The sequence below is a fragment of the Pseudomonas oryzagri genome (assembly GCF_020831405.1).
GTDB lineage: Bacteria > Pseudomonadota > Gammaproteobacteria > Pseudomonadales > Pseudomonadaceae > Geopseudomonas > Geopseudomonas oryzagri.
Map to the genome: position 1 here is coordinate 284418 of NZ_JAJHPU010000019.1, position 50568 is coordinate 334985.

The 50568-nt window shown below is 67.7% G+C and carries 41 protein-coding genes and 3 pseudogenes (1 of these 44 cut by a window edge); 27 read left to right on the top strand and 17 right to left on the bottom strand.

Annotation, left to right across the window (positions count from 1 at the left end; all coding sequences use genetic code 11):
* Together LMJ29_RS09120 and gspE are read right to left on the bottom strand one after the other, a co-directional pair.
* On the bottom strand, positions 1-1160 hold the 5' portion of the coding sequence (locus LMJ29_RS09120; protein WP_229605208.1) for a type II secretion system F family protein. It extends 61 nt beyond the left edge of the window; 1160 of the gene's 1221 nt are visible here — the first part of the coding sequence; the start codon lies at positions 1158-1160; its stop codon lies beyond the left edge, outside the window.
* A gap of 2 nt (positions 1161-1162) precedes the next feature.
* Positions 1163-2890, bottom strand: coding sequence for a type II secretion system ATPase GspE (gene gspE, locus LMJ29_RS09125; protein ID WP_229605209.1), 1728 nt, complete (start codon positions 2888-2890; stop codon positions 1163-1165).
* A gap of 178 nt (positions 2891-3068) precedes the next feature.
* On the opposite strand from gspE, the gene LMJ29_RS09130 reads away from it, so the two are divergent.
* From LMJ29_RS09130 to LMJ29_RS09140, 3 genes are read left to right on the top strand one after another with little or no spacing between them, the layout of a single operon-like run.
* Positions 3069-3869, top strand: a complete 801-nt coding sequence (locus LMJ29_RS09130) for a TraX family protein (RefSeq protein WP_229605210.1) — start codon at positions 3069-3071, stop codon at positions 3867-3869.
* 20 nt (positions 3870-3889) lie between these two features.
* Entirely contained in the window at positions 3890-5110 is a 1221-nt protein-coding gene (locus LMJ29_RS09135; RefSeq protein WP_229605211.1) for an exonuclease SbcCD subunit D C-terminal domain-containing protein, read from the top strand.
* On the top strand, positions 5107-8742 hold the full coding sequence (locus LMJ29_RS09140) for an AAA family ATPase (protein ID WP_229605212.1): 3636 nt from the start codon (positions 5107-5109) through the stop codon (positions 8740-8742). The genes LMJ29_RS09135 and LMJ29_RS09140 overlap by 4 nt, the downstream gene beginning before the upstream one ends.
* A 624-nt stretch (positions 8743-9366) precedes the next feature.
* On the opposite strand, the gene LMJ29_RS09145 is transcribed toward LMJ29_RS09140, so the two are convergent.
* The 5 genes from LMJ29_RS09145 to LMJ29_RS09165 form a co-directional block, all read right to left on the bottom strand.
* A complete protein-coding gene (locus tag LMJ29_RS09145; protein ID WP_229605213.1) occupies positions 9367-9588 on the bottom strand; it encodes a formate dehydrogenase subunit delta in 222 nt (73 codons plus the stop codon).
* Positions 9585-12473: a formate dehydrogenase subunit alpha gene (gene fdhF, locus LMJ29_RS09150; RefSeq protein ID WP_229605214.1), complete on the bottom strand. Its 2889-nt coding sequence runs from the start codon at positions 12471-12473 to the stop codon at positions 9585-9587. The genes LMJ29_RS09145 and fdhF overlap by 4 nt, the downstream gene beginning before the upstream one ends.
* Positions 12470-14029 carry a formate dehydrogenase beta subunit gene (locus LMJ29_RS09155; RefSeq protein WP_229605215.1) on the bottom strand — a complete coding sequence of 520 codons (1560 nt, stop codon included), beginning with the start codon at positions 14027-14029 and terminating at the stop codon, positions 12470-12472. Before LMJ29_RS09155 ends, fdhF begins: the two co-directional genes overlap by 4 nt.
* On the bottom strand, positions 14023-14505 hold the full coding sequence (locus tag LMJ29_RS09160; RefSeq protein WP_229605216.1) for a formate dehydrogenase subunit gamma: 483 nt from the start codon (positions 14503-14505) through the stop codon (positions 14023-14025). Before LMJ29_RS09160 ends, LMJ29_RS09155 begins: the two co-directional genes overlap by 7 nt.
* 644 nt (positions 14506-15149) lie before the next feature.
* Positions 15150-20018 (bottom strand): DUF4011 domain-containing protein, encoded by a 4869-nt coding sequence (locus LMJ29_RS09165; protein ID WP_229605217.1) that lies wholly within the window; start codon positions 20016-20018, stop codon positions 15150-15152.
* Positions 20019-20322: 304 nt separating this feature from the next.
* Here LMJ29_RS09165 and LMJ29_RS09170 point away from each other — a divergent pair, with 304 nt between their 5' ends.
* A complete protein-coding gene (locus LMJ29_RS09170; protein ID WP_229605218.1) occupies positions 20323-21240 on the top strand; it encodes a LysR family transcriptional regulator in 918 nt (305 codons plus the stop codon).
* Between the two features lie 51 nt (positions 21241-21291).
* Here the strand turns inward: LMJ29_RS09170 and LMJ29_RS09175 are convergent, their stop codons facing one another.
* The 10 genes from LMJ29_RS09175 to mdcA all read right to left on the bottom strand — a co-directional run bounded on the left by LMJ29_RS09175 (position 21292) and on the right by mdcA (position 30205).
* A complete protein-coding gene (locus LMJ29_RS09175; RefSeq protein ID WP_229605219.1) occupies positions 21292-22695 on the bottom strand; it encodes a sodium:proton antiporter in 1404 nt (467 codons plus the stop codon).
* Between the two features lie 197 nt (positions 22696-22892).
* Entirely contained in the window at positions 22893-23657 is a 765-nt protein-coding gene (gene madM, locus LMJ29_RS09180; protein ID WP_229605220.1) for a malonate transporter subunit MadM, read from the bottom strand.
* A 1-nt stretch (position 23658) separates the two neighbouring features.
* A complete protein-coding gene (gene madL, locus LMJ29_RS09185; protein ID WP_229605221.1) occupies positions 23659-24087 on the bottom strand; it encodes a malonate transporter subunit MadL in 429 nt (142 codons plus the stop codon).
* A 57-nt stretch (positions 24088-24144) separates the two neighbouring features.
* Positions 24145-25080 (bottom strand): malonate decarboxylase subunit epsilon, encoded by a 936-nt coding sequence (gene mdcH, locus LMJ29_RS09190; RefSeq protein ID WP_229605222.1) that lies wholly within the window; start codon positions 25078-25080, stop codon positions 24145-24147.
* A complete protein-coding gene (locus tag LMJ29_RS09195) occupies positions 25077-25703 on the bottom strand; it encodes a malonate decarboxylase holo-ACP synthase (protein ID WP_229605223.1) in 627 nt (208 codons plus the stop codon). Before LMJ29_RS09195 ends, mdcH begins: the two co-directional genes overlap by 4 nt.
* 16 nt (positions 25704-25719) lie before the next feature.
* Positions 25720-26526, bottom strand: a complete 807-nt coding sequence (mdcE, locus tag LMJ29_RS09200; RefSeq protein WP_229605224.1) for a biotin-independent malonate decarboxylase subunit gamma — start codon at positions 26524-26526, stop codon at positions 25720-25722.
* Positions 26523-27374 carry a biotin-independent malonate decarboxylase subunit beta gene (locus LMJ29_RS09205; protein WP_229605225.1) on the bottom strand — a complete coding sequence of 284 codons (852 nt, stop codon included), beginning with the start codon at positions 27372-27374 and terminating at the stop codon, positions 26523-26525. Before LMJ29_RS09205 ends, mdcE begins: the two co-directional genes overlap by 4 nt.
* A complete protein-coding gene (locus LMJ29_RS09210; protein ID WP_229605226.1) occupies positions 27367-27666 on the bottom strand; it encodes a malonate decarboxylase subunit delta in 300 nt (99 codons plus the stop codon). Before LMJ29_RS09210 ends, LMJ29_RS09205 begins: the two co-directional genes overlap by 8 nt.
* Positions 27667-27668: 2 nt before the next feature.
* On the bottom strand, positions 27669-28544 hold the full coding sequence (locus LMJ29_RS09215) for a triphosphoribosyl-dephospho-CoA synthase (protein WP_229605227.1): 876 nt from the start codon (positions 28542-28544) through the stop codon (positions 27669-27671).
* Positions 28544-30205, bottom strand: a complete 1662-nt coding sequence (gene mdcA, locus LMJ29_RS09220; protein WP_229605228.1) for a malonate decarboxylase subunit alpha — start codon at positions 30203-30205, stop codon at positions 28544-28546. The genes LMJ29_RS09215 and mdcA overlap by 1 nt, the downstream gene beginning before the upstream one ends.
* A gap of 332 nt (positions 30206-30537) precedes the next feature.
* Between mdcA and LMJ29_RS09225 the strand changes: the two genes are divergently transcribed.
* From LMJ29_RS09225 to LMJ29_RS09335, 23 genes and pseudogenes are all read left to right on the top strand, one after another.
* Complete coding sequence (locus LMJ29_RS09225) at positions 30538-30852, top strand: hypothetical protein (protein ID WP_229605229.1); 315 nt, start codon at positions 30538-30540, stop codon at positions 30850-30852.
* A 167-nt stretch (positions 30853-31019) separates the two neighbouring features.
* Positions 31020-32579, top strand: a complete 1560-nt coding sequence (tssA, locus tag LMJ29_RS09230) for a type VI secretion system protein TssA (RefSeq protein WP_229605230.1) — start codon at positions 31020-31022, stop codon at positions 32577-32579.
* Between the two features lie 32 nt (positions 32580-32611).
* On the top strand, positions 32612-33118 hold the full coding sequence (tssB, locus tag LMJ29_RS09235) for a type VI secretion system contractile sheath small subunit (RefSeq protein ID WP_229605231.1): 507 nt from the start codon (positions 32612-32614) through the stop codon (positions 33116-33118).
* Positions 33119-33143: 25 nt separating this feature from the next.
* Positions 33144-34619, top strand: a complete 1476-nt coding sequence (gene tssC, locus LMJ29_RS09240; RefSeq protein ID WP_229605232.1) for a type VI secretion system contractile sheath large subunit — start codon at positions 33144-33146, stop codon at positions 34617-34619.
* 6 nt (positions 34620-34625) lie between these two features.
* Entirely contained in the window at positions 34626-35030 is a 405-nt protein-coding gene (gene tssE, locus LMJ29_RS09245) for a type VI secretion system baseplate subunit TssE (protein WP_229605233.1), read from the top strand.
* Positions 35031-35041: 11 nt separating this feature from the next.
* Positions 35042-35548, top strand: a complete 507-nt coding sequence (locus LMJ29_RS09250) for a PAAR domain-containing protein (RefSeq protein ID WP_229605234.1) — start codon at positions 35042-35044, stop codon at positions 35546-35548.
* 5 nt (positions 35549-35553) lie between these two features.
* Entirely contained in the window at positions 35554-36465 is a 912-nt protein-coding gene (locus LMJ29_RS09255) for an alpha/beta hydrolase family protein (RefSeq protein ID WP_229605235.1), read from the top strand.
* A gap of 319 nt (positions 36466-36784) precedes the next feature.
* Positions 36785-37213 (top strand): hypothetical protein, encoded by a 429-nt coding sequence (locus LMJ29_RS09260; RefSeq protein ID WP_229605236.1) that lies wholly within the window; start codon positions 36785-36787, stop codon positions 37211-37213.
* Positions 37210-37626 (top strand): hypothetical protein, encoded by a 417-nt coding sequence (locus tag LMJ29_RS09265; RefSeq protein ID WP_229605237.1) that lies wholly within the window; start codon positions 37210-37212, stop codon positions 37624-37626. The genes LMJ29_RS09260 and LMJ29_RS09265 overlap by 4 nt, the downstream gene beginning before the upstream one ends.
* Positions 37627-37631: 5 nt before the next feature.
* A pseudogene (locus LMJ29_RS21070) lies at positions 37632-37898 on the top strand (type VI secretion system baseplate subunit TssF); the annotation flags it as partial.
* Between the two features lie 164 nt (positions 37899-38062).
* A complete protein-coding gene (locus LMJ29_RS09275; RefSeq protein WP_229605238.1) occupies positions 38063-38566 on the top strand; it encodes a PAAR domain-containing protein in 504 nt (167 codons plus the stop codon).
* Positions 38567-38577: 11 nt separating this feature from the next.
* Positions 38578-39402, top strand: a complete 825-nt coding sequence (locus LMJ29_RS09280; protein WP_229605239.1) for a hypothetical protein — start codon at positions 38578-38580, stop codon at positions 39400-39402.
* Positions 39392-39736, top strand: a complete 345-nt coding sequence (locus LMJ29_RS09285; protein ID WP_229605240.1) for a hypothetical protein — start codon at positions 39392-39394, stop codon at positions 39734-39736. The genes LMJ29_RS09280 and LMJ29_RS09285 overlap by 11 nt, the downstream gene beginning before the upstream one ends.
* A gap of 17 nt (positions 39737-39753) precedes the next feature.
* Positions 39754-40038 carry a hypothetical protein gene (locus LMJ29_RS09290; protein ID WP_229605241.1) on the top strand — a complete coding sequence of 95 codons (285 nt, stop codon included), beginning with the start codon at positions 39754-39756 and terminating at the stop codon, positions 40036-40038.
* A gap of 357 nt (positions 40039-40395) precedes the next feature.
* Positions 40396-40710: pseudogene (locus LMJ29_RS09295) on the top strand (type VI secretion system baseplate subunit TssF); the annotation flags it as partial.
* Positions 40711-40838: 128 nt separating this feature from the next.
* Positions 40839-41147: pseudogene (locus LMJ29_RS09300) on the top strand (PAAR domain-containing protein); the annotation flags it as partial.
* Positions 41148-42318: 1171 nt separating this feature from the next.
* Positions 42319-42681, top strand: a complete 363-nt coding sequence (locus tag LMJ29_RS09305) for a hypothetical protein (RefSeq protein ID WP_229605242.1) — start codon at positions 42319-42321, stop codon at positions 42679-42681.
* A gap of 98 nt (positions 42682-42779) precedes the next feature.
* On the top strand, positions 42780-43145 hold the full coding sequence (locus tag LMJ29_RS09310; RefSeq protein WP_229605243.1) for a carboxypeptidase-like regulatory domain-containing protein: 366 nt from the start codon (positions 42780-42782) through the stop codon (positions 43143-43145).
* Entirely contained in the window at positions 43145-44935 is a 1791-nt protein-coding gene (gene tssF, locus LMJ29_RS09315; protein WP_229605244.1) for a type VI secretion system baseplate subunit TssF, read from the top strand. The genes LMJ29_RS09310 and tssF overlap by 1 nt, the downstream gene beginning before the upstream one ends.
* Complete coding sequence (tssG, locus tag LMJ29_RS09320; RefSeq protein WP_229605245.1) at positions 44899-45921, top strand: type VI secretion system baseplate subunit TssG; 1023 nt, start codon at positions 44899-44901, stop codon at positions 45919-45921. Before tssF ends, tssG begins: the two co-directional genes overlap by 37 nt.
* Positions 45918-48503, top strand: a complete 2586-nt coding sequence (gene tssH / locus LMJ29_RS09325) for a type VI secretion system ATPase TssH (protein WP_229605246.1) — start codon at positions 45918-45920, stop codon at positions 48501-48503. The genes tssG and tssH overlap by 4 nt, the downstream gene beginning before the upstream one ends.
* A 10-nt stretch (positions 48504-48513) precedes the next feature.
* Positions 48514-50034: a sigma-54 interaction domain-containing protein gene (locus tag LMJ29_RS09330; protein WP_229605253.1), complete on the top strand. Its 1521-nt coding sequence runs from the start codon at positions 48514-48516 to the stop codon at positions 50032-50034.
* A 13-nt stretch (positions 50035-50047) separates the two neighbouring features.
* The gene (locus tag LMJ29_RS09335; RefSeq protein ID WP_229605247.1) at positions 50048-50443 is read left to right on the top strand and encodes a DUF805 domain-containing protein; all 396 of its coding nucleotides are present in this window, start codon (positions 50048-50050) and stop codon (positions 50441-50443) included.
* Positions 50444-50568 lie beyond the last annotated feature (125 nt).

Genomic DNA, 50568 nt, shown 5'->3' on the forward strand with positions numbered 1-50568 from the left:
ATCAGCACCCCCAGGCCGACGATCAACAGCGGCTCGAGTATCGCCAGCAGGCGCTGGATGGCGTTCTCCACCTCGCGGTCGTAGGTATCGGCGACCTTCATCAGCATCTCGTCGAGATGCCCGGTTTCCTCGCCTACCTGGATCATCTGCATCGCCAGCGAGGGGAACAGGCCGCTGGCGAGCAGCGGCGGCGCCAGCTGGCGCCCCTGCTTGAGGCCTTCGGCGGCGAGGCCGACCTGCTCGGCCAGCAGCCGGTTGCCGAGGGTCTGGCGGGCGATGCTCAGCCCCTGCAGCAGGGCCACGCCGCCGGTCAGCAGCGAACCCAGGCTGCGCGCGAAGCGGGCGGTCTCGACCCGCTGCAGCAGCCCGCCGATCAGCGGCAGGCGCAGCTTCAGGCGGTCCCACCGGTTGCGGTATTCGGGCTGTTGCAGCAGCTGGCGCGCGGCCACCGCGGCGCCGAGCAGCGCCAGCAGCAGCCACGGGCCGAAGGTGCGAATCCCCTCTGCCGCGCCGATGACGATCTGGGTGGACAGCGGCAGGCTGGCGCCCATGTCGTCGAACAACTGGCGGAACTGCGGGATCACGTAGACCAGGATGATCAGCAGCGAGGTCACCGACACGCCGAGCAGGATCACCGGGTAGATCAGCGCCGACACCAGGCGGTCGTGCAGCGACTTGCTGCGCTCCATGTAATAGGCCAGGTTGGCCAGCCCCTCGGAAAGGTTACCGGCGACCTCGGAGGCCTGGATCATGCTGATGTAGAAGCCGGAGAACAGCTCCGGGCGCTCGCCCATCACCCTCGACAGGCTGATGCCGCGGCGCACGCCTTCCTGGATCGGCGCGATCAGCTGCTGCATCTGCGGGTCGGGATCGACCCGCAGCATGATGTCCAGCGAGCGGTCAAGGGCCACCCCCGAGTGCAGCAGCGAGGCGAGGTTCTGGGTGAAGTGCAGCACCATCTTGCGGCTGCGCGTGCGGCCGAGCATCTCGCCGACGTCGACCTGCAATAACGACTGCCAGCCGCGCCGGGTGCCGATCTCGATGGGGATCAGGCCCTTGGCGCGCAGCTGCAGCAGCACGCCCTGCTCGTCCTCGGCCTCGAGGTCGCCGCTGTGCACCTCGCCGTCGTTGCTCACCGCCCGATAATGAAAGCGCGCCATCCTCAGCCCTCCTGGGTGACGCGGATCACTTCGTCGATGCTGGTGACGCCGTGGATCGCCTTCAGGCAGCCGTCCTCGTACATGGTCAGCATCCCCTCCTCGCGCGCGGCGCGCATCAGGGTGCCGGCGTCGGCGTGCTGGAGGATCAGGCGGCGGATGCCGTCGGTGATGGTCAGCACCTCGATGATGGCGATACGGCCGTAGTAGCCGGTGCCGTTGCACTCCGGGCAGCCCCTGGCCTTGTGCAGGGTCACCGGCTTGCCGCCGGACAGCTGGTCGAGGCGCATCTCGCGGACCATCTCCGGCAGCGGCGTCCACGCCTCGCGGCACTGCGGGCAGAGCTTGCGCACCAGGCGCTGGGCGAGCACGCCGTTCAAGGTCGAGGTCAGCAGGTAGTCCTCCACGCCCATCTCCATCAGGCGGGTGACACTGCTGGGTGCATCGTTGGTGTGCAGGGTGGACAGCACCAGGTGGCCGGTCAGCGCCGACTGGATGCAGATGCGCGCGGTCTCCAGGTCGCGCATCTCGCCGACCATGATGACATCCGGGTCCTGGCGCACGATCGAGCGCAGCGCGCTGGCGAAGGTCAGGCCGATGCTCGGCTTGACCTGGATCTGGTTGACCCCCTCGAGCTGGTACTCCACCGGGTCTTCCACGGTGATCAGCTTGCTCTCGCTGGTGTTGAGCATGTTCAGCGCGGTGTACAGGGTGGTGGTCTTGCCGCTGCCGGTCGGCCCGGTGACCAGCAGCACGCCGTAGGGAATCCGCAGGATGCCCTGCAGGCGCTGGTAGGGCTGCTCGCTGAAGCCCAGCGCGGCGAAGTCCAGCACCACGCTCTCGCGGTTGAGCAGGCGCATCACCACGCTCTCGCCGTGCATGGTCGGCACGGTGGACACGCGGATGTCGAGATCGTTGCCCTGTACGCGCATCTCGATGCGGCCGTCCTGCGGCAGGCGCCGCTCGGCAATGTTGAGGCGCGCCATCAGCTTGATCCGCGAGATCACCGCCGCCGACAGATTGACCGGCGGCGACTCGGTTTCCTGCAGCACGCCGTCGACCCGGTAGCGCACCTTGAGGCGGTTCTCGAAGGGCTCGACGTGGATGTCCGAGGCGCGCATGTCCACCGCGCGCTGGATGACCAGGTTGACCAGGCGGATGACCGGCGCCTCGCTGGCCATGTCGCGCAGCTGCTCGACGTCGTCGCTGCTTTCCGTCTCGTCGGCGGCGCTGACCCGCGAGAGGATGTCGCCCATCTGGCTGCGGCCCTCGCCGTACAGCCGCTCGATGGCCGATTCGATCTCGCTGGCCAGCGCCACCGTCGACTCGATCCGGCAGCCGGCGGCCAACGCCAGGGCGGAAATCACGTAGGCGTCCTGCGGATCGGCCAGCGCCACGCGCAGCACGCCGTCCTCCTGCGTAAGCGGCAGGGCGCGACATTCCTTGAGGAAACGGTAGGAAAGCCGTTCGATCGGCAGCGGTTCGCCGGGAAAATCGCCGGCCGGCACCAGCGGCAGGCCCAGCGAGGTGGACAATTGGCGGGCGATGTCCTGCTCGGACACCAGACCCATGCGCATCAGCAGGGTCTGCTGCGAGCAGGGCTCGGTCTGCGCGGCCTGCATGCGCTGCAGGCGGTTGTAATCCGACTCGCTCAGCTTGCCGGCCTGCAACAGCTCGCGCCCCAGATCCAGCGGCGCGGCGGCCGACGAGTTGATGACTGCCGAAGCGACCATCCGTCTTCCCCCTCCCGCCCGCTCTGCCGGCGGGTGTGGCGGCCTGCCGGGATGGCGGGCCAAGCGGTCTGGAAAAAATATAGACCCTCCGGCTGCAGACGATCGGGTTTGCCGCCAGCCGGAATCGCCGCCGATAATGCCCGGCCCGTCGCCAGGCGACGGCCGACCCAGGACCCTCATGATCGAACTGCCGCAGCCATCCACCCCGGCCGCCGTGCGTCCCCTGCCGGGGGCGGCGGCGCCCAGCCACGCCCGCGAGCGTGGCCTCGACCTGGTCAAGTGGCTGGCGCTGGCCAGCATGGCCGTCGACCACCTGCGCTTCCTGAGCCCCGGCCAGCCGCTGCTGGCCGGCTGTTTCGTGGTCGGCCGGCTGGCCTTTCCGCTGTTCTGCCTGGCGCTGGCCGCCAACCTGGCGCGCCGCCCGGCCGGCGCGTTCAGCGCCAGCGAGCGCCGCCATCTCGGCGCCCTGCTGCTGTTCGCGGTATTCAGCGAGCCCGCTCATGATCTGATGCTGGGCAACGCCCACAAGTTCAACATCCTGGTCACCCTGGCCCTCGGCTGGGGCATCGCCTGGGGCTGCAACGCCCTGCAGCGCGGGCCGCTGCTGATGGCCGGGCTGCTCGCCGGCGGCGCCGCCTGGCTGCACGCCAGCCTGACCTACGGCCTGCCCGGCGTGCTGCTGCCGACCTTCTGCCTGTTCGCCCTGCAACGCGGCGGCCCGTGGCCGGCCCTGGCGACCGCCACCGTACTGCTGGCCAATTTCACCCCGCGGCTGTCCGCCGGCCTGCTCGCCGGAGAGCCGCGCGACGCGCTGATCGCCGCCGTCTGCCTGGCCGCCCTGCCGCTCGGCCTGTGGCTGCTGCGCGCGCCGCTGCCGACGGGCCTGCGCGTCTCGGCGGTGGGCCGCTGGGCCTACTTCTTCTATCCATTGCACATGCTGATCATCGCCGCGACGGCCATACTGCTGCGCACCCTGTGAAGGACCTTGGGGAACCCATCATGCGTCTGATCCACACCTCCGACTGGCACCTGGGGCAGAACCTGCACGGCCAGGATCGCGATTACGAACACGCCGCCTTCCTCGCCTGGCTGCTGGAGCAACTGGTGGCGCAGCGGGCCGACGCCCTGCTGATCGCCGGCGACATCTTCGACACCGCCAACCCGCCGCTCAAAGCCCAGGAGCGCCTGTACGACTTCATCGTCGAGGCCCACCAGCGCCTGCCGCGGCTGGACATCGTGATGATCGCCGGCAACCACGACTCGGGCGGACGCATCGAGCTGCCGGCGCCTTTGATGCGCCGCCTCAACGCCCATGCCCTCGGCCGCATCGAGCGGCTGGACGACGTGCTGGACAGCGACCGCCTGCTGCTGCCGCTGCACCGCGCGGACGGCGAGATCGGCGCCTGGTGCCTGGCGCTGCCGTTCCTGCGGCCGGCCGAGGTCACCGGCGGCGCGGTGGGCGACGACTACCTGGCCGGCATCGACCGGGTGCACCACGAGCTGATCGCCGCCGCCGAAGCCCGCCGCACGCCGGAGCAGGCGCTGATCGCGGTCAGCCATGCGCACATGGCCGGCGCCGCGGTGTCCGAGGATTCCGAGCGCAACATCGTCATCGGCACCGCCGAGGCGCTGCCGGCCAGCCTGTTCCCCGCGCAGGTCGCCTACGTCGCCCTCGGCCACCTGCACAAGCCGCAGCAGGTCGCCGGCCAGGGCCGCATCCGCTACAGCGGCGCGCCGCTGCCGCTGTCGTTCGCCGAGGTCGACTACCCGCACCAGGTGCTGCTCATCGAACTGGACGGCGCCGAACTGCGCGCGGTCGAATCGCTGCCGGTGCCGCGCGCGGTAGCCATGCTGCGCGTGGGCCCCGCGCCGCTGGCCGAGGTGCTGGAGCGCCTGGCCGCCCTGCCCGACGCCGCGCTGCCGCGCGAGCGCCGGCCCTGGCTGGAGGTGCGCGTGCAGCTGGAGCAGCCGCAGCCCGACCTGCGCCAGCAGATCGAGGCCGCGCTGGACGGCAAGAGCTGCCGCCTGGTGCGCATCGCCAGCGAATACCACGGGCGCAGCGAGGAGGCCCCGGCGCTGGTCGGCCTCGACCAGCTGAGCCCGCAGGAACTGTTCCGCCGCAGCTGGCAGGCCGAATACCACAACGAAGCCGATGCCCAGGTCCTGGAGGACTTCATGACCCTGCTGCAGACCGTGGAACTGCAAGGAGGCCGGGCATGAAGATCCTCGCCATCCGCCTGAAGAACCTCGCCTCGCTGGCCGGCGAGCAGGAAGTCGACTTCACCGCAGAACCCTTGGCCAGCGCCGGGCTGTTCGCCATCACCGGGCCGACCGGCGCCGGCAAGAGCACCCTGCTCGACGCCCTGTGCCTGGCGCTGTTCGGCGAGACGCCGCGCCTGCAGCACGCCAAGTCCACCCTCAAGGTGCCCGACGGCAGCGACAACGATGCCCTCGGCAGCGACGACGGCCGCAACCTGCTGCGCCGCGGCACCAGCGGCGGGCATGCCGAGGTGGATTTCGTCGGCGTCGACGGCAAGCGCTATCGCGCCCGCTGGGAAGTGCGCCGCGCCCGCGACAAGGCCAGCGGCAAGCTGCAGAACAGCCAGCAGAGCCTGCGCGACCTCGACGGCGACCAGTTGCTGACCGGCAACAAGATCGAATTCCGCGAGCAGATGGAGTTGCGCCTGGGTCTGACCCTGCAGCAGTTCACCCGCGCGGTACTGCTGGCGCAGAGCGAGTTCAGCGCCTTTCTCAAGGCCGACGACAACGAGCGTGGCGCCCTGCTGGAAAAGCTCACCGACACCGGCGTGTACAGCAGCCTCGGCAAGGCCGCCTTCGCCGCCGCCAAGCGCGCGCGCGAAGCCCTCGAGGATCTGGAGCGCGAGGCCGGCGGCATCCGCCCGCTGGAGGCGGAGGAGCGCGCGGATCTGGAGCAGCGCCACGCCGCGGCCGTCGTCCTGTTCAAGACCGCGCAGAGCCAACTGCAGGAGCTGGAACGCCAGCGCCAGTGGCTGACCGAGCTGGCCCGTCTGCAGGGCGAACGGCAGGCCGCCCAGATCCAGCTGGACTCTGCCCGCACCGCGCAGGAAAACCTGGCCGGCGAACGCCAGACCCTCGCCCTGCTCGAACAGCTCGCCCCCGAACGACATCGCTTCGCCCGCCAGGCCGAACTGGGGCCGCTGCTGACCGAGCTGCACGCCAGTCTGCAACGTCACGGCGAGCAGCAGCAGGTCCTGCAGCAGCGGCTGATCGAGCTGGACGCCGCCGCCCAACGGACCGCCGCCGAACGGGACGCCGCCGAGCAGGCCCGCCAGTCGGCCGACGGCGCGCTGCGCCAGGCCTATGGCGAGGAACAGCGCCTCGCCGAACTGCAGCAGGAGCTGGCCAAGGCGCAACAAGCCGCACAGCAGGCGCGCGACGCCGTCGCGGCCGGGGAACGCACGCTGGCGCAACTGCAGGAGCGGCAAACCCGCCTGATCGCCCAGCAGGACGAACTGACCGAACGCCTGCAACACAGCGCCGACCTGCATGGGTTGTGCAGCGCCTGGGATGGCCACCGTCCGCGCCTGCAGCAGGCGGTGCAACTGGCCAACCAGCTGGGCAAGGGCCGCGAGGAGCTGCCCGCGCTGCAACAGGCCGCCAGCCAGGCCCAGCAGCAGCTGGAAGCCGCCCGCCAGCAGCTCGACGCCCTGCAGCAGCGACTCGGCGGCAGCGCGCCGGCCGAACAGATCGCCACCCTGCAACGGCAACTCGGCGGGTGGCGCCCGCGCCTGAGCGCCCTGGAAGAAGCGCAGCGTCTCTGCCAACGCCACACGGAACTGGCCAGCGGTCTGGCCAGGGTCCAGGCGCGCGCGACCGAGCTGCAGACCCGCCGCGAGCAGTGCGTGACCAGCGGCAAGGCGACCGGCAGCGAGCTGCAAAGCGCGGAGCAGGCGCTGAAGATCACCCTCGAGCTGCTCGAACGCCAGCGCCTGGCGCGCAGCGCCAGCGTCGAGGAACTGCGCGCGCAGCTGCGCGACGGCGAGCCCTGCCCGGTTTGCGGCAGCGCCGAGCATCCCTATCACCACGGCGACAGCCTGCTCGCCGCCCTCGCCAGCCAGGACGAGGCCGAAGCCGCACGCGCCCAGCAGCAGGTCGAGCGGCTCAGGGACCGTCAGATCGAACTGCGCACCGAGTATCGCGAGCTGGAGCGCCAGCTCGGCGAAGCGAACCAGGAGCGGGAGCGGCTCGCCGGCGAACTGGGCCCGCTGGAGCGCGACCTCGCCGCCCACGCCAAGCTGGCGACGCAGCCCGGCGAACAGCGCAGCGCGTGGCTGGCCGGCCAGGTGGCCGGCCTGCGCCAGTCGATCCGCGCGGCCGAGCAACGCCAGAGCGAGCTGCTGGAGCTGCAGCAGCACAGCGAACGCCTGCAGGAGCAGGATCGCCAGGCCGAACAGGCCAGCCAGACCGCCAGGCGCAATCTGGAACACCAGCAGCAGCGCCTGAGCGAGGACCAGCAGCGCCTGGACAGCGAACTGGAAACCTTCGCCGAACTGCTGCCCGGCGACTGGCTGCAGCGCTGGCAGGCCGCACCGGCGCTCAGCTTCATGGAGCTGGATCGCCAGATCGCCGAGCGCCTGCAGCAACTGGACGAGCAGCGCGAACTGGACGAGGAACAACGCGAGCGGCAAGCGACCCTGGAGCAGGAACGCCTGCAGCAGAACCATCGCCAGCAACTCCTGCACACCTGCGGCGCCCGTCTGGGCGAGCTGGACGAGCTGCGCCGCGTGGCCGAAACCGCCCTGCGCCAGTGCCTCGGCGCGCAGCCGAGCGCCGCGGCCTGGCAACAGGCGCTGGAGCAGGCGCAGGGCCGCGCGCGCGCAGCCGCGAGCAGCGCCGAGCAGGCGCGGCAGGACGCCCACACGCGCCAGGTCCAGCTCGTCGCCGAGGAGCACAACCTGCGCCAGCGCCTGAGCGAGCTGCACGCGGAGCAGGCCGGGTTGCAGCACGAACTCGCCGCCTGGCGCGCCGGCCATCCGCAACTCGACGACGCCACCCTCGCCGCCCTGCTGGCCCAGCCGGCGGCGCGCGCCGGCGAGCTGCGCGAGCAGTTGCAGCGCGCCAGCGAGACCCTGGCGCAGTGCCAGGTGCGCCTGGAGGAGCGCAGCCAGCAACTGGCCGCCCACCAGGCCAAACAGACCGAAGCGCCGGAGCCGGCTGCACTGGAGCAGGCGCTGGGCGAGCAGCAGCACCAGTGCGATCAGGCCGAGCAGCACAGCGTCGAGCTGCGCGCCGCATTGGTCGAGGACGACCGCCGCCACGGCCAGAGCCGCGAGCTGCTGACGCGCATCGCCGCGGCGCAGGCCGAACACCTGCGCTGGGGGCGGATCGGCGCGCTGATCGGCTCGGCGGAGGGGGACAAGTTCCGCCGCATCGCCCAGGGCTACAACCTCGACCTGCTGGTCCAGCACGCCAATGCGCAGCTGCGCCAGCTGGCCCGCCGCTACCGCCTGAAACGCGGCGGCAGCGTGCTGGGCCTGCTGGTGCTGGATACCGAGATGGGCGACGAGCTGCGCTCGGTGCACTCGCTGTCCGGCGGCGAGACCTTCCTGGTCTCCCTGGCCCTGGCGCTGGGCCTGGCGTCGATGGCGTCGAGCAAGCTGCGCATCGAGTCGCTGTTCATCGACGAAGGTTTCGGCAGCCTCGATCCCGAGTCGCTGCAACTGGCCATGGACGCGCTGGACAGCCTGCAGGCGCAGGGGCGCAAGGTGGCGGTGATTTCCCACGTGCAGGAGATGCACGAGCGCATCCCGGTACAGATCCGTGTGCAACGCCAGGGCAACGGCGCCAGCACGCTGGATATCGTCGGCTGACGGCGTGTGGCAGGACGGTGTAAAAAACCTGCGGTCGTTTTCCACGGGGTGGCCATCCACCCTGCGGTTCTTCTGTAGGGGCGAATTCATTCGCCGACGCGGCCTCGCCAGGCGAATGAATTCGCCCCTACAAGGAGCTCCCTGTCGCGCATGCCAAGGGTATCGGCGGGGTCCGGCCACTGACGTAGGGTGGGAAACTGCCGCAGGCATTTCCCACCATCCGCATCTGGCGGTGGTGGAAAATCGCTGCGCGAGTTTTCCACGGGGTGGCCATCCACCCTGCGGTTCTTCTGTAGGGGCGAATTCATTCGCCGACGCGACCTCGCCAGGCGAATGAATTCGCCCCTACAAGGAACTCCCTGTCGCGCGTGACAAGGGTATCGGCGGGGTCCGGCCACTGACGTAGGGTGGGAAACTGCCGCAGGCATTTCCCACCATCCGCATCCGGCGACGGTAGAAAATCGCTACGCGAGTTTTCCACGGGGGCCATCCGCCCTACAGTCAGGTGCCAGCAGGTTGTCCCATCCCTGGGAGCGCCCTACTTCTGCTCCGGCAATCCGCTTGGCCCGCGGCCACCGGGCTCCCGCCTGCACCGAGCGACAGGCGGGGCTATCCCGAGTCGCCCTAGACCTTACTTCCCGCCCCCGTCAGCGCCGCCTGCACCAGCGGGTGCAGGTCGGCGCCGTAGTGCTCCTCCTGCCAGACCGTCAGCTCGCGGCGCATCGCCGGGGTCCAGAAGCTCTGCAGGTGCTGGCGCACGCCCTGCACGGCCAGGTCCTTGTCCGGCTCGCTGGCGAAGTACTGGGCGATCTGGTTGGCCATCTTGATCAGGTTGTCGGTGCTCATCGGCGTCCCTCCGCTTTCTCGGCGCGACGGCGCTCGGCGAGCAGGCGCCGCTGTTCGTCACTGAACTCCTGGTAGCGCTTCTGCCACTCGGAAGGCTGGTAGACCCGCGTGACCTCCACCGCCGTGACCTTGTATTCCGGGCAGTTGGTGGCCCAGTCGGAGTTGTCGGTGGTGATCACGTTGGCCCCCGATTCGGGGAAGTGGAAGGTGGTGTACACCACCCCCGGCGCCACCCGCTCGGAAACCCTGGCGCGCAGCACCGTCTGCCCGGCGCGGCTGCCCACGCCGACCCAGTCGCCGTCGGCGATGCCGCGGCTCTCGGCGTCGCTGGGGTGGATCTCCAGGCGGTCCTCCTCGTGCCAGGCGACGTTGTCGGTGCGCCGGGTCTGCGCGCCGACGTTGTACTGGCTGAGGATGCGCCCGGTGGTCAGCAGCAGCGGGTAGCGGCTGTTGACCTTCTCCTCGGTGGGCACGTAGCCGGTGAGCATGAAGCGCCCCTTGCCGCGCACGAACTCCTCGATGTGCATGGTCGGCGTGCCGTCCGGCGCGGCGTCGTTGCACGGCCACTGCAGGCTGCCGTGGCGATCCAGCTCGGCGTAGCTGACGCGGGTGAAGGTCGGCGTCAGGCTGGCGATCTCGTCCATGATCTCCTGCGGATGCCAGTACGCCATCTTGTAGCCCAGGGCGTTGGCCAAGAGCTGGGTGGCCTCCCAGTCGGCCAAGCCGCCGAGCGGGTCCATCACCTTGCGCACGCGCGAGATGCGCCGCTCGGCGTTGGTGAAGGTGCCGTCCTTCTCCAGGAACGAGCTGCCCGGCAGGAACACGTGGGCGAACTTGGCGGTTTCGTTGAGGAAGATGTCCTGCACCACCACGCATTCCATGGCCGCCAGCGCCGCGGTGACGTGCTGGGTGTTGGGATCGCTCTGGGCGATGTCCTCGCCGTGGCAGTAGAGGCCCTTGAAGGTGCCGCCGAGGGCCGCCTCGAACATGTTGGGGATGCGCAGGCCCGGATCGGGCTGCAGGGTCACGCCCCAGGCCTGCTCGAACTGGTCGCGCACCGCGTCGTTGGAGACGTGGCGGTAGCCCGGCAGCTCGTGGGGGAAGGAGCCCATGTCGCAGGAACCCTGGACGTTGTTCTGGCCGCGCAGCGGGTTGACGCCGACGCCCTCGCGGCCGATGTTGCCGGTCGCCATGGCGAGGTTGGCGATGCCCATCACCGCGGTGCTGCCCTGGCTGTGCTCGGTGACGCCCAGGCCGTAGTAGATCGCCGCGTTGCCGCCGGTGGCGTACAGCCGGGCGGCCGCGCGGATCTGCTCGGCGGGCACGCCGCACACCGGGCCGAGGGCCTCCGGCGAGTTCTCCGCGAGGCCGACGAAGTCGCGCCAGTGGGCGAAGGCCGCCGCCTCGCAGCGCTCCTCGACGAAGCGCTGGTCGATCAGCCCCTCGCTGACGATGACGTGGGCCAGGGCGTTGAGCATGGCCACGTTGGTGCCCGGACGCAGCTGCAGGTGCAGCTCGGCGCGGGCGTGCGGCGAATCCACCAGGTCGATGCGCCGCGGGTCGATGACGATCAGCCGCGCGCCCTGGCGCAGACGTTTCTTGAGCAGGGAACCGAACACCGGGTGGGCGTCGGTGGGGTTGGCGCCGATCACCAGGATGACGTCGGCCTGCAGCACCGAGTCGAAGCTCTGCGTGCCGGCGGACTCGCCGAGGGTCTGCTTCAAGCCGTAGCCGGTGGGCGAGTGGCAGACGCGCGCGCAGGTGTCGACGTTGTTGTTGCCGAAGCCGGCGCGGACCAGCTTCTGCACCAGGTAGGTTTCTTCGTTGGTGCAGCGGCTGGAGGTGATGCCGCCGATCGAGTCGCGCCCGTACTTGAGCTGGATGCGGCGGAATTCGCCGGCCGCGTAAGTGACCGCCTCCTCCCAGCTGACTTCCTGCCAGGGGTCGTCGATGCTCTTGCGGATCATCGGCTTGGTGATGCGGTCGGGGTGGGTGGCGTAGCCCCAGGCGAAGCGGCCCTTGACGCAGGCGTGGCCGTGGTTGGCCTGGCCGTTCTTGTCCGGGACCATGCGCACCAGCTGCTCGCCTTTCATCTCGGCGCGCAGCGAGCAGCCCACGCCGCAGTAGGCGCAGGTGGTGACCACGCTGCGCTCGGCCTGGCCGATCGCCACCACGGTCTTTTCCATCAGCGTCGCGGTCGGACAGGCCGCCACGCAGGCGCCGCAGGACACGCACTCGGAGTCGAGGAAGTTGTCGCCGCCGGCGGCCGCGACCCGCGAGTCGAAGCCGCGGCCCTCGATGGTCAGGGCGAAGGTGCCCTGGATTTCCTCGCAGGCGCGCACGCAGCGGCTGCAGACGATGCACTTGCTCGGGTCGTACTCGAAATACGGGTTGGAGACGTCCTTCGCCTCGTCCAGGTGGTTGGCGCCCTCGTAGCCGTAGCGCACCTCGCGCAGGCCCACCTGGCCGGCGACGGTCTGCAGCTCGCAGTTGCCGTTGGCCGGACAGGTCAGGCAGTCCAGCGGGTGGTCGGAGATGTACAGCTCCATGACGTTGCGGCGCAGGTCGGCCAGTTTCGGCGTCTGGGTGCGCACTACCATGCCCTCGGCCACCGGCGTGGTGCAGGAGGCGGGGTAGCCGCGCATGCCCTCGATTTCCACCACGCACATGCGGCAGGAGCCGAAGGCTTCCAGGCTGTCGGTGGCGCACAGTTTGGGGATGCTGGTGCCGAGCATTGCCGCGGCGCGCATCACCGAGGTGCCGGCGGGCACGCTGATTGCGCGGCCGTCGATGCTCAGGCTGACCTGCACCTCGCTTTCGCGCGCGGGGGTGCCAAGGTCGAGGGTGCCCAGGTCGGCGGTGGCGGGGTCGAAGATGTTGATCATTGGTCGGCCTCCGGAGTCTGCAGACCGAAGTCGGCGGGGAAGTGCCTGAGGGCGCTGGTCACCGGGTAGGCGGTCATGCCGCCCATGGCGCAGAGCGAGCCGTAGGTCATGGTGTCGCAGAGGTCCTTGAGCAATTCGGCCTGCTCCTCGCGGGCGGTGATGTCGGTGGCGGCGATCAGGCGGTCCACCACCTCGACGCCGCGGGTCGAGCCGATCCGGCACGGCGTGCACTTGCCGCAGGATTCCTCGGCGCAGAACTGCATGGCGAAACGCGCCATCTGCGCCATGTTCAGGGTGTCGTCGGCGACCACCACGCCGCCGTGGCCGAGCATCGCGCCCATCGCGGCGAAGGCCTCGTAGTCCAGCGGGGTGTCGAACTGCGCCGGCGGCACCCAGGCGCCCAGCGGGCCGCCCACCTGCGCCGCCTTCAGCGGCCGGCCGCTGGCGGTGCCGCCGCCGTAGCCTTCCACCAGCTCGCGCAGGGTCAGACCGAAGGCGCGCTCCACCAGGCCGCCGTGACGGATATTGCCGGCCAGCTGGAAGGGCATGGTGCCCAGCGAACGACCCATGCCGAAGTCGCGGTAGAACTGCGCACCGCGGGCGAGGATCACCGGCACCGAGGTCAGGGTGAGCACGTTGTGCACCAGGGTCGGCTGGCCGAACAGGCCCTGCAGCGCCGGCAGCGGCGGCTTGGCGCGCACCAGGCCGCGCTTGCCCTCCAGCGAGTCGAGCAGCGCGGTTTCCTCGCCGCAGATGTAGGCGCCGGCGCCGACGCGCACTTCGAGGTGGAAGGCGCGGCCGCTGCCGGCCACGTCGGCACCGAGGTAGCCGGCTTGCCGGGCGATGCCGATGGCCGCGCGCAGCGTCTCCACCGCCTGCGGGTACTCGGAGCGCACGTAGATGTAGCCGAGGGTGGCGCCGACGGCGAGGCCGGCGATGGTCATGCCCTCGATCAGCAGGAAGGGGTCGCCCTCCATCTGCATGCGGTCGGCGAAGGTGCCGGAGTCGCCCTCGTCGGCGTTGCACACCACGTACTTCTGGGCGGCCTTGGCGCCGCGCACGGTGCGCCACTTGATGCCGGCCGGGAAGGCCGCGCCGCCGCGACCGCGCAGGCCGGAGTCGAGCACCGCGGCGACGATGTCATCGCCCTCCAGGGCGATGGCGCGGGTCAGCCCTTCGAAACCGCCATGCGCCTGGTAGTCCTCCAGCGACAGCGGCCGGGTGATGCCGGCGCGAGCGAACAGCAGGCGCTGCTGGCTCTTCAGATAGGGAATCTCCTCCACCGGCCCCAGGGCCAGCGGATGGGCGCCGGCGTCGCCGGCCAGGGCGTCCAGCAAGGACGGTACGTCCTCGACCGTCAGCGGGCCGAAGCCCTGACGGCCTTCGGGGCCGTCCAGCTCGACCAGCGGCTCCAGCCAGAACAGGCCGCGGGAGCTGGTGCGCTGAATGTCCAGCGACAGGTTGCGCCGCTCGGCCTCGCGGGCCAGGGCGTCGGCTACGTCGTCGGCACCGACCGCGCGGGCGACGGAATCACAGGGGATACACAGCTTCAGCATGAACCGTCCTCCAGGCAGCCCTCGACCAGCGCGCGCAGGCGCTCGGGGGTAAGGCGCGCGTGCACGCGGCCGTCCAGCTCCAGGGCCGGCGAACAGGCGCAGGCGCCCAGGCAATAGACCGGCCGCAGGTGGATCGCGCCGTCGGCGCTGGTGCCGTGGTCGTCCACCTGCAGCTGCTCGCGCAGCTGGGCAGCCAGGGCTTCGGCGCCGCGGCTCTGGCAGGACTCGGCGCGGCACAGGCGCAGGGTGTGGCGCGCCGGCGGCGTGGTGCGGAAGTCGTGATAGAAGCTGATCACCCCGCGGACCTCAGCCTGGCTGAGGTTGAGCGCGTGGGCGATTTCGGGAACGGCGACGTCGGGGATGTACCCGGCATCGTCCTGGATGGCGTGGAGGATCGGCAGCAGGGCACCCGGGGTGTCCTTCTCGCGTTCCAGCACGCGGTGAATCAGAGGCAGGTGAAGCGTCTCATCAGGCATACAGCGTACCTCGGCATCACGGACGCGACTGCCAATGGCGGCAGCGGTCCGGAAATCTTCGGCTGCGGCGAACCCGCCGCGTCGCACAGCGCAGCTTCGTTGGTCGCCATCCTTGCGCCCCAGGCAGGCGTCGTCGCGCCCCTGGCCCGGAACATTGGCAAAGCTTGCCATCCCCGCCGCCCGGACATTGCACCCGAACGACACTGCGCATCCTGAATCCGACCGGCCATCAAAGGAAGCCAATTTCCCGGCCGGCAAGGGGCGAATTCATGCGCGACGGCCCCGCTCAGGCGAGCGATTTCCCGGCCTGTAGGGGCGAATTCATTCGCCGACGTTGCCTGGTCGGGCGAGTGAATTCGCCCTTACAGTCATGGGTCGAAGCAGATCGAGAGTGGCACAGGGCGGGCCACGGCGCAGCCCTGCCCGCCCGCCAAGCCGACGCGCGGCCCGACGCGGAATGGGCGGGACTTTTTCCTGCCCGCGCGATCCCCTGCAGGGGCGAATGAATTCGCCGACGCGGCTCCGTCGGGCGAATGAATTCGCCTCCTACAGAAGAGCCCCGCGTGAGATGTCGATCTGAACGGCGCGCCGGCGGGCGCTGCGCGGGGCTTGGCCAGCCCGCGCGATCTACAACCCCTCGCGCCCTACTCCTGCACCTTGGCCCGCTTGCGCTCCAGCAGCTTGCGCAGCTGCTGGTCGAGCTTGTCGAGGGTGCCGGCGGGGTCGAGCCAATAATCGGTCGACCACAGGCGCAGGATTTCCCAGCCCAGGCCGCGCAGCACGCTTTCGCGGACCTTGTCGCGGTCGCGGGCGGTGGCCGAGCGGTGGTAGGTGGCGCCGTCGCACTCGATGCCGGCGAGATAGCGGCCCGGCGCGTCCGGATCGACCACGCCCAGGTCGATGCGGAAGCGCGATACGCCGACCTGCGGGTGCAGCGTCCAGCCCTTCTCGGCCAGGGCGCGGGCCACCGCCTCCTCGAACGGCGAGTCGAAACCGCCCACCGAGCCGTGCACCGCCGCGTCCAGCGCGCGCACGCCACGCTCGGCGAATTCGAGGAAGTGCTTGAGGTCCTTCACCCCTTCGGCGGCGGTGCGCGAGAGGTCGATCTGCTCGGGGCGCAGGCTGGAGAACACCTTGAGTTCGGCGCGCGCGCGGGTGATCGCGACGTTCAGACGGCGCTCGCCGCCGCTCTTGTTGAGCGGGCCGAAGTTCATGCTAAGCGTGCCCACGCTGTCCGGGCCGAAGGTGGTGCTGAACAGGATCAGGTCGCGCTCGTCGCCCTGCACCGATTCGAGGTTCTTGACGAACACCGGCTCGATCAGCGCCTCGTCGAAGTGGCGATCCAGCGCCGGGTTGCGTCGCCGCGCGGCGTCGAGCAGGTCGAGGATCAGGGTCTGCTGCTTCTGGTTGAAGGTGACTACGCCCAGGGTCAGCGCGCCCGGCTCGACGTTTTCCAGGCGCTGCTCGATCTCGGCCACCACGGCGTCGGCCTCGGCGCGGTTGGTCTGGCTGCCGCCACGGTCGTAACTACCTCCGACGAACTGCAGGTTGACCGCGCGGTCGGCGGTGGCCGGCGACGGGAAGGTGATCAGCCCGCCCTTGTAGTAGCGATGGTTGGAGAAGGTGATCAGGCTCTCGTGGCGCGAGCGGTAGTGCCAGGACAGGCCCACGGTCGGCAGGTTGGCGCCGAGCAGCTCGTCGAGGATGCTCTCCAGATCCTCGTCGTCGCTGCCCTCCTCCTCGCCGGCCTGCGCGGTGCCGAAGAAGCTGGTCGGCGGCAGCTGTTTCGGATCGCCGACCACCACGGTCTGGCGGCCGCGGGCGATGGCGCCGATGGCGTCCCACACGGTGATCTGCGAGGCCTCGTCGAAGATCACCAGGTCGAACGGCTGCTGATCGGCCGGCAGGTACTGGGCGATCGACAGCGGCGACATCAGCAGGCAGGGGGTCAGCGCGGCGACGGCGTTGGGCGCCTCGCGCAGCAGCTGGCGCAGCGGCTTGTGGCGGACCTTCTTCTCCAGCTCGCGGCGGATGATGCCGAATTCGCTGGATTTCTGCGCATCCTCGCGCGCCACCAGGCCCTCGCGGATGCGCGTGCGGATGCACTGCGCGGTGATTTCCCGCACGCGGTCGTCGAGGGCGCGGAAGCTGGCGATCTTGCGCTCGTGCTCGACCGCCACGAAGTTGCGCAGCGCCGGGGTGGCGTCGATCTTCTGCGCCAGCCACCAGCGCGCGTAGTTGACCTCCAGGGTGCGCTGCGCCTGGCCGGCCGGCACGCGGCCCTGTTCGAGGGCCTCGACCAGCGGCAACAGGCCGAGCGCCAGCGCCTCGCCGCGCACGCGCAACCAGGCGCACCAGGCATGCAGGCGGCCGTGGCCGCTCTCCAGGCGCTCGGTCAGTTCGAGCAACTGGGCGAGCCCGGCCATGCCCGGGCTGTACAGCTCGTCCACCGGGCGGCCGGCCAGGCTGGCGAACTCCTCGAGCGCCTCGGCGAAATCGTCCTGCAGCTGCAGGTAGCGGCCGCACAGGCGGCCGACCGGGGCGTCGGCGGCGAGCAGTTCGTTGGCGTCGACCACCAGCAGGCGCAACCCGCTGCGCAGCGCGGCGAGCTGCTCGGGATCGGTGGCCAGCGCGGCGAGCAGCTGGCGCAGGCGCCAGGCGGTGTCGGCGAGCACGCGCAGCTGCGCCGGATCGGAATCCAGGCCGCGCCAGCCGGGCAGGCCGTCGAGGCGGGCGAGCAGCGGCTGCAGCTCGGCATTGATCGCCTGCAGCCCGCGCAGCTGCGCCAGGTCGACGCCGACCTGGGCGCCCTCGCCGACGCCGGCGTGCTCGTGCAGCCAGGCGTGGAACTGGCGCAGCTTGAGGATCTTCAGCGGCCACCAGCAGCCGGCGGCTTCCTGCCAGCGCCGTTCCAGCGCGGCGAGATCGAGCGCCAGCAGGCGTTCGCGCGGCCAGGCGATCGACAGCTCGGCCTCGGCCTCGGCGAAGCGTTCGAGCAGGCCGACCGCCTTGTTCAGCGCGTCGAGGCGCTCCAGCACGTCGGCCTGGAAGGCGAAGCCCAGTTCCTTGCCGATGGTCTGCGGCAGCAGGTCGAGCAGCTGCTCCAGCGCGGCGAGCTGGCCGCGGCCATTGATCGGGCGGATCAGGCCCAGGCGCTGGCCCAGTTCGACCAGCGCGCCTTGCAGGGTGCGCACGCGCGCGCCCAGGGTGCCGGCCTGCTGGAGCAGCGCCTGCTGCCAGGCCAGGCTCCACTCCTCGACCTGCAGGAAGGCCAGCGGGTGATTGGCGAGATCGCCGAGTTCGGCGGCATTCAGGTCGATGCGCTCGGCCACCGCCAACAGCTGCTCCAGCGCGCCGGCGTCGTGCTGGTCCGCGCTCGCCCAGCGCAGGGCGACGGTCGGCACCTGGGCATTGGCCACCGCGGTGGCCAGCGCCTGGCGAATGCTCAGGCCGTTGCGCTGGCGCTCGTGCAGCGCCTTGACCAGCTGGTTCAGCTCGTCGCGCAGCAGGCGCAGGCGGCGGGTCTCGCGCGCCCATTCGGCGTCGGACAGCACGCCGCGCGCCTGCCAGGCCTCGCCGAGCTGGCGGATCACGTCCTGCTTGCGCGCCTTGTTGGAGTGCAGCTCCAGGCAGAACTCGCCCAGGCCGTGCTCGCGCAGGCGGCGGTAGACCACCTCCAGCGCCGCGGCCTTCTCGGCGACGAACAGCACGCTGCGCCCCAGCGCCAGGTTGTGGGCGATCATGTTGGCGATGGTCTGCGACTTGCCGGTGCCCGGCGGGCCGATCATCACGAAATTGCGCCCCTCGGCGGCGGCCACCACGGCGGCGAGCTGCGAGGAGTCGGCGGACAGCGGGGTGAACAGCTGCTCGGGGGTGAGGCGCAGGTCCAGCTCGGCCGGGGCGACGAACTCGCCGCCGGCCTCGAACGGCTCGCGCGGGGTGTCGAGCAGGTGGCGCACCACCGGGTTGTCCTTGAGCTGCTCGACGCGGTCGACCAGATCCTTCCACATCAGGTACTTGGCGAACGAGAAGGTGCTCAGCACGACCTCGTCGACGATTTCGAAGCCGTCCACCTCGAGCACCTCGCGGCGCATGCGGGTGAGGATGCCGGCGATGTCCAGGCCGCGCTCGTCGCTGGGCAGCAGGGCGTCGAAGCCCTGGATGTCGAGGTCGAAGTCCTGGCGCAGCATTTCCAGCAGGGTGGTGTTGAAGCGCGGCTCGTCGTCGCCCAGGGTCAGGCGGATGCCCGAGCTGATCGACTTGCGGGTCAGGCTCACCGGCAACAGGATCAGCGGCGCGCGGTAGCTGCGGTCCTTGACCCCCGGGCGCTGCCAGCGCAGGAAGCCGATGGCGAGGAACAGGGTGTTGGCGCCGCCCTCCTCCAGGTCGCTGCGCGCGCGGCGATACAGCTCGACCAGGGTGGCGTCCAGCTTGTCGGCCTCCAGTGGGGCGAACAGGCGGCCCCTGGGCAGCGCGGCGAGCGCGGCCTGCGCCTGGGCGGCGGCGTCCTCGACGGTGGCCGCCTTGGGCAGCGCATCGATGGCGAACGCCTTGCCGCCGGCCAGCAGGTCCTCCAGCTCGGCCGCGTCGGGGGCCAGCAGCGGGATGGCCACCTTGCTGTCGCGCAGGCTGAGCAGCGGGTTGCGCAGCGACAGGTCGAGTAGCCGGCGCTGCCACTGCTCCAGACGGCCGCCGGGGCCGGCGGGCAATTCGTCGTCGTCCGCCGCGGCGGCGGCCGCCAGCTCGGGCGCCTCCAGCACGCGCGGGTCGGCGGCCGGCACAGCGGGCGCGTCGAGCGGGTGGATCTGCGCGGCGCGCGCCTGGGCGAGGTCGAGCACCAGGGCGAAGCGCGCCTCGTCGCCGAGGCGCTGCTGGGCGGCGCGGATCGCTTCCTTGAACGGCACGCCCCGGGCGAGCAGGCCGCTGTCGAACAGCAGCACTTCCTTCAATTGCACGCGCTTGCGCAGGGCCAGGGCGTCGGTGGTGCAGATGCGCGGGAAGAAGCCTTCGGCGTTCAGCCACAGGCCGACGTAGGCGTGCTCCTGTTCCAGCACGAGCAGCGAGTGCAGGCCGAGGCGTTCGAGCAGGGCGGCGAGCAGCAGCGCGGCGTCGAGGGCGCTGGCGCTGCGCCCCTGAATGATCTGCGCGGGACTGCGCAGGCGCTGCGCCTCGGCCAGCGGCGCCGGCAGCGGCAGGCCGTCGAGGCGCAGGCCGAGCAGCACGTTCCACAGCGCCGCCGTCTGCAGGCCGAGGCGCGCGGCGTCGGCTGCCGCGTAGCCGTGCAGGCTGGCGTCGTGGCCGTTGCGCTTGAGCAGCTCGCCGGCCAGCGCCAGCAGCTTATCCAGCACCGGCTGACCGGGCAGACAGAAGGCCGCCAGGCGCTCGGCGGCCTGCCGGTAGCCGGCCCAGAGATGACGCTCGGAGCCGGCGAGATCCGCCGCCGTCCGCCCCGCCTCCGGCGGGGTGCGCTCGGCGCTGCGGCTCTGCTCCGGAATCTGGGCTTGTTCGGACATCCAGCGGTCTCCAACCGGCGGGTCGCGGCACGGCGACCCGGTGCCGGCGCGATGGCGTCGGCAGCAGTGTTCATGAGGGGGAAAAGGCGTCGGGCAACGGCTGGCGTTGCCATCCTTCTGCCATATACCTGTACGGGCGCACAGTATCCGCAGCCATCCGGCAGGTAAAGGTTTTTTCCAGCAAAGTCAGGCAGTTGGACCATGCTATCGAGGAGAAATTGCAGAAAAGACAATTTTCTGTCGCGCGCGGGCGCAGCGCCTTTGCGGCACAATCGACGAAAACCGGCGCCGGCGAAAAACCCTCATGCAGATCGACGAAGAACTGACCTTCAAGAAGCTGGAAATCTTCCTGGCCTTCATGCGCAGCGGCAACCTGTCGCGCGCCGCCGCCGAGCTGGACACCAGCACGGTCAGCGTGCACCGCGCCCTGCATTCGCTGGAGAGCGCCCTGCGCTGCCCGCTGTTCCGCCGCGAGGGGCGCAAGCTCACCCCGCTGGAGAGCGCCCACGTGCTGGAGGACCGCGCGCAGAAGCTGATCGCCGACATGGTCGACACCGTGCGCCTGACCCGCGAGGCGGCCGGTTTCGGCGCCGAGCGCTTCAAGCTCGGCGCGCTCTACTCGCTGACGGTGAAGACGGTGCCGCAGCTGATCATGGGCCTCAAGCTCAGGCGCAGCGAGCTGAACATCGACCTGATCCTCGGCTCCAACGTCGATCTGCTGTACAAGCTGAAGAACCTCGAGCTGGACGCCATTCTGGTGTCGCTCAACGACAGCGTGGCCGACCCGGACTGCGATTCGCTGCCGCTGTTTCGCGACGACATCTTCCTCGCCGTACCCACCGACTCGCCGTTCGCCCGGCAGGCCGAGGTGGATCTGGCCGATCTGCGCGAGGCCACCTTCATCACCCTCACCCAGGGCTTCGCCACCCACCAGGACGCCCAGCGCGTGTTCCAGCAGGCCGGCTTCGCGCCCAAGGTGGCGATGCAGGTCAACGACATCTTCACCCTGCTCAGCATGGTCAGCTCGGGGGTCGGCTACGCCCTGCTGCCCGGGCGCATCGCCGCGGTGTACGAGAACCGCGTGCGGCTGATCCCGCTGCAGGCGCGCTACCGCATGCAGCAGCAGATCGGCGTGGTGTTCCTCAAGAGCCGCGAGCGCGACCCCAACCTGCTGGCGCTGCTCGCCGAGTGCCGGATGTACGCCAAGCGGCACGAGGGCTGAGAACGTCAAGGCTCCGCACGAAGCGAAGCCTTTCGACCGCAGGGGCGGCGGTCAGAAGAAGAACAGCGTCAGCAGCACGAACCACGGCACCAGGATCGCCAGCGACCAGAGCAGGAAGGCGAAGAAGCTCGGCATCGGCACGCCGCGCTGTTCGGCGATCGCCTTGACCATGAAGTTCGGCGCGTTGCCCACGTAGGTCAGCGCGCCCATGAACACCGAGCCCATCGACACCGCCAACAGGGTGCGCGGCAGCTCGTGCATCAGCACCTGGGCGTCGCCGGCGGCCAGGTTGAAGAACACCAGGTAGGTCGGCGCGTTGTCGAGAAAGCCCGACAGCAGGCCGGTCATCCAGAAGTACATGGCGTCGCGCGGCGTGCCGTCGCCGGCCGTCACCAGCCCCACCAGCGCGGCCAGCTGTCCGGCGCTGCCGGCACGCAGGATGGCGAGCACCGGCGCGATGGTCAGGAAGATCCCGGCGAACAGCTTGGCGACCTCGAGCATCGGCGCCCAGTCGAAGTCGTTGCCGGCGCGCACCTGCTTCGCGGTGATCAGCAGCGACAACCCGGCCAGGCCGAGCAGCAGCAGGTCGCGGACCAGGTTCTGCAGCTCGACCGGCGTGCCCAGCAGGACGAAGGCGACCCCCGGCTTCCAGCTGCCCGACAGCAGCACCGCACCGACCACCCCGCCCAGCAGCAGGAAGTTGACCTTGCCGTATACCTGCAGCGGCGAGTCCGCCGACGGATCGCGCGGCAGCAGCTCGTCTTCGCGGGCGAAGAAATAGCGGTCGAGGGCATAGAACAGCGCCAGCAGAACCAGCGAGGACAGCAGCACCGGCAGGAACATGTGCTCGACCGTCCAGAAGAAGCCCACCCCGGCGAGGAAGCCGAGGAACAGCGGCGGATCGCCCAGCGGCGTCAGCCCGCCGCCGATATTGGCCACCAGGAAGATGAAGAACACCACCACGTGCACGCGGTGCCGGCGGTTGTCGTTGGCGCGCAGCAGCGGGCGGATCAGCAGCATCGCCGCGCCGGTGGTGCCCATCAGCGAGGCGAGCAGCACGCCGATGGCCAGCAGCAGGGTGTTCAGCCGCGGCGAGCCGTGCAGGTTGCCCCACACCAGGATGCCGCCGGAGATGGTGTAGAGCGCGAACAGCAGAACGACGAACGGCAGGTACTCGGCCAGCAGCGCATGCACGATGGTCGCCAGGGTGGCGTGCGGGCCGAAGGTGACGGTGAACGGGACCAGCAACAGCAGGGTCCAGAGCGCGGTGATCTTGCCGAAGTGATGGTGCCAGAACTGTGCGGCGAACAATGGCAGCAAGGCGATCGACAGCAGGATGCCGGCGAAGGGGATGCCCCAGGCGAGGCTCAGGGTGGCGCCGTCGAGATCCGCCGCGCACGCCCAGCCGGGCGCCAGGGCCAGGGGCGCGAGCGCCGGGAGCAGAATCCGTTTCATCGTGCTGGGTCTCCTGTCCATGCCGGCCCCGCCACGGGCGGCGTCGGAGCCAGCGCGCAAGCGTCCCGCGGCCACGACGTGCTGCGCGCCGCAACACTGCCGGCGGCCGGCACCGGCCGGCCGCTCTAGCCAAGCATAGAAAGAAACGGAAAAACCGGGGCCGCCGGACGGCGGCCCCGGTTATCTGCGCCGCTGGCTCAGCCGACCAGGCCGCGCACGCAGAAGTAGAGGATCGACGGCCCCATCAGGCAGCCCAGGCCGGTGTGGAAGGTCGCGGTCAGCGCGCCGTAGGGCACCAGGCGGCGGTCGGTGGCGGCAAGGCCCGCGGTGACGCCGGAGACGGTGCCGGCCAGGCCGCCGAACACCATCGCCGAGCGCGGGTTGTCGAGGCCGAGGAAGCGCGCCGACATCGGCGTGAAGACCATCACCAGGATCGCCTTGATCAGGCCGGTGGCGATGGACAGCGCCACCACGTCCGAGCTGGCGCCGATCGCCGCGCCGGTGACCGGGCCGACGATGTAGGTCACCGCGCCGGCGCCGATGGTGGTGATGCTCACCGCGTCGCGATAGCCGAACGCCCAGGCCACGGCGGCACCGACGATGAACGGCAGGACGGTGCCGAGCAGCAGCGACACCGCGCCGATCATCCCGGCCTTGCGCGCCTCGGTGGCCTGCACCTCGAAGGCGGTGGCGACGATGGCGAAGTCGCGCAGCATGGCGCCACCCATCAGGCCGACGCCGGAGAACAGCGCGAGGTCAGCCAGGCCCTTCTGGCCGCCGCTGATGGTGCCGCCGATCCAGGCGAGGATCAGGCCGATGACGATGGCGATGGCCGAGCTGTGCACGCGACCGAAGGTCAGGTGACGGGACAGCAGCACGGAAACCCAGGTGACCACGCCGACCAGCGCGAAGGCGGTGATCAGGCCGTTATGGGCGAGGCCCTTCTCGATCATTTCCCACATGTCAGCGACCTCCCGCCGGAGCTACGGCCGGTGCGGCGGCCGGGGCGATTTCGGATTCCAGCGCCGGCAGCGGCGCGCCCTTGTTGGTACGGCTGATCGCCGCGATGGTGACGCCGCACAGCAGCACCGAGCCGACCGCGGCGATCAGCGCCACCGGCCCGCCGTGCAGGGCGGTGACCACGTTCTGCTGGGCCGCCATGGCGACCACCACGGGGATGTACATCGCGCCCCAGAAGCCGACGCCGAGCTCGCATTCCTTGCTCATGCCGCCGCTCCTGTGCGTCCACAGGCGGGCGCAGATCAGCAGGATCATGGCGATGCCGACCCCGCCGACGTTGGATTGCACGCCGAGCAGGGCACCCAGCAAGTCACCGAGGATGACGCCGGCCAGGGTGCAGATGGCCAGCAGGGCTACACCGTAGATAATCATTGTTGTTGTCCTTTTATGGATCGAAGGGTTGTTGTTCTTGTACTTCGCGAGGGGCGGTCAGCGGTCGGCGCAGCCCTCCTCGCGCAATAGCGCGTCCAGCGTGTCGAGACGGGCGCCCTGGAAGGCGGCCACGGTTCCCTGTCTCAGCATCCGGCGGGCCAGTCCGCTGAGGACCGTGCCCGGAGGCAATTCGATGTGCAGGCGCACGCCGCGTTCGACGGCGCTGCGCAGGGTGCCCTGCCAGTCGACCAGGCGACACATGTTGAAGGCCAGGTCGTCGCGCAGGGCGGCCGGCTCCATGACCAGGCGCGCCGAGCTGCTGCTGAGATAACGCAGCGCCGGCCGGCGTACTTCCACCTGGGCGAAGGCGGCGGCCAGTTGCGCGGCGGGCTCGTCGAGCAGCGGGCAGTGCGACGGCACGCTGACCGCCAGGCGCTTGACCGCGCCGGCGCCGAGGGTGCGGGCCCGCTCGCCGACCGCCGCCATGGCCGCGTCGCTGCCAGCGATCACCAACTGGTTGGCGGCGTTGACGTTGGCGAGGTACACCGGACTGTCCGCGCCGTTCACCTCGGCCAGCAGGCCTTCCACCGCCGCCCGCTCGAGGCCGAGGATGGCGGTCATGCCGTAGCCGCTCGGCCACGCGCGTTCCATCAGTTCGCCGCGCAGGGTGACCAGGCGCACCGCGTCGCCGAACTGCAACGCTCCGGCGGTCACCGCCGCGGCCCAGGCGCCGATGGACAGTCCGGCCACGTAGTCGGGCCGCGCGCCGCGCGCCATCAGCAGCCGCGCGCAGGACACCCCGGCGAGCAGCAGGCACAGCTGCACGGCGCGGGTGGAACGCAGGGCTTTCTCACTATCCAGCGCCAGCACGTCCTCGTCCAGCACCGAACCGGCCTCGCGCAGACAGGCGGCGACCTCGGGCGAATCCGGCAACTGGTGGAGCATGCCCGGCTGCTGGGCGCCCTGGCCGGGGAAGGCGAACAGGCTGCTCATGCCGCCACCTCCTGCCACGGGTCGCGCACCAGACGCGGACCCTGCTCGGTCTTGAGCAGCACCTGCGACGCCGGCCCCGCCCATTCGCGCAGGGCGATGGCGCCGGCCGGCGTCTCCAGCTGCAGGTCGACCCGGCACAGGGCGCGGTCGAGCAGGCCCAGCAACTCGGCGGCAGCGCCGCGCGCCAGCGGCTGCGGCGCGCGCAGCAGCAGGTCGAGATCGCTGTTGGCGTGCAGCACCGGCGCACCCGTGGCCAGTTGGTAGCCGGCGCCGCCGGTGACGCCCCAGACCAGATCCAGGGCATCCAGCTGCGGCGCCAGCCAGGCCAGCGCGCGCAGGGCCGACGGGGCGTCCTGCCCTGCCCCGCCGCCGGTCAGCTGCTCCGGCGCCACCCGGCGGCTGATCGCCGCCAGCGGCATCCAGCTGGCGTAGCGCTGCTCGCGACCGCGACCGCGCACGCCCACCGCGACCTGACCTTGCGGCGCCGGGCCGCGGCGCACCACCACCGGCTGGCCGGTGGCGAGCACGGCGCGCGCCCAGTCCGGCGCGCCGGCGTCGAGCTGCGCGGGGTGCATGCCCCAGAGCAGGTCGTGGGCTAGCGGCTGGTGGTCGATGGCAGACATGGGCGTGTCCTCCGGCTTACCACTGCGCGCGCAGCAGTTCGCGCACGCGTTGCGAGGCGGCGCGGTTGGCGGCGCCGAGGCGGCCGCGCAGGTCGCTACCTTTATTGCGGATATCGACCTGCGCCTGTTCCAGGCAGGCCTGCACGCGCGCCAGGTCGTCGCCCTGCGGCGTCTCGATGGCGGCCACCGACAGGCTTTCCCAGAGCAGGCCGAGCGAGGCGTAGCTGTCGAGGTCGTAGGCCATCGGCGGCACCTTGGCGGCGAAGGCTTCCAGTTCGTCGACCGTACGCAGGGTGACCCGCGCGGCGGATTCCTTGCCCATGGCGTGGACCATCACCCCCGGATCGCGCAGGGCGACGGTGCGGTTGGCCTGGTAGCCGTGGGCGAGGAAGGCGCCGGACATGGCCTTGCCGACCAGCAGGGCGATTACCGGATGGCCGGCCAGGCGGGCGCGGGCGTAGCCGTCCACCGCGCCGGCCAGCGCCTGGTGGATGCCGAGGGCTTCCTCGCGGCGGCCGTAGGCCTGGCTGGGCACGTCGACCACGGCGACCACCGCACGCTTCACCGCGGCGTCACGGTCGGCCGTGATCACCTCGTCCAGCGCGCGGCCGAGGCTCCAGCCTTCCAGCAGGCCGACCTCGCCGCTGCGGGCGCGCGGGAAGCGGTTCTCGGCATCCGCCACCACGGCGATGTAGCGGGCCGGCTGGCCGCCGAGGCTGGCGTCGACCACGCGCACCGAGGCCGGGTAGCCGGGTTGCTCGGCGGCATTGCCGGTGAGGGCGCGCAGCCAGTTGAGGCCGCGTTGCGAAAGGACGGTGCTCATGCCTGGTCTCCTTGGTAGAGGGCGCGCACGGAGGCGGCGTCGGCCTGCGGCTCGGCGTCGAAGCGCGCCAGCAGGTCGAGGAAGCGGGCGTACTGGCGGCTGCGCGGCAGGGCGTCGCCCGGCTGCTCCAGAGTGGCCAGCAGACGCGCGCGGATGACGTCCACCTCGTCGGCGACATAGGCATCGACCAGGCCGCAGGCGAAGCGCTGCTCGCCGCCGGTGAGGCTCCAGATGAACGGGCGGTCGCGCGAGTCGTACTCGTCGAGACCGGCCTCCTGCTCGATCACCTGCGGACCGTTGAGACCCAGGCGCGCCTCGCGGGTCACCAGCAGGTGGCTGCACAGCGCGGCGGCGATCGACATGCCGCCGAAGCAGCCCACGGGACCTGCGACCACGCCGATCACCGGCTGGTACTGGCGCAGCTCGACGATGGCGGCCTGCACCTCGGCAATCGCCGCGAGGCCCAGGTTGGCCTCCTGCAGGCGCACGCCGCCGGTTTCCAGCAGCAGCACGGCGCAGGTGGGAATGCCGTTGCGGTTGTCCTCGGCGGCCAGTTCCAGCGCGCCGGCCAGCTTGGCGCCGCCGACCTCGCCGAGGCTGCCGCCCTGGAAGTTGCCCTCGATGGCGGCGATCACCGCCGGGCGACCGCCGAGGGTGCCCTTGGCCACCACCACGCCGTCGTCGGCCTGCGCGACGATGCCCTGGGCCTCCAGCCACGGCGACTTGACCCGGGCGAAGGGGTCGAGCAGCTCGCGCATGCTGCCGGCATCGAGCAATGCGGCAGCGCGCTGGCGGGCGCCGAGTTCGACGAAGCTGCGACTGTGCAGCAGTGCATTCAGGTCAGACATCGCTCACCTCCTCCAGCGCCTGCTCCAGACGCAGCCGCACCACACCGGGGGTGGCACCGAAATCGTGGATATCGACGTTCAGGGCCAGCGGGTTGCCACCGGCGAACATGCGTTCGAACAGGTGGCGCCAGCGCTCGGCGCTGCCATTCACCGAGGTGACCACCTGGATGCTCAGGCTGCCGGCCTGGCCGGGTTCGAGCAGCACTTCCAGGTCGCCGGAGCCGACGCAGCCCACCTGGGCGTGCCGGCTTGCCGGCAGGCCGGCGGGGAAGGCAAAGGACAGGGTTTCCATGTTCACAGGCTCCCAATCTGCGCCCGGAGCGTCGGCTCCAGGCGGTCGAGGAATAAAGTCACGGCGAGCAGATCGGCTGCACCGCCGGGCGAGGCATTCAACCTCAAGAGACTGACGTCCAACTCTTTCAGGCGGCGGCGGCCGGCCAGGCCGGCGCTGCCGCCGGCCTCCAGCACCGCGCGGGCACCGTCCTGCATACAGGCCAGACCGATCTCGCCGGCGCGGTGCAGCACGCAGGTGTCGTCGAGCTGCGCCATGATCGCCAGCAGCGCGTCCAGCCGCGCGTGGCTTTCGCCGGTACCGGCGGCGCGGCTGCGCTGCAGCTGCGGCAGACCGTGGTGCAGCGCGGCGGGGAAGCCGGCCTGCGCCTCGGCGCGCGCGCCGCCGACGCCATAGCGCTGGCGCACCCGTTCGCCATTGCTCGGCGCACGTTGCGGGATATGGCGATCCTCCAGGCGGGCCAGGCGCGCTGCGCGCAGGGTCACGCTGTGCGGCGCCGGCCGGTCTTCCTGGGCGGCGGCGGTGACCAAGAGGCCCAGCGCCCAGATCGCCCCGCGATGGGTGTTGACCCCGCCGGTGACCTCCAGCATCTGCGCCTCGCCGGCGCGGCCGAGGTGGCCGAGGGTCTCGCGCAGGGCCACGTCGACCCGCCCGGCTTTCTCGCCGGCGGCGGCCATGTCGTGGAAGGTGGCCCACAGCGACCAGGCCGAGGCGTGCATCAGCTCCAGGCTCAGGTCGTCATGGGCGCCGCTGCCGCGGCGGTCGACCAGCGCCGGCTTGGGCGACAGCTCGACCTCGTCGATCAGCGCCTCGACGGCAAGGTCGGCGAGCGCCTCGGCCAGACTGAGTTGCGGGCGTGCCGCAATCCGGGCGTTCATCACCAGCTCCTGAACTTGGCGGGCGGGTTGTAGAGGCCGCCGGACCAGTCGACCAGCTCGGCGATGCTCTTGGCGGCGAGCAGCTCGCGGCTGGCGTCGGTGCGGCGGATGCCCAGATCCTCCGGCAGGGCGATCAGCCCCGCGCGGCGCATGCGCTCGGTGTCTTTCGGATCGTGGCGCAGGCCGATGGCGGTGACGCCGGCCACCGCGGCGATCATCGCCTGGCGCTCCTCCAGCGAGCGCGCCTTGTACAGGTAGGCGATGCCTTCCTCGGTGAGCAGGTGGGTGACGTCGTCGCCGTAGATCATCACCGGCGCCAGCGGCATGCCGACCTTGCGCGCCACCTCGACGGCGTCGAGCTGCTCGACGAAGGTGGGTTTGCCGCCCTCCTGGTAGGTCTCGACCATCTGCACGACGAGCTTCTTGCCGCGCTCCAGCAGGGTCACCGGTTCCGTCATATCCAACCACGCCGGGGTGGCGTGACGACGGCCGCGCGGGTCGTGGCCCATGTTCGGTGCGCCGCCGAAGCCGGCCAGGCGGCCGCGCGTAACGGTGGACGAGTGACCATCCCCGTCCACCTGCAGGGTCGCGCCGATAAACAGGTCGACCGCGTACTGGCCGGCCAGCTGGCACATCATGCGGTTGGAGCGCAGCGAGCCGTCGCGGCCGGTGAAGAACACGTCCGGGCGCGCCGCCACGTAGTTCTCCATGCCCAGTTCGGTGCCGAAGCAGTGCACGCTCTCCACCCAGCCGGTCTCGATCGCCGGGATCAGGGTCGGGTGCGGGTTGAGGGTCCAGTTGCGGCAGATCTTGCCCTTGAGGCCGAGGCGCTCGCCGTAGGTCGGCAGGATCAGCTCGATGGCCGCGGTGTTGAAGCCGATGCCATGGTTGAGCGACTGGACGTTGTGCTTCTCGTAGATGCCGCGGATCGCCATCATCGCCATCAGCACGTGCACCGGCTTGATGTGGCGCGGATCGCGGGTGAACAGCGGCTCGATGTAGAACGGCTTGTCGGCCTGCACCACGAAGTCGACCCAGCTGGCCGGGATGTCCACGCGCGGCAGATCGCGCACGTCGTCGACGATCTCGTTGACCTGGACGATGACGATACCGTCGCTGAACGCCGCCGCCTCGACCAGCGCCGGGGTGTCCTCGGTGCTCGGTCCGGTGTAGATGTTGCCCGCGCGGTCGGCGACGAAGCCGGCGACCAGGGCGACGTTGGGAATCAGGTCGACCAAGAGGCGCGAATACAGCTCGATGTAAGTGTGGATGGCGCCGACCTCGAGCAGGCCGTCCTCCATCAGCTGGCCGATGCGCAGGCTCTGCGGACCGGCGAAGGAGAAGTCCAGCTTGCGGGCGATGCCGCGCTCGAACAGGTCCAGATGCTCGCTGCGGCTGACGCTGGGCATGATCATGTGCAGGTCGTGCAGACGGCCCGGATCGACCTTCGCCAGCGAGCGGGACAGGAAGTCGGCCTGCTTCTGGTTGTTGCCTTCCAGCACCACGCGATCGCCGGGGGCGAGCAGCGCTTCCAGCGCGGCGACGATCCTGTCGGTCGGCAGGACCACTCCATCGGCCAGCTGGCGCACCTGGGCGAGGCGACGCTGCTTCTCGCTGCGCCGACGCGACCACTGCGGCGGGGGGGAAATTGTTGTTGTCATGGCTACTCCACGAGGTTCCGCTGTCGTGGAGTCACGGTAGGGTTCGGGGCGGGGGGCGTTCAATCAAGCCCGCCGGTCGATCGTTACTCTCAGGTTAACGATTGCGCAGGCGGATCGCCTGCGTTGCCCCCGTCGCCAATCGCGACAGCGCAGGGGACGATGCGCCAGGAGCTGAAGTCGCCAGCCTGGGTGAGTGACTGGGGAAATGGCGGAAGGTCCTGAGCAGCGTTCGGGGGAGTTTTACCCGCCGTTGCCGCCATTCGCCGGTAATAAAGTCGAGGCGTGACGAAGTAGCGCGCCGCGCCGCCCAGTGTCAGCGGATAACCACAGGCGTGATTACTGACGACAACTTCACGGTTTCCCGCCGGGCAATTAACCCTTTATTTGACCTGAATCATCCACAGACCAAAACAGCAGGTCCAGCCAATAGCCAGAGCCACTCCAGAGCCACTCCAGAGCCAACTGCAAGACACTTCACAAAATACGCCGGGCAGCCTAAGCAAAACTCAAAAGTTGCCCCCAAAGATGCCATCAAAGAAATATCACAGCGATTTCAAAGCGCTTCCCTATCGAATGAAAACCGCGTCACAGAGGGTGTTGCAAACGTGACAAGCCATTCTCGACAAAGCCAAGCAGTTCACACATGACAGCTTGTCCGGCAATTCGGCGACATCTAGGATGCAGCCCTACTTAATTCTATGCGCAACTTGTTGCACAGAAATTAAGTGCGCAAAAATTTGCGCAACCACGATTGGCGATAATTCTCGCCCGAGAGAGCAGGACGCTCTTCTCGCCTTCATAGAGTCAGGGATAGATGCACTTCAAGAAGCTCGCCGAGCACTATATTGCGCTGGCTACGATGCCTATCGACGCCACCGACTTCGCCGGTACGGATGTACGCTATTCGGTGGAGTTCGAGGCGCTGGAAGGCGAGCTGGGCAAATCCTCCGCGCTGCACGAGACGACCGCCATCGACTGGGGCAAGGTACTCACGGGCAGCGAGGCCCTGCTCGCCAACCAGTCCAAGGATCTGCGCGTCGCCGCCTGGCTGAGCTGGGCGCTCTACCAGCGCGAATCCTTCGCCGGCCTGCAGGCAGGTCTCGCCCTGCTCCATACGCTATGCAGCCGACACTGGGCGGAGCTGCACCCGCGCAAGTCGCGCACCCGCGCCGCGGCCCTGAGCTGGCTGCTGCCGCGTCTGGAGCAGGCGCTGGCCGTGCAGGTGGCGGTTGGCGAACAGCTACAGCTGTTCCGCGCCCTCGCCGGCTACCTGCGCCAGCTGGACGACTGCCTGACCGCTCATCTGGGCGAGGAAGCCCCGTTGCTGCTGCCGCTGTGCCGGCGCCTCGACGAACTGGTTGAGCGCGCCAGCCAGGGCCACCCGGAGGCCGGCGCGGTCGGCGCGGCCATTGCCCAGGTCAAGCAGGCCGCCACCCAGATCATCAATCCCACCGGCGTGGTGGAGAACCACAAGGACGCCCACCGCAACCTGCGCAACCTGCAGGAGCAGGCGCGGCCGCTGTGCAGCTGGTGGCTCAAGCAGAAGGCCGGCGACCAGCGCGCCCTGCGTCTGGCGCGCACCCTGCTGTGGCTGCCGATCGATGCCCTGCCCGAGCGCAACGCCGAGAAGATCACCGCCCTGCGCGGCCTGCCGGCCGACAAGCCGGGCAGCTATCGCGAGCGCTTCAAGCAGGGGCTGTACGCCGACCTGCTGCACGATCTGGAAACCAGCATCGCCCGCTCCCCGTTCTGGCTGGACGGCCAGCGCATGGTCTGGGAGTGCCTGCTGGAGCTGAACGCCGCGCAGGCGATGCTGGAAGTGGAAATCCAGCTGGCCCTGTTCCTCCAGGGGCTGCCCGGGCTGGAGGAGCTGCGTTTCCATGACGGCAGCCCGTTCGCCGACGCCGAGACCCGCGCCTGGATCGACGCCCATGTGCGCCCGCACCTGCAGGACCCGGCACCCGCGCCCGCCCATGTCCCCGGCGAAACCGGCGCCCTCCCCGCCTGGGAGGAGGCCCTGCAGCACGCCCAGGGACAGCTGCGCACGGACGGCCTGAAGGTCGCCGTGCAGCACCTCAAGCAGGGCCTGAACCGCGCCCAGGGCGGTCGCGAACGCTTCTTCTGGCAACTGGCGATGGCCCGCCTGTGCTTCCAGGCGAAGAAGTACGAACTGGCCCGCACCCAACTCGAATCGCTCGACCAGCTGCTGCAGACCTCCGGGCTCGGCAGTTGGGAGCCCGACCTCGCCCTGGAGGTACTGCACCTGCTGCACAGCTGTTGCGAGCTGCTGCCGCAGAACCACGCCGTGCGCGAACGCAAGGACGAGATCTACCGCAGGCTGTGCCACCTCGACCTCGAAGTGGTACTCGACTAGGCCCCCGGGCCGCATACGCAAAGGAGAACACCATGGCCAAAGAAGGCTCGGTAGCCCCCAAGGAACGCATCAACGTCACCTTCAAGCCCGCCAGCGGCGGCGCCCAGGAGGAAGTCGAACTGCCATTGAAGCTGATGGTGCTCGGCGATTTCACCCAGCGCGCCGACGATCGCAAGCTCGAGGATCGCAAGCCGATCGCCATCGACAAGCAGAACTTCGACGAGGTGATGGCCAAGCAGGAGCTGAACCTGACGCTCGGCGTGCCCAACCGTCTGCAGGACGAGCCGCGCGACGAGGAGCTGGCCGTGCAGCTGCGCATCGGGTCGATGAAGGATTTCAACCCGGCCAGCCTGGTCGAGCAGGTACCGGAGCTGCAGAAGCTGATGGAGCTGCGCGACGCCCTGGTCGCCCTGAAGGGCCCGCTGGGCAACGCCCCGGCCTTCCGCAAGGCCATCGAAAGCGTGCTCGCCGACGACGACTCGCGCGAGCGCGTGCTCACCGAACTGGGCCTTGCCGCCCAGGACAAACTGGACGCCTGAGCCCGACCGACAAGGACGCCACCCAATGAGTACCCAAGCAGCAGTACAAAGCAGCCGCAGCGCCAGCGAACTCGGCATTCTCGACCGCATCATCGCCGAAACCCGCCTGACACCCGACGACGAGGCCTACACCATCGCCAAGCGCGGCGTGTCCGCCTTCATCGAGGAGCTGCTCAAGCCGCAGAACGAAAACGAGCCGGTGAAGAAGGCCATGGTCGACCGCATGATCGCGGAGATCGACGCCAAGCTCAGCCGGCAGATGGACGAAATCCTCCACCACCCGCAGTTCCAGTCCCTGGAGTCCGCCTGGCGCGGCCTCGAGCTGCTGGTCGAGCGCACCAACTTCCGCGAGAACATCAAGCTGGAGATCCTCAACGCGTCCAAGCAGGACCTGCTGGACGACTTCGAGGACAGCCCGGAAGTGGTCCAGTCCGGCCTGTACAAGCACGTCTACACCGCCGAGTACGGCCAGTTCGGCGGCCAGCCGGTCGGCGCGCTGATCGCCAACTACTTCTTCGACCCCAGCGCGCCGGACGTGAAGACCCTGCAGTACGTCGCCAGCGTCGCCAGCATGGCCCATGCGCCCTTCATCGCCGCCGCCGGGCCGAAGTTCTTCGGCCTGGAAAGCTTCACCGGCCTGCCGGATCTCAAGGACCTCAAGGATCACTTCGAGGGCCCGCAGTTCGCCAAGTGGCAGAACTTCCGCGAACAGGAAGACGCCCGCTACGTCGGCCTGACCGTGCCGCGCTTCCTGCTGCGCACGCCCTACGATCCGCACGAAAACCCGGTGAAGTCCTTCGTCTACAAGGAAAGCGTCAGCGCCAGCCACGAGCACTACCTGTGGGGCAACACCGCCTACACCTTCGCCACCCGCCTGACCGACAGCTTCGCCAAGTTCCGCTGGTGCCCGAACATCATTGGCCCGCAGAGCGGCGGCACGGTGGAGGATCTGCCGCTGCACCAGTTCGAGAGCATGGGCGAGATCGAGACCAAGATCCCCACCGAGGTGCTGGTTTCCGACCGCCGCGAATATGAGCTCGCGGAAGAAGGCTTTATCGCCCTGACCATGCGCAAGGGCAGCGACAACGCCGCCTTCTTCTCCGCCAACTCGGTGCAAAAGCCCAAGTTCTTCGGCAACGGCGAGGAAGGCAAGCTCGCCGAGCTGAACTACAAGCTCGGCACCCAGCTGCCCTACCTGTTCATCGTCAACCGCCTGGCCCACTACCTGAAGGTGCTGCAGCGCGAGCAACTGGGCTCCTGGAAGGAGCGCAGCGACCTCGAGCGTGAGCTGAACAAGTGGATCCGCCAGTTCGTCGCCGACCAGGACAACCCCAGCGCCGAAGTTCGCGGCCGCCGCCCGCTGCGCGCCGCGCAGATCGCCGTCAGCGAGGTGGACGGCGAGCCGGGCTGGTATCGCGTCAGCCTGAGCGTACGCCCGCACTTCAAGTACATGGGGGCGGACTTCACCCTGTCGCTGGTCGGCAAGCTGGACAAGGAGTAAGCGGCGATGGCCTACGGCAGCCTGTTCGAACGTCTCGGCGGTGACGCCGGCCAGCGCGCTGGCTGGAGTCACGAGGTCGCCGCGATGGCCTCGGTGGCTGCCCACCTGGCCAAGATGCTCAGCACCCGGGCGGGCAGCGTGCAGACGCTGCCCGACTACGGGTTGCCCGATCTCAACGACATGCGCCTGTCGCTGCACGACTCGCTGCAGCAGGCCCGCAGCGCCATCGAGCGCTTCATCGAGGCCTACGAACCGCGCCTGCGCCAGGTGCGGGTGGTTTCCCTGCCGCGCGACCACGACCCGCTCAGCCTCAACTTCGCCATCGAAGGGCTGCTGGAAGTGGATGGTTTCAAGCGCCAGGTCAGCTTCGCCGCCCGTCTGGATGGCAGCGGCCAGGTAAGGGTCAGTTAAGGAGAACGACGATGTCCGGCCAACCCGCCGCCCGCCTGGGCGACCCCACCGCCTGCCCCGTTCCGGGCCACGGCACCAACCCCATCGCCGCCGGCTCGCCCGACGTGCTGTTCGACGGCCTGCCCGCCGCGCGCCAGGGGGATGCCTCCGCCTGTGGCGGCGCCATGAGCGGCAATCTGATTGCCAACGTGCTGATCAATGGCCAGCCGGCGGCGGTGCTGGGATCGGTGGGCAGTCATGGGAATGTGGTGGTGGGGGGATCGGGGACGGTGATCATCGGCAATCGCTATACGCCAGCGCCGTTTACCGCACCGGTTCCGGTAACTACTCCAGGATTCGATGAACAGTTCGTGCTCAAGGATGCGCAAGGAAACCCCATTGCCAACCGACAGTACTTGCTTGTGCGAGAGAGCGGCCAGCAGGAAGCCGGTGTCACCGATGCCCAAGGGCTGACACACCGGCTGGCAGAACACGTAAGTGCCGAGAAAATCGATATCTACATAGCCGCCGGAGGTTGAAGAACATGGCACAGGATGTGATCAACACTCCATCAGGGCCCTACAAAAAGGTGGCGACCAAGCAGAGCACCCCCACTGCAGATAGGGCACCGAAGGCTGTGGTGCTCGACCAGGGGATAACGGTGTTTCTTGGCGGGGCAGGCATGGTCGGGTCATACAACGACGACATGGTTGCTGCTCTGAAAGAAGCTGGCATTGCGAATGCTGTATTCGGTAACTACTCCGCCCTCCTCGCAGGCTTGGACAAATATTTGCCGTCGTTCGTCGACATGCTTGGCGATGCATCTGCGGTGGCTCTTTACAATCAAGACGAAAACGATCCAGTTGCATTCGAGTACGGTGACCTGCAGAAATGCACCTACGGCGACGAGTACATCGAAAAGAAATATCTGTTCGGCCTGATCACGATCCGAGCATACGAGCAGATCGAATGCACTCCAACCAGCGACCTGTTCGCGATCAAACTCAGTCGGGATCTTAAAGAAACAAAGGCCTCCGATTTTTCGCTGACAACGATCGGGATCGGTCAACCTATTCCCACCGCGGGGCAGTTCAACATCATCGGTTATTCATGGGGCGCGGTCATTGCGGCACGCACCGCGATATTCCATGCCCGCAAGGGGATCATCGTCGATCACCTAATCCTAATTGGCGCACCAATAAATATCAGTTTGAAAAATGCTGTCAGCAACCACCCCAAAATCCTCAACACCCACATCGTAAATCTGGTGAACCACGGCGACCCCATCTATGCAGGCATGACAGACAAGGAAATTGTCGACTGTATTCCCATACTCCGGAAGCAAATGTTCGACGGGGGCAAGGACGGACATTTCTATTACTCTGCCGACAACACAGAGGCACGAAATCGCCGGCGCGAACTAGCCAAATCCCTTTACGCATTGGGACTTCGATAATCATGCTTCGCTATCCAATAGTCATTGCCTCACTACTTATGCTGATCGTGACACTCAACGAGCCAGGCAGCAATTGGCCTATTGATATTCGAATTTTTGACCATCGCCTCCAAGGGAATCTTTTGTACTGGCTATTCTCTTTCAGCACAGCAGCCTACATCCCACTCATGATTACCAGTACGATCTTAATGGGCATTGACCTAGTCGCGTCAGCCAAGAACAAAACGAAGCGAAATGTTTTTAATCTGTTATTTTTTTCAGCAATAAACGTGCTGGCCCTTTACAGGTTCAACAGATGGGTAATGAATGAGATTTTTTAGTGCACGACCTGTTTTCAGAGGCAGTGCGCGATTGTCGACTAGCTGTTATGACAAAAATCACGCCCATGCGATACTTACACCCCAGCGAATGCATTCAAGATGCTTTGCATATGACCACGCACCGAATTATTCGATATTTAGTCGCCACTCTCGCACTAGGTCTCACTCTATTTGTTTTAAATATACTATTTTTTGCCAAGCCGCTGTATACCCTGTATGCCGACCTGTGTCAGCTCGGACAGGCATATCAGGGGGAAACCCGTGCCCTCATGTACAACCGTTATCTTTTCACGATCATCGTTCCTTGCAGCTTTCTGCTTGGCGGCGCCCTGACATGGTTATTGATGACACACAGATGGGTGGCCTTGGTTTCAGCAACGCTGCTCCTCATAGCCATTTTTCTGGCTGTAGCTGGAGTAAGGAGATGATCAGCTTAGCCATATCTCACGGACGTTCGTTGACTCTTGGCGCCTTTGTCTCGGCACTGCTGCTGGCTGCCTACTTCGGTGTGATTCAAGGCGCTTTACATCGCCAGGCGCAAGTCTCAATACCCAGCCCGAGCAACAGATTCATTCTGGAGAAGGTGTCGCTCGCCCCTTGGAGCGACCTCGCCTACATGAGGATCATCGATACCTTGACACCGGCTTCCGAATTCCGCACGCCGCTGTATGACCAGCAGTACACGGACATGCGCCCCCACGAAGACGGCAAGGTCGTCGGCACCTACTGGATCGATTTCGACAAGCAAGAGCAGACATTCGAGATCGGCATACCGGAGTGGCGGGACAGCTGGTTGAACATATTCATCAGCAATACCCCTTACCGGATTAGCGAGAACTGAAGCCCATGTCCTTCAACCACTACTACCAGAGCGAACTCACCGCCCTGCGCCAGCTCGGCAAGCGCTTCGCCGAGCGCAGCCCGGCGCTGGCGCCGTTCCTCGGCCAGAGCGGCCGCGATCCGGATGTCGAGCGGCTGCTCGAGGGCTTCGCCTTTCTCACCGGGCTCACCGGGCGTCTGCGCCAGAAGCTCGACAACGAGCTGCCGGAGCTGACCCATTCGCTGATGCATCTGTTGTGGCCGAACTACATGCGCGCACTGACGGCGTTCACCAGGCGGCAGGTGCAAGTGACTTCCCTGCCGCACGACCACGACCAGCTCAGCCTCAAACTCGCCATCGAAGGGCGGCTGGAAGTGGATGGCTTCAGGCGCCAGGTCAGCTTCGTCGCCCGCCTGGATGGCAGAGGCCAGGTCAGGGTCAGTTAAGGAGAACGACGATGTCCGGCCAACCCGCCGCCCGCCTGGGCGACCCCACCGCCTGCCCCCTTCCGGGCCACGGCACCAACCCGATCGCCGCCGGCTCGCCCGACGTGCTGTTCGACGGCCTGCCCGCCGCACGCATGGGCGATGCCTCCGCCTGCGGCGGTGCCATGAGCGGCAACGTGATTGCCAACGTGCTGATCAATGGCCAGCCGGCGGCGGTGCTGGGATCGGTGGGCAGTCATGGGAATGTGGTAGTGGGGGGATCGGGGACGGTGGTGATCGGTACTGCACATGCCGTCGCGCCATTCACGTCACCTGCACCTTTGTCTTTGCCGTTTGGTTTCGATGCCCAGTGCCAATTGCTCAACGGTCTTGGGGCCCCCTTGGCAAATACCCGATATCTGATCGTTCGACAGGATGGCACAGAGGAATCCGGCATAACGAATGAGCAGGGACTGACGCATCGACTGGCTCCACATAGCGCAGCCGAGCCACTCGAAATCTTCATTGAATTCTGAGGAGAACCGAGATGGCCGAACAAACCAAGCGACAGAAAGATGGTGTCAACTACGTGAAAGCAGGCACCGCCACCTCGACAGATGTGCGAAATACCGCGCCAGAAGTTCTATGCTGTTGCCGCTGCACTGGCCAGGAAGTGACCACGCTTCCCGACTACGCCTCCGTTCCCAGCTACACCGGGGAACTACCCTCGCCACTGCAGATCCTCTGGTATGCCCCGAAGAGCAACGAGGTCCTCAGAAGCGAGTTTTCAGATGCTGAAATTCGCGGCTGGATTATGGAAGCAGCCAACTACCACGGCATCCCTCACATTCTGCTTGCGATAATTCTTCAACAGGAGAACGGGCCGGGCGCCAGCAAGACTCTGCAGTCACTCCAGTTCGGTGAGCGATCTCTGACCACCTTTCTCGCCATTGTCGATGAGGTTGCATTCGACATCGTTCCAGACAAGGTTGCCGGTAGCTCTAGCGGCTTCGTCAATATGAGCCGCAAGCCCCTGAGAAACGCCGCCACCTACACCGAAAACTACTACTGCAAGAAACCCATGCCGAGTGACGTCCAGTATCGGATCTTTGGCTATGACCAGGACACCCGTATTCCCGGTGACGACTGGAAAGCAGATCTCTACTACGCCGCAGCCCACCTACGTGAACTGATCGACCGCGTGACCGGAGCACCTTGCCACAAAGGAAACCTGACACCAGAGCAACTGAAATCAGTGATCGGCGCCTACAACGGTTCCGGCCCGCTGGCCGAGAAATATGCCAATGACGCCATGGCCCTTCTGGAACGAGCCAAGTCCGGTGCTGCGAGCTTGTATTTCTATGAACGCTAAACGTGCTGGCTTCACATTTGCCGCACTCGCCTTGCTGGGTGTGCTTTTACTCTCCAACGTCGTCAGCAACAGCCTGATGCTGATGATGGATCGTGAAAATTTCCTGCCTGCGGAAGCATCGATCTTCACGCTCAACCCCTACGTCATTAATGAAGGTTCGAGTTCGTTCTGGATCTATGCAGAGGACAGCAGCAACTACTACCACTTCACCTACGAGCCTGGCCGGGAATACCTAGTCATGAGCAAGGATCAATCCTGTCCAGGCTTCAAAAAAGAAGATGTCATAAGCTGGTGCAATGCCAGAGCCAGAAACATTTCGGGGGGCAAGGAATGAGCCTTAGGAAATCCTCTATGGTCCTATCACGGAGCAACAGCATCGCGCCCTTGCAGGGCCTACCCGACCAGACACCACCGAATCCGTGGAAGGTGTTCCCGGACGTGGATGCCGATGGTCTCGGTAGCCTGCAAGGAAATCTCGAACATTGGTGGAATCACTACTGGTGGCCGTACTGGCTGAACCTCACCCCGCAGCAGCGTGCAAGCTGGCTCGATGCCGCTCGGCACCGTGAAGACTGGCGCGAATACATCCGTCTACAGGATGAGCTGAACGGCGCCACCAGGGAGCCACAGGCCTGATGTCCTTCAACCACCACTACCAGCACGAACTCTCCGTCCTGCGCCAGCTCGGCAAGTGTTTCGCCGGAAGCTGCCCAGCGCTGGCGCCTTCTCTCGATGGAACGCCATGAGGTTCAAATGGTGATGAGCAATCAAGGCTACCTCTCCGTACTGGCCGACAGTGATCTTTTCGGCTGTCTGGCCATTCTGAGCTTTCTTGCTGGCTGCTCTGGTCTTTTCGGCCGGATACGAAACACCAGAACGCACAGAGCTCTGACCTTTGTCTGCTTGATGGCCGTTCCAGTCCTGCATGCAGGTGGGACATTTTTCCTGAATCAGGCCCCCGCCTGATCCAATCAACAAGCCACGGATAGGCCCATGTCCTTCAACCACTACTACCAGAGCGAACTCACCGCCCTGCGCCAGCTCGGCAAGCGCTTCGCCGAGCGCAGCCCGGCGCTGGCGCCGTTCCTCGGCCAGAGCGGGCACGATCCGGATGTCGAGCGGCTGCTCGAGGGCTTCGCCTTTCTCACCGGGCGTCTGCGCCAGAAGCTCGACGACGAGCTGCCGGAGCTGGCCCATTCGCTGATGCCCCTGTTGTGGCCGAACCACATGCGTCCGTTGCCGGCGTCCAGCATGCTGCAATTGGAGCCGCGCCAGCGTCAGCTGCAAGAGGCTTCCCTGGGGCGCGACCACGACTCGCTCAGCCTCAACTTCGCCATTGAAGGGCGGCGGGAAGTGGACGGCTTGCGCCGCCAGGTCAGCTTCGCCGCCCGCCTGGATGGCAGCGGCCAGGTAAGGGTCAGTTAAGGAGAACGACGATGTCCGGCCAACCCGCCGCCCGCCTGGGCGACCCCACCGCCTGCCCCCTTCCGGGCCACGGCACCAACCCGATCGCCGCCGGCTCGCCCGACGTGCTGTTCGACGGCCTGCCCGCCGCGCGCCAGGGGGATGCCTCCGCCTGTGGCGGCGCCATGAGCGGCAATCTGATTGCCAACGTGCTGATCAATGGCCAGCCGGCGGCGGTGCTGGGATCGGTGGGCAGTCATGGGAATGTGGTGGTGGGGGGATCGGGGACGGTTTTGATTGGGACCAGTGGGGGCGGAGCAACAATAGGCCCGGTCGCACCCGTGTCCTTTGTCGCCAGCGCCATGGCTGCAATTGTCGACGCACTTGTTCCGGGCGCCGAAGCCGCCGAAAAGAAGAGCGAAGCTCTGGATTACCGGCTGGAATTGAAGTCCGGCGGCAATCGTATCCTGACCCCGCTGGAAATCCCCGACTACGACGAGCTGGCCAGCGGCACCACGAAGAATCGGGAAGCCATCGATTTCCTGGTCATCAACCGCGAGCAGCCCGCCGACAGCCTGACCCTGGAAGTGCTGGACGGCAGCACGCTGATCTATGCCGAAGCCGATACCGCCAAGCTGCTGCCCACCGGGGAACATCCATGGCAATGGGACGGCTACAGCCTCGCTGGCGTCCTCGATACCAAGGTGCTGAAGAGTGCCGCGCTCAAGGTGCGCCTGACTGCGGTCAAGGGCGGTCTCCGGCAGATCGTAGAACTGCCGCTGGCTAATGAAAGCGAAGAAGTGGACTGGGTGGATGCGCGAGTCGATCGCAGCACCAACATGGTCGAAGTCACTGTGCGGCCGAGCTTTTCCGATGGCGGCATCAAGGGTAAAAACAGCAATCTCACACCGTTGACATATCCAGCATTGGAAGCTCAGGCCAAGAGAGGCATTGAGCACTACTGGTCGCGCAACGGTACTCGAACGCAAGGCATCGCCGGCGGTATCAATACCCGCAAAGGGCTTTATCTCTGCACGGTACAGGCAGACGTCAATGCAATACCTTCTGCCAAGAATTTTCCGCTTACCGAGAATTTAACCGTAGATGGAGGCAGATCAACTAGCCTGAGTGGTTTCAGAGTCATTCACCACAACTCTGGATACTGGCAAGTACGCAGATATTCTGCAGTCATCGCCGACGAAGAGTTCATGCACACCGCGGCCCATGAATTCGGCCATTTGGTTCTTAACGAATATGGTGACGGCGGACTGGTCCCTCACTATTCGTGGAGCCATAAAGACACTTCCACCGTTCTGACTCAAAACAAAAAAGACAACCACTACATTCCAGCTACCGGAGAGTTGGATGTGATGCACTATTTCACCGACTATCCGGTCGGAGAAGCTGCACATCTTGACTTCTGGGATAGGTCATCCATCTCCGAGCAGGATGTCAAAGGCCTGCTTTGGTTAACCCGAGTAGAGTTCAATGATTAGAGTACTAGGTATATTCGTGGCCATGCTTATGGCCGCCTGCACAGCCCAGAAGAAATACGTTTATATCGTAGATTTTTATAATGAATGCTCTTACGCAGTTAGCGTTGACGTTAACGAATACTCGAATGCCAAGACACCTCTGCATCTTGTCAAAACATTGCAGCCCGGCGAATCCACAGAGGTGCTTTCTTATATCTCCTTTAACGATGACCTGATCAGTGGATTTCCGGACACCTATGAACTGGAAATATCGGCGAACCAGAAGAAGATAACACTGAACAAATCCGAATTTATTGCCGCTCTTGAAGAGTCCACGATTGGCGAACCAGGAAATACCGTCAATATCTGGAAGATATCTTCAGACCAACTATGTCCATAAGCACGAAATTTACCTATCTGCTCATGACGGCTTTGACCCTTAGCGCCTGCGTGCCCTACCCCCACTCGGTAACCAGAAACCCGGCCATCGAGGGCCGCGTGTTGTCCGCCGAAACGGGTCAGGCAGTGGCGGGTGCCCGGATCGGACTGGATATCGGCAGCGACGAGTCCTGGCGCTACGAAACCCGCAGCGATGCCGAGGGCCGTTTCTCCTTCGCCGAACACCGTGACTATCACCTGTACGCCCTGCTGGCTGATGGGCCGCAATGCTGGACCACGCTGTCGATCAGCGCCCCCCGCTATCACGCCCGCCGTTGCATGTGGACGAGCACATATTGGTGCTCATCAGAACCCATGAGGCTGCCACGCCTGACACTGCAGCCAGAACACTTTGCAATCTCGGAAAAAGGCGCCGCAGAGGATCTCTGGCACTGCATCGAATCGGCCAAGGAGCAGACCCACTAATGTCTTTCAACCACTACTACCAGAGCGAACTCACCGCCCTGCGCCAGCTCGGCAAGCGCTTTGCCGAGCGCAGTCCGGCGCTGGCGCCGTTCTTGGGCCAGAGCGGGCGCGATCCGGATGTCGAGCGGCTGCTCGAGGGCTTCGCCTTTCTCACCGGCCGGCTGCGCCAGAAGCTCGACGACGAGCTGCCGGAGCTGACCCATTCGCTGATGCACCTGCTGTGGCCGAACTACATGCGCCCGCTGCCGGCGTTCAGCATGCTGCAGTTCGAGCCGCTCAAGCGCCCCGGCCCGGGACTGGCGGTGCCGCGCCACACGCCGGTGGAGTCCAGGCCGCTGCAGGGGGTGAGCTGCCGTTTCCGCACCTGCTACGCCACCGAGGTGCTGCCGCTGGCGCTGAGCGCGCTGGACTATGCCCCGCAGGGCGACGGCGCATTGCTCAGCCTGCGCCTGACCATGAGCGCCGACGGCCATCTCGGCGAACTGAACCTGCAGCGCCTGCGCCTGCATCTCTGCGGCGAGCGCTATATCAGCCAGTTGCTCTACCTCGGCCTGCTGCGCCATCTCGACGGCATCCGGCTGGTCGCCCTCGACGCCGACGGCCAGCCGCTGCGCGACGGCACCGGCGAACCGCTCACCGCCCTGCACCTGGATGCCGGTCAGCTGCAACCGGTCGGCTTCGCCGAGGACGAAGCGCTGATCCCCTACCCGCTCAATACCTTCCGCGGCTATCGCTACCTGCAGGAGTACTTCGCCTTCCAGGACAAGTTCCTGTTCGTCGACCTGCTCGGTCTGGATTCCCTGCGCCGCCTGCCGGAGGAGCAGCTCAAGCGGGCGCGCGGCCTCGAATTGCGCTTCGACATCCGCCAGGCCGGCGTGCAGCGCATCCGCCCGACCCTCGACAACCTGCGCCTGTACTGCACGCCGGTGGTCAACCTGTTCGCCCACGACGCCACGCCGATCCGCCTGGACGGCCGCCAGGACCAGTACCTGCTGCGTCCCGCCGAATACGACCCGCAGCACTGCGGAGTGTTCTCGGTGGACCGGGTCACCGGCTGGAAGCCCGGCGGCATGGGTTACGAGGAGTACGTGCCGTTCGAGTCGTTCGAGCATGACGCCAGCTTCGACGTACCGCGTTCGCGCTCGCACTACAGCGTGCGCCAGCAGCCCTCGCTGCTCGGCGACGGTCTGGAGACCTGGCTGAGCTTCGGCTCCCGGCAGAGCGACCGGCAGGAAACCCTGTCCATCGAGCTGACCTGCACCAACCAGAACCTGCCGCGCCAACTGGAGCCCGGCGACATCTGCCGGCCCTGCGAGGGCACCCCGGAATTCCTGGTGTTCCGCAATATCGGCGCGGTGACGCCCAGCTATGCGCCGCCGCTGCATCGCGACTACCTGTGGAAGCTGATTTCCAACATGTCGCTCAACTACCTGTCGCTGGCCAACGTCGAGGCGCTCAAGGTGATCCTCGAGACCTACGACCTGCCGCGCCACTACGACCAGCATGCCGAGAAGGTCAGCCAGCGCCTGCTGGGCGGACTCCAGGGGATCGCCCACCACCACGTCGACCGCCTGCATCGCGGCCTGCCGGTGCGCGGAGTGCGCACCGAACTGGTCATGGACGCCAGCTGCTACCTGGGCGAGGGCGACCTGTTCCTCTTCGCCTCGGTGCTCAACGAATTCTTCGCCCTCTACGCCAGCCTCAACTCGTACCACGAGCTGCGCGTGCAGAGCACACAGGGAGAGGTGTACCAATGGACACCGCGCATGGGACAGCAACCCCTGCTCTGAGCCGGCTCGGCCGCAGCATCCGCGAGTACAGCCTGTTCCAGGGCGTGCTGCTGGTGCTGGAGCGGCTGCGCGCGGCCCATCCGCAGCTGGACGAGCAGGCGCTCTACCAACGCCTGGAGTTCCAGGCCAACCCGAGCCTGGGCTTTCCCGGCAGCGATATCGAGCGCGTGCAGTTCTTCGAGGAGCGCGGCGAGCTGCGCGCGCGCCTGTGCGTCAACCTGGTCGGCCTGTTCGGCGCCGGCTCTCCGTTGCCGGCCTTCTACGGCGAACAGGCGCTGGGCAACGACGAGGACGGCAACCCGACCCGCCACTTCCTCGACCTGTTCAACGATCGCCTGCAACGCCTGCTGCTGCCGATCTGGCAGAAGTACCGCTACCACGCGCGCTTCGCCAGCGGCGCCCGCGATCCCTTTTCCGCCCAGCTGTTCGCGCTGATCGGCCTGGGCGGCGAATCGATTCGCCACGCCTCCGAACTCAACTGGAAACGCCTGCTGCCCTATCTCGGCCTGCTCAGCCTGCGCGCCCACTCCGCGGCGCTGATCGAGTCGGTGCTGCGCTACTACTTCAAGCACGCCGAGCTGTACATCGAGCAGTGCCTGGAGCGCCAGGTGAGCATCCTCGATGAGCAGCGCAATCGCCTGGGCCGCGCCAACAGCCGGCTGGGCGAGGACCTGGTGCTCGGCGAGCAGGTGCGCGACCGCAGCGGCAAGTTCCGCATCCATATCCGCCAGCTCGGCTGGCAGCGCTTCCACGACTTCCTGCCGCTGGGCGAGGGCTACCAGCCGCTCTGCGCGCTGGTGCGCTTCACCCTGCGCGACCCGCTCGACTACGACATCCGCCTGGAACTGTGCCACGGCGAGATCCGCGAACTGCGCCTCGCCGCCGACAACCCCTGCCGCCTGGGCTGGACCAGCTGGCTCGGCCAGGAACGGGCCGACGGCGTGGTCACCCTGGGCAGCCGCATCAATCAAGGACCGATGAAATGATCAATGTCGACCTGCAACAACTGGTACAGGCGCTCGACGCACAAACTCGCCGCGATCTGGAGCAGGCGGCCCAGCGCTGCGTCACGCGCGGCGGCAGCCGGGTGCTGATCGAAGACCTGCTGCTCGGCCTGCTGGAACGCCCCGACAGCCTGCTGCTGCGCGCCCTGCAGGATGCCGGCGTGGAAACCGGCGAGCTGGCCGCGGTGCTGCAGCCGCGCGGCGAGGCCAGCGAATCGCGCAATCCGGTGTTCTCCACCGAACTGGTGCAGTGGCTGCAGGACGCGCTGCTCACCGCCAGCCTGGAGCTGGGCCAGGGCCAGATCGACCAGGCCGCCCTGCTCCTCGCCCTGCTGCGCAATCCCCTGCGCCACGCCGGCACCCGCTACCAGCCGCTGCTGGCTGCGATCGACGCCGAGCGTCTGCGCGATTACGCCCTCGGCCAGCAGGCCCCCGCCGAGGCCGGCAAGCCGGCGCCGGGCGGCGAATCGGCATTGGCGCGCTTCACCCACGACTTCACCGCCCAGGCCCGCGCCGGCAAGCTCGACCCGGTGCTGTGCCGCGACGCGGCGATTCGCCAGATGATCGACATCCTCGCCCGGCGACGGAAGAACAATCCCATCGTGGTCGGCGAGGCCGGGGTCGGCAAGACCGCGCTGGTCGAGGGACTGGCCCTGCGCATCGCCGCCGGCGAGGTGCCGGAGGCGCTGCGCGGCGTCGAGCTGCGCGGCCTGGATCTCGGTCTGCTGCAGGCCGGCGCCAGCGTCAAGGGAGAGTTCGAGCGCCGCCTGCAGGGGGTGATCGACGAGGTGAAGGCCTCCCCCCGGCCGGTCATCCTGTTCATCGACGAGGCCCACACCCTGATCGGCGCCGGCGGCCAGGCCGGCGGCTCGGACGCCGCCAACCTGCTCAAGCCGGCGCTGGCCCGCGGCGAGCTGCGCACCATCGCCGCCACCACCTGGAGCGAATACAAGAAGTACTTCGAGAAAGACCCGGCGCTGACCCGGCGCTTCCAGCCGGTACAGCTGCATGAGCCGACGGTGAGCGAAGCGGTGACCATCCTGCGCGGCCTGGCGCCGGTCTATGAGAAGAGCCATGGCGTCTACCTGCGCGACGATGCGGTGGTGGCGGCCGCCGAGCTGTCCGCCCGCTATCTCGCCGGTCGCCAGCTGCCGGACAAGGCGGTGGACGTGCTGGACACCGCCTGCGCCCGGGTGCGCATCAGCCTCGCCGCGGTTCCCGAGGCGCTGGAACGCCTGCGTGGCGAAATCGCCGAAAAGTCCCGCCAGCTGGCGGCCCTGCAACGGGATCGGGACGCCGGACTGCCGGTGGGCGACGAACTGCTTCGGCAACTGGCGGAGCGTCTGGCCGAGATCGGCAGCGAGGCCAGCCTGCTGGAAAACCGCTGGGTGACCCAACGCGACATGGCCGAACAGTTGCTGGAGCTGCGCCTCCGCTACGCGCTCGCCCGCGAGGAGCCGGAGGCGGATCCCGAGCAACTCGCCGAACTGGAAAGGCAGCTGCACGAGGTGCAGGCCCTGTTGAGCGCAGCCCAGCGCGGCGAACGCCTGGTCGGCTTCGAGGTCTGCCCGCGGCTGGTCGCCGAGGTGATCAGCCAGTGGACCGGCGTGCCGCTGGCCCAGCTGGCCCGCGAGCACAACGCGCGCATCGCCAATTTTGCCACCGACCTCGGCCTGCGGGTGCGCGGCCAGGAGCAGGCCGTCGCGGCTCTCGACCGCGCCATGCGCGCCAGCGCCGCCGGCCTCGCCAGGTCCGACGCCCCGGCCGGCGTATTCCTGCTGGTCGGTCCCAGCGGCGTCGGCAAGACCGAGACCGCGCTGGCCCTGGCCGACCTGCTGTATGGCGGCGAACGTTTCCTCACCGCCATCAACATGTCCGAGTTCCAGGAGAAGCACAGCATCTCCCGGCTGATCGGCGCCCCGCCCGGCTACGTCGGCTATGGCGAGGGCGGCATGCTCACCGAGGCGGTGCGCCAGAAGCCCTGGTCGGTGGTCCTCCTCGACGAGGTGGAGAAGGCCGATCCGGACGTGCTCAACCTCTTCTACCAGATCTTCGACAAGGGCGTGGCCAACGACGGCGAGGGGCGCGAGATCGACTTCCGCAACTGCCTGATCCTGCTCACCTCCAACCTCGCCAGCGAGCGCATCGCCGCGCTCTGCGCCGGCGGCCGCCGGCCGGACGTCGACGAACTGGAGCAGGCCATCCGCCCGCAGCTCAGCCAGCACTTCAAGCCCGCGCTGCTGGCCCGCATGCGCGTGGTGCCCTACTACCCGGTCGACGGCGCGGTGCTGCACGAGCTGGTCGCCCTCAAGCTGGCGCGCTTCGGCGAGCGCCTGGCCCGGCGTCAGCTGCGCTTCAGCCACAGCAGCGGGCTGGTCGAATTCCTCGCGGCGCGCTGCAGCCACGCCGACAGCGGCGCGCGGCTGATCGACCACCTGATCGAGCGCCAGCTGCAGCCGCTGGTGGTCGACCGCCTGCTCGCCGCCATGGCCAGCGGGGAAACCCTGCACCAAGTGCACGCCACCCTCGATGGCGAAGGAGCCGTGGTCTGTGAATTCGCCTGAACCCACGCCGCTGCTCGCCCGGGTCCCGCAGCCGCTGCGCTATGCCGAGGCCCTGCTCGAGCGCTATGCCGACCTCGCCCGCGCCGCCGGCAGCGAGGCCCTGCGCGCCGCGCTGGTCCAGGCCGCTGCCCAATTGGCCGACTGCGAGCTGAGCCAGCTGTACCTGCTGGACGACAGCCATAGCCGCCTGCATCTGGCGGCCGAATGGCTCGACGGCCTGCTGCAGCCGCGCGAGATGGCCAGCCTGCCGAGCGACTACCGCGACGCGCAGCTGCTGCAGTACTGCCTGTGCCAGAACCGCGAACTCAGTCTGAACGGTCTCGACGCCAGCCTGCACGACAGCAGCTTCCTGCCGCCCGGCCGCCGGCCCTGGTCCAGTCTGCTGTGCCTGCCGCTGCTGGACGAGCGCCAGCGCTGCGGCGGCCTGCTATTGGTGGCCAACCAGCAGCCGCGCGACCTGCAAGGCTTCGCCGCCTCGCTCGGCCAGCTCGGTGGCTTCGCCCTCGCCCAGTTGCACCTGTTGCAACGCCTGCGCGCCGCCCGCCCCGCCGAGGACGCGCGTGCCGACGCCAGCCCGCCGCTGCCGGCCGCCACTGGCTACGGCCTGATCGGCGACAGCCCGCGCATGCGCGCGCTGTATCAGCTGATCGGCAAGGTGCTGCACAACCCGGTCAGTGTGCTGATCAACGGCGAGACCGGCACCGGCAAGGAGCTGGTCGCCCGCGCCATCCATGATCGCGGCCTGCGCCGCAGTCGGCCGTTCCTCGTGCAGAACTGCGCTTCGCTGCCGGAAAACCTGCTGGAAAGCGAGCTGTTCGGCTACCGCAAGGGCGCCTTCACCGGCGCCGAGCGCGACCGCGCCGGACTGTTCGACGCCGCCGACGGCGGCACCCTGTTCCTCGACGAGATCGGCGACATGCCGCAGGCCCTGCAGGCCAAGCTGCTGCGCGTGCTGCAGGAAGGCGAGGTGCGCCCGCTGGGCTCGACCGCCACCCACAAGGTCGACGTGCGCATCATCGCTGCCACCCATCGCGACCTGCGCGCCATGGTCGAGGAAGGCCGCTTCCGCGAGGACCTGTTCTATCGTCTGTCGCACTTCCCCATCGAGTTGCCGCCGCTGCGCGAGCGCGACGACGACATCCTCCAGCTGGCCCGCCACTTCGCCGACAACGCCTGCGCCCTTCTGCAGCGCGATGCCTGTCGCTGGTCCGACGCCGCCCGCGAGAGTCTCGCCAGCTACGACTTTCCTGGCAACGTGCGCGAGCTGAAGAGCGTCGTCGAACGCGCCGTGCTGCTCTGCGAGGGCGGCGAGCTGCTGCCCGAGCACCTCAACCTGCGCCTGGCCGGCGACGCCAGCGACAGCACCCTCAACCTGCGCGAGCGTCTCGAACGGGTGGAGCGCAACCTGCTGCTCGACTGCCTGCGCCGCAACCGCGGCAACCAGACCCACGCCGCCCGCGAACTGGGCCTGCCGCGCCGCACCCTGCTGTACCGCATGGACAAGCTGAACATCAGCGCGAGCGATGTCTAGAAAGGACGGAACCATGGCGAAACCCATCGAAGCGACCACCAGCAGCAAATTACTCGACATCCCGCTGTTCATCTTTACGGAACCGTTGATGAGCAACGGCCGAATAGGCCGTCTCTACTACTGCACCATGGCGCTGCTCAGTCTGTGGCCTCTTGGGCTGGCCGCATTGCTCATCCAGACCGCTGCGATGCCGGAACCCCTAACCAACATCCTGTTCGTGCTTGGTCTGGCCTACTGGACGGTGGCGCAATACTGCCTGGCCATACGTCGGCTGCACGACAGGGGCCTGAGCGGCTGGTGGTCACTGTTGCTCTGGGCCGCCTGGCCAATGCTGGTGCTCGTCCCTGGGCAGCGTCGAGATAACCGCTACGGCATCCATCTGGCCCTGAGCCAAGAGTTCAGGCCTTGAGGAGGCATACAAAATGTTCAGTCCAGCCAACCAGCCGCACTTCCGCCTGCACCTCGACGGCGTCGACACCGACCTGCAGGTGCTCGCCTTCGACGGCCACGAAGCCCTCGACACCCCCTACCGCT

Bases quoted from the DNA above. Each gene is read 5' to 3' on its own strand.
- gspE (WP_229605209.1), bottom strand. From the start codon at position 2,890: ATGGTCGCTTCGGCAGTCATCAACTCGTCGGCCGCCGCGCCGCTGGAT.
- LMJ29_RS09130 (WP_229605210.1), top strand. From the start codon at position 3,069: ATGATCGAACTGCCGCAGCCATCCACCCCGGCCGCCGTGCGTCCCCTG.
- LMJ29_RS09135 (WP_229605211.1), top strand. From the start codon at position 3,890: ATGCGTCTGATCCACACCTCCGACTGGCACCTGGGGCAGAACCTGCAC.
- LMJ29_RS09140 (WP_229605212.1), top strand. From the start codon at position 5,107: ATGAAGATCCTCGCCATCCGCCTGAAGAACCTCGCCTCGCTGGCCGGC.
- LMJ29_RS09145 (WP_229605213.1), bottom strand. From the start codon at position 9,588: ATGAGCACCGACAACCTGATCAAGATGGCCAACCAGATCGCCCAGTAC.
- fdhF (WP_229605214.1), bottom strand. From the start codon at position 12,473: ATGATCAACATCTTCGACCCCGCCACCGCCGACCTGGGCACCCTCGAC.
- LMJ29_RS09155 (WP_229605215.1), bottom strand. From the start codon at position 14,029: ATGCTGAAGCTGTGTATCCCCTGTGATTCCGTCGCCCGCGCGGTCGGT.
- LMJ29_RS09160 (WP_229605216.1), bottom strand. From the start codon at position 14,505: ATGCCTGATGAGACGCTTCACCTGCCTCTGATTCACCGCGTGCTGGAA.
- LMJ29_RS09165 (WP_229605217.1), bottom strand. From the start codon at position 20,018: ATGTCCGAACAAGCCCAGATTCCGGAGCAGAGCCGCAGCGCCGAGCGC.
- LMJ29_RS09170 (WP_229605218.1), top strand. From the start codon at position 20,323: ATGCAGATCGACGAAGAACTGACCTTCAAGAAGCTGGAAATCTTCCTG.
- LMJ29_RS09175 (WP_229605219.1), bottom strand. From the start codon at position 22,695: ATGAAACGGATTCTGCTCCCGGCGCTCGCGCCCCTGGCCCTGGCGCCC.
- madM (WP_229605220.1), bottom strand. From the start codon at position 23,657: ATGTGGGAAATGATCGAGAAGGGCCTCGCCCATAACGGCCTGATCACC.
- madL (WP_229605221.1), bottom strand. From the start codon at position 24,087: ATGATTATCTACGGTGTAGCCCTGCTGGCCATCTGCACCCTGGCCGGC.
- mdcH (WP_229605222.1), bottom strand. From the start codon at position 25,080: ATGAGCAGCCTGTTCGCCTTCCCCGGCCAGGGCGCCCAGCAGCCGGGC.
- LMJ29_RS09195 (WP_229605223.1), bottom strand. From the start codon at position 25,703: ATGTCTGCCATCGACCACCAGCCGCTAGCCCACGACCTGCTCTGGGGC.
- mdcE (WP_229605224.1), bottom strand. From the start codon at position 26,526: ATGAGCACCGTCCTTTCGCAACGCGGCCTCAACTGGCTGCGCGCCCTC.
- LMJ29_RS09205 (WP_229605225.1), bottom strand. From the start codon at position 27,374: ATGTCTGACCTGAATGCACTGCTGCACAGTCGCAGCTTCGTCGAACTC.
- LMJ29_RS09210 (WP_229605226.1), bottom strand. From the start codon at position 27,666: ATGGAAACCCTGTCCTTTGCCTTCCCCGCCGGCCTGCCGGCAAGCCGG.
- LMJ29_RS09215 (WP_229605227.1), bottom strand. From the start codon at position 28,544: ATGAACGCCCGGATTGCGGCACGCCCGCAACTCAGTCTGGCCGAGGCG.
- mdcA (WP_229605228.1), bottom strand. From the start codon at position 30,205: ATGACAACAACAATTTCCCCCCCGCCGCAGTGGTCGCGTCGGCGCAGC.
- tssA (WP_229605230.1), top strand. From the start codon at position 31,020: ATGCACTTCAAGAAGCTCGCCGAGCACTATATTGCGCTGGCTACGATG.
- tssB (WP_229605231.1), top strand. From the start codon at position 32,612: ATGGCCAAAGAAGGCTCGGTAGCCCCCAAGGAACGCATCAACGTCACC.
- tssC (WP_229605232.1), top strand. From the start codon at position 33,144: ATGAGTACCCAAGCAGCAGTACAAAGCAGCCGCAGCGCCAGCGAACTC.
- tssE (WP_229605233.1), top strand. From the start codon at position 34,626: ATGGCCTACGGCAGCCTGTTCGAACGTCTCGGCGGTGACGCCGGCCAG.
- LMJ29_RS09250 (WP_229605234.1), top strand. From the start codon at position 35,042: ATGTCCGGCCAACCCGCCGCCCGCCTGGGCGACCCCACCGCCTGCCCC.
- LMJ29_RS09255 (WP_229605235.1), top strand. From the start codon at position 35,554: ATGGCACAGGATGTGATCAACACTCCATCAGGGCCCTACAAAAAGGTG.
- LMJ29_RS09265 (WP_229605237.1), top strand. From the start codon at position 37,210: ATGATCAGCTTAGCCATATCTCACGGACGTTCGTTGACTCTTGGCGCC.
- LMJ29_RS09275 (WP_229605238.1), top strand. From the start codon at position 38,063: ATGTCCGGCCAACCCGCCGCCCGCCTGGGCGACCCCACCGCCTGCCCC.
- LMJ29_RS09280 (WP_229605239.1), top strand. From the start codon at position 38,578: ATGGCCGAACAAACCAAGCGACAGAAAGATGGTGTCAACTACGTGAAA.
- LMJ29_RS09285 (WP_229605240.1), top strand. From the start codon at position 39,392: ATGAACGCTAAACGTGCTGGCTTCACATTTGCCGCACTCGCCTTGCTG.
- LMJ29_RS09290 (WP_229605241.1), top strand. From the start codon at position 39,754: ATGGTCCTATCACGGAGCAACAGCATCGCGCCCTTGCAGGGCCTACCC.
- tssF (WP_229605244.1), top strand. From the start codon at position 43,145: ATGTCTTTCAACCACTACTACCAGAGCGAACTCACCGCCCTGCGCCAG.
- tssG (WP_229605245.1), top strand. From the start codon at position 44,899: ATGGACACCGCGCATGGGACAGCAACCCCTGCTCTGAGCCGGCTCGGC.
- tssH (WP_229605246.1), top strand. From the start codon at position 45,918: ATGATCAATGTCGACCTGCAACAACTGGTACAGGCGCTCGACGCACAA.
- LMJ29_RS09335 (WP_229605247.1), top strand. From the start codon at position 50,048: ATGGCGAAACCCATCGAAGCGACCACCAGCAGCAAATTACTCGACATC.